The following is a 57,671-nucleotide window of genomic DNA, read 5'->3' as shown; positions in this document are numbered from 1 at the left end:
TGTGCGAGCAATTCCATTACTCGTGTCTCCTGTGTTGTACGGGATATTGGGGCAGGGGCCGAAGCGCCGGGACGCCGTGCGACCGTGAGTCGAAGGGGTGATGGGCTGGGCGGGCCTAGTGCTCGGGATGCAGAGCGCCGCCGATGTAGACGGCAGTGAGGATCGTGAAGATGAACGCCTGCAGGAAAGCGACGAGAATCTCGAAGCCGGTCAGGCCGATGAGCACCACGAACGGTGCCCACACGATGGTGGCCAGCAGACTCGTGTCCCACAGCGCAGCGGTGAGCACACCGAACGTGACGAGCAGCAAGTGCCCGGCAAGCATGTTTGCAAAGAGCCGCACAGCCAGCGAGAACGGACGGACGAAGAAGGTCGAAACAAACTCGATGAGCGCCACGAGCGGCAGCAGCGCCTTTGGCACACCGGGCGGCACGACAACGTTCTTCAGATAGCCGAAGAAGCCGTGGTTCTTGATGCCGACGGCGTTGAATACCACCCAGACGAGCACCGCGAGGACAACGGGCATCGCCATGCGGGCGTTGGCCGGGAAGTGGATGAACGGGAACACCTCGGTGATGTTCGAGAACAGGATGAAGAAGAACAGCGTCGCCAGGAACGGCAGGTAGCGCAGGCCGTCGGGCCCGATGGTCTGCATGATGATGTTCTCGCGGATGAACTCCACCGAGGTCTCCGCCACTGTCTGGACCCCGCGGGGGGCGGTGACGACCTCTGCCTGCGCGTAGCGGCGCTTGGCCATGAAGAAAATCGCGACCGGAGCCACGAGCGCAAAGATGTAGATGATGCCGACCTTGTTCAGCGCGAACACGGAGTCATCGAGACCCGGCAGGACGTTTGGCCACTCCAAGAGGTGCCCAATGTCCGGGAAAGTAAGCGCTAGCAGGTTCACTTCTTCTCCTTGCCGGGACGTTGCAGATCGAGGCCTGGGGCTGCGAGCCGCAGGGAAACATACCGCATCTCCCACACGAGCAGACCGAGATGGCTGACTCCGATAGTGATGCCGAGCGGAACCGGCTCGAACAGGCTCAGTCCGCTGACCGCGACGACCGCTCCGAAGAGCACGGCGAGGCGGCCGACGAAGCCCCCGAGGCTCGCCGCCATCAAGGCCACGGGCGAGATGCGTACCGCCCACGTCATGATCGCTGCTGCGGCAAGAAGGTTGACTACGACGAGCACGATCCCGTACGCCGCAGAGGCCGCACCGCCGACGCCCCATACGAGGCCGCACGCGGCCACCCACACGGGGCTGACGTACAAGCTGCGGCGCGCGATGTCGACGGCGATGGCGCGCTCAGGCGCATCCTCACTGGCTGATCGCGCCGCCGTTCCGCCCTCCGCCGGGCCCGATGCCGTCACGCGCCGTGCTCCGACGGCTCATTGTCCAGCACAACGCCAACCGGCAGGCTGACCGCGGCCGGCTCGGCTCGATCAATGCCGCGCCGCTGCGTCGGGCGCTGTTCGGCCAGATCAGACTCAAGTTTGGACATCCGCTCGGAGTACCGGTACCACTCGATCAGCAGCTTGAGCACGAAGGCGACCAAGCCGAAGCTCAACGCCAGCCACGGACCGGTATCGAGCCAGCGGTCGAGGCCGAATCCTGCCGCTGCGAAGATCACTGGCGTCAGAACGATCTCAACGGCCTTCGCGAGGCCGTCTTCGCTGCCGTTGCCGCTTCGGGCTGCTCGCGTCCGTTCGCGCGCCGCGTGCGATCGCATGAGTGCTCATCGCCTCCGAGGTATGCGGGGGTTTCAGCACGCCGGCCCGCACCTGGTCCAAAAGGGAGGCCAAACACTGGGCACTGGCGAAGCCGCCAGAAATCTACGGCCTCAGCCGGCACATCACCACGCCAAGCGGTGCTCAGCTACAACTGCATCATGCCCTTGGCATCCCGAGAGGGTGTCCCAGCGCGGCAAGCGGTGCACCGGACGACTACCGACGTAGATCCTCGCGAGCGGCTGCGAGTCGTGCGTCTCTTTGGGCCGCGTCTGGTACTGCCACCAGCAGCGCTCCCTTGCCCACTGCCGTCGGCAGTCACACGCTGACTGGTCCAGGGCTCGAAGCCGCCGGCTTCGGCCGATGCGATGACATCGACCCTCCACTCCGCATCCTCGAGGCTGCCACTCGACACCTAGGACGGCTTGAGGAACCGATGCTGACGGAGATTGGTCGCGATCAGAATGTCGCCTTCCGTAGTCGTGGTGTAGGTATCGGTGTAGACGGACCACGACACCACCCACCAACGAAGTCGATTCATCGACGGGGCCGACTGGTTCACCCTGGGTTTTGCGCAGGCTCCAGAGATTGGAGCAAGCATGGGAGCCATGAGCACAGAAGCGAGGGCGGCGGCGTCGCGGCGGTATTCGCCTGAGCAGAAGCAGCACGCGGTGAGGATGGTGCTGGCGTTGCGCTAGGAGCTGGGCGCTTCGGCGGGCACGATCACCAGGGTGGCCCGGCAGCTGGGCTATGGCGTGGAGTCGGTGCGCAAGTGGGTGGCCCGGGCCGAGATCGACGCGGGTGCCCGTGTGGGGCTGACCTCGGCTGAGAGCGAGGAGCTGCGGCGGTTGCGTCAGGAGAACCGTGAGCTGCGTCGGGCGAATGAGATCTTGCAGCGGGCGGCGACTTTTTTCGGGTAAGGGGCTCGACCGCCGACAGCGATGACCGTCGAGTTCGTCGACGCGAATCGTGCCGAGTTCGGAGTCGAGCCCGTCTGCGCTGCGTTGCAGGTGGCTCCGTCCACGTATTGGTCCGCGAAGCGCCGCCCGCCGTTTGAGCGGTCGAAGCGCGACGCCGCGATGATGCCGCTGCTGTTGGCGCTGTGGCAGGCGAACTATTCGGTGTACGGGGCGCGCAAGCTGTGGATCGCGGCCCGCCGCGCCGGGCACGACATCGGCCGCGGCCAAGTCGCCCGCCTCATGGGGCGGCTGGGTATCCGGGGCGTCAAGCGGACAAAGAAGGTGCGCACCACCCGGCCGGACCCCGAAGCGGCCCGCCCACCCGACCTCGTCGAGCGGGACTTCACCGCCGATGCCCCGAACCGGCTGTGGGTCGCCGATCTGGCCCACGTCGCCACCTGGTCCGGCGTCGCCTATGTGTGCTTCATCACCGACGCCCACAGCCGCCGCATCGTGGGCTGGCGGGCCGCGTCGAACATGGGCACCCAGATGGTGCTCGACGCTGTGGAGATGGCCCGCTGGACGCGCGGCGTCCGCCTCGAAGGGCTCGTCGCTCACGCGGATGCCGGCGCCCAGTTCACCAGCATCCGATACGGCGAGCGCCTCGACGAGATCGGCGCTGTCCCCTCGATCGGATCGGTCGGGGACTCATATGACAACGCCCTGGCCGAGGCCGTGAACGCGCTCTACAAGACCGAGCTGATCCGCGGCCCCGCACAAGGCCCGTGGCGCACGATCGACGACGTCGAGCTCGCCACCCTGGGCTGGGTGCACTGGTGGAACACCGGCCGCATCCACCGCTACCTCGACGACCTCAGCCCCGACCAATTCGAAGCCGCGTACGCTGCCCGAAACACCGACCACCACAGGACAGAAAACCAAAACAACCAGCCTGCGCAAAACCCAGGGCGAATCAACCCGACACACACGGCCCCGAACGGCCACCGCCACACCCGCAACCACCCCGCACCGCACACAACCGCCCACCGGACCGCCAAATCACGCCCGACACAAACACCATCTGACACGCCCACAAACGGCTTGCTCAGCAGGCTCCTAGGCGGCGCTCGGAAGGCGAAACACCTTCATGACTTCGTCGCCTAGGTGATTGATGACCTTCACAGCGATGTGACCCGACTCGGGTGCTGGGAACGGTCGTGAGATGTCGCTGTGGAGACTGGCCCAGGCGTCCTCGTCGATCTCGGCGCGCAAGGTCCTCTTGAGCGTTTCGTAGGGATCTTTGCTGCCGAGGAAGTAGGCGTGACGCACGAAGAAGCTCTCGTGGTCGTAGTCGGTGTCGACGAACCAGCAGGCGATGGAGTCGGGTTCGTCGCTGCGCACATCGCCGGTCGTCGGATCGAACACGTCGATCCCTTTCAGCTTCACGCAGAACTGCTCAGCGCCGTCATCGGTTGCGGGCGCTTGCAACAGCTCGATGTCGGGTTCGCCGAAGATCACGAACAGGTTGCCGCTGCCGGTGCTCTTGAGCTCGCTCGCCATGTGCAGGTCGGCGTTCATCCTGGCCTTCAGCACGGGCAACGGCCCCGATTTGATGAACGCGGACGCCTGTGCGTCGTAGTTGAACGCGCAGGCGATCAGCACGTCAAAACCAGCCTCGGTGGCTTCCCGGGAGGCTGCCACGAGTTCGGGGCGCGTGACGGTGCCAAACTCCGGACCGACGAAGATCGCGGCCGTTCGCGTTTCGGCCTGTGCAGCAGCCGCATCAGGTGCGGGTTGCCCGTTTTCGGGCGAGCCGGTCGGCGAGGTAGCCGACGCCTCGGTGTAGGCACCCGCCGCACAGACGTAATCGCCGGGCCACGGTTGGAGTGAAGTGAAGTCGATGCGGTCTGCCTTGTGTGCCTGCTGCACACCCGCCGTCCGCAAATTGTCGAGGATGAGCGAGACAAAGTCCTGCGGCGCCTCGCCGTTGCTCCGTGCCTCGGCGACTGGATCGATCAGTTCGTCATCGGCGCCGAGACCCAGGTAGCGATGCGGCGAGATGCTCTCGACGGTGAATGGTCCGGCGACCCGCACCTTCGAGCTGTCCTCGTACGGCTTGTCGTAGAGGTCTTCGAAGTCGGCCTTCGCGGCGATGGACTCGTCCATTGCCTGCTGCCGGTCAAGGCGAGCCTGCCAGAACCGTTCGTGCGGCTCGGCGGCATCGGCCGGCCAGTCGCCGGGCCGCTCGCGTGGAACCTCCCATTCGAGCAGGCCGCTCGCAGGTGCCTCCTCACCCGACGGCAGCGAGACCGTGGCGTCTGCTGGCGAGGCGAAGCAAATCCGCTGGCCCTTCCGGCCGCCGAGCTCCACCTCAAACGGCACCGGTGGACTGGCACGCAGCAACGAATTGAGGTCCGCGAGAGCAGCCTCTACCGCGGGTTGACGTTGTTCGTAGATGACGTCGAGCTCGGCGTTGTTGGCAATCGACCGCAGCGTGATGTGCGGGACGCGTTCGTAGACGAACCCCTGCCTCACATCTCCGTACGTCAACGCATCAGACGACTGGGCATGGCCGAGATCGGCTTCCTTCTGTCGCCCTTCTGGACTGTCAGACAGCAGGTAGTGCGGATAGCGAGCCCCCATGAGCCGCGCCCGTGCCAAGGCCAATGCAACCCGCGAAGTGTCAATGGTGATCCATCGTCTGCCCCACTGCTCTGCCACGTACGCCGCAGTACCTGCCCCGCACGTCGGATCGAGTACCAGATCGCCGGGGTCCGTGGTCATCAACAGACAGCGCTCGATTACCGACGTGGCCGTTTGAACAACGTACGTCTTGTCGTACGCGGCAAACGTGTCCTGCCAAACATCAGTAATTGCTTCGCCTGGCGCATCATCAAGGTAGTAGCGCCACCTCAGGCTCCGATTCAGCGGGTGGAGGCGATCAGCGTATAAGAGGCGACGCATCCCAGACTCATTCGTCTTCCAACTTTTTCCCCGAGGGTGGCTGAAAGTTCTTCCCTCAATGGAGAAGTCGAACATACAGGAATCTGTATAGCCAGATGAGCCCAGATTTTGAGCAGTCAAGTAACGAACAGAGTCCGTGAGTTCCGCCGGATTTAGCTTCGCGCGTGAGGCTACGCGGCCATCTGACAATTGCACCAACGAGAACTCAGAATGCTCGTCAAGTTGCTTCAATGCACGGAGTTCTCGAAACTTGACGGAGTCGGAATTCCTCGCGTACCACAGAATAAAGTTCGAAGTTCGGGCCAGCTCAGAGTTACCCAGGGGACTCTTTACGCGGAAAGTCACTTGGGCGATGAAAGCGCTGGCCCCGAACACTTCGTCCATCAAGGTCCGCACGCGATGAACGTTCTCATCACCAATTTGGACAAAGATGGAACCACTTTCGGTCAGAAGATCGCGGGCAACTGTTAAGCGATCTCGGAGATAAGTCAGATAACTGTGAATGCCGTCGCGCCAAGTGTCTCTGAAGGCTCGTACCTGTTCCGGTTCGCGAGTGATGTGGTCGGCCTTGCCATCTCGTACGTCGCGACTTGTGGTCGACCATTGAAAGTTCGAGTTGAATTTGATGCCGTATGGCGGATCGATGTAGATGCACTGCACTTGGCCACGCAGTCCTTCGCTCTCCGCGAGACTGGCCATCACCTGCAGACTGTCGCCGAGGATCATACGGTTCGACCAGTTCATTTGGTGCCGATAGAACTCGGTCCTCACATCGGTACTCGGAAGCCCGTTGAAATCGGAGAACAGCTCGATCTGGAACCCTGCTTCGGATGCCGCTTGCTCAATGCTGCGCCGCTGGCTGAGTCGTCGCAGATCTTCTACGAGTGCCTTGGGCTGGATCTTCTCTTGGATGAACAGCGGCGGTGCCTGAACTACCAGATCAGACCAGTCGGCGATGTCCTTGCCACGCCACACTAGCTGCGGATCGAGGTCTCGATTGAGCCGCTCGTATGCCACTCGGACCGCTGCCACTGCATCGTTTGAAGCCTGCGTTTGATACTCGGCCGTCGGGATGTTCAGCCTGGAGGATTCTTCGTGGGTGAGATTCTCCACCTCTTTTGGCTTCTTTGTGCGTGCCAATGGTCAACGTCCCTCATGCTGCGACAGAATTCGCTTCAGCACCGACACTAGCTGCGGCACGGAGTCGCTCGCCGTGCTCCATACTGTTTCCGGGATCACATCATCGTATTGATGTATCAGGACATTGCGCGCACCGCGAATCTTAGTCCACGGAATATCAGTGACTTCGTCGCGCACATGTGGAGGGAGTCGGTTAGCGGCTTCTCCGATGATTGTGATCTGCCGGATTGCCGCATCGAAGCTCTTCGCGTCTGCAATGAACTCGTCTCTCGTCAAGTCGCCTACGTGTTCGAGAGCAGCCTCACCCGCGTCAAGCATGTGACGCATATGCGGTAGCCATTCCTCGGGTTGCGTGCAGTTAAACATCTATGGCATCCCGCTCTGCATTCGGCCGTACATGGTCACGCAAGTTCTTCTCGACTGCCATGTCAACGCTGCGGCCCAAGGTGTCCTCAAGGTATACCTCGGCCCCGAAATGGTCCCACCCAACAGGCTCGGGGTCATACTCGACAATGAGATCAATGTCGCTGGTGAGCTGCGCTTCGTCTCGAGCATAAGATCCGAACAGCTTGAGACTCGAGACACCAAACTCTCGCTGGAGCTGCGGCTTGAGTTCACGCAGCGCAGCCAAGACAGAGTCACGGTTGTCAAGTACTGGATCACCTGAGCGAAAAGCCTGCGCTTGGCGGCGGGCCTGGGAAATGGCGGTCTCGAGGTCTTTCCTGAACTCCCAGTTGTTTCTGAACTCTACAAACTGCCAGCGGCCGTAGCCGCCGAGGTGATTGACACCCGGTACCCAGTAGGTGCGCATGGTGCTGGCTTTGTCCTTGGCGTCCTCACGGCGGAAGCCCTTGATTTCAACCACGAGATGCAACGGGTCGTCGCGGCCGCGACCGTCGTCCACTAGGAGCACAAAGTCGGGCACGTAAATGCGGTTCTCACCCCCCGTCCGATACGGTACCTCGAAGCCCATGCCGGCGTTCTTGACATATGCCCAGACATGGGGATTGGCCTCGACGACGACGCAGAATTCGCGCTCCCATTCGCTGTCGCACACTGCCCAGTTGACGTGACAGCGATCAGCGCGCGTGCGCCACCTCAACTGCTTGGAGGTGGTGAAGCTGACATCGCGGGTAGTTCCCACGGGCGAGAACGAGTCCAGCACCGCCGTCACGTTGCCGCCAACAGCCCGCTCGGCTTCGACAATGGCTGTGGTGATGCGCTCGCACGCTTGGTCAGCAAGCGTGAGGTAGAGCAGATGGCCAAGCGATGTGCCGCCCTCACACACACAGTGCTCGTCGAGCCAGCGCTCGGTGATGCGCTTGAGCTGCCCGAAGAGATGCAGCCGGGGCTGCCCGTCGTGGTCGCACCACTTGGTGTGAAGCAGGTACCGGGTGAGGTAATAGACAACCGTGGAGCGACGCGTGCCACCGGTGTCGGCGAGGTCGAGGTTGATGCCCTCGCCGATGATCCCTTCGTTGCGCGTGCGCGTCGGACCGACCAGCTCAGGGGTCAGCCGCAACGTCGAGTCGTCGGTGAAGTGCGCGTCCAGCCGATCGTCGGGCAGCTCGACCCGGTAGCCGGCGACCCGCGGGAAGCGGATCTCGCAACCATTTCGCTCTGGGCGCACGGCGTGTACTTGGACCGTCGACTTGGGCGGCTTGGGTTTCACCACGACGGGCTCGGCGGTGAAGTCGAATGGCACACCGAAGACGTCGGCGTATTCGGTTTCGAACAGACCGTGCTCGTTGAGGTCGTACGACTGGCGGCGCAGGGCACGGCCCACCACCTGCTCGCACAGGAGCTGCGTGCCGAAAGCCCTCACGCCCAAGACATGCGTGACGGTGTTGGCATCCCACCCCTCTGTCAGCATCGCCACGGACACCACGCACCTGGTGTCGCCACCAAGACGGCCCGGCTTCCCGACCGTGTTCATCACCTCGCGGAGCAGGTCTTGATCGCTGAGGTTTTGTGCCTCCCCGCTGTTGCCGCCGCGTTCGATGATCTCGCGCCGGAATCGCTCGATCTCGTCCGACGCCGCCTCGCGGAAGTTCGGGTCGAGGGCATCGCCTGATTCGAGCTGCCGGCTGTCGATCAGCAGGGTTCGGGGCCGAGCGAGCGCATTGCCCTGAGCGTCAAAGTTGCGGAACAGCTCCAGCCGACCGTTGTGGAATGAACCCGTGCCGTCTGGCAGCGCGCGGCGGTAACCGGAGATGTAGTCATAGACAACTTTCGACGTGGCCGTGTTGTTGCACACCACGATGAAGCACGGCGGGACCTCGATGTCGTCATGTGCCGCCCACTGCTCGAATACCTGCTCGTAGTGTCCGTACAGCGCTTCCAGGGCAGACTTCAGCTCAACTGGCAACGCCGCCTCAGGATCGAGCTTCCCGACAGCCTTCAAGCCCTTCTTGGGCATCTTCTTGCCGATGTGCTTCCATAGCTCGCGATAGGTGGGCATCACGTTGCCCGGGATGTTGTCGGCCACAGGCACTCTCGGCAGCTTGACGATGCCGCACTCAATGGCGTCCAACAGCGAGAAATCGCTGGCAACCCAGCCGAACAGAGTGCCCTCGGCGTAGCCCGAGCCGCTGAGAAAGAACGGCGTCGCTGATAGGTCGATCACCCGCTTCAGCCCCAGCCTGCGCTGCACAGCCTCGATGCCGGTCATCCAGACGCGGGCGGCCTCAGCATTGTCTTCGGCTTCTTTGCGGGCATCGCCCGTCAAGTCGGCTTCATCTGACTCGTCGGCCGAGCCCGGCTTCTCCCGGTAGCAGTGGTGCGCCTCGTCGTTCAGCACCATCACACCCTTGGTACCCATCAACTCGGGCATCACCCGTTGGAGCATCTGACCTTCGGTCTCGCGTGAGTCGATCTCAGGTCCATGGCCTTGCAGCAGCGCCCGGCTGCCCTTCGCAAGACTCATCGTCTCGCGCCGCATGAAGGCGTGATAGTTCGTAATGACGATCCTCGCCTTGCCCAATTCGCTCGCCATGTCGGCTGGGACCAGATCACGGCTGCGGTAGTAGCTGTCAGGGTCATTGGGCTGCAGTACGCGGAGCCGGTCCCGGATGGGAATGCCGGGGGTGACCACGAGGAAGCCGCGGGTAAATCTCTGGCTTTGGGGGCGCCGCACGGCGTTGATGGTCTGCCAAGCGATGAGCATGGCCATCACCGTCGTCTTGCCCGAGCCGGTCGCCATCTTCAGCGCAAGCCGAGCAACGCCAGGATTGGCCTGCTCGCTCGCAGCCGCGATCCGGTCGCGTAGGCGACGTCCCACAGCCGTGTTCGGAGCGACCTCGGCGAGCCAGATAACCGTCTCGACCGCTTCCACTTGGCAGAAGAACGGCCGGATGCCAGGAAATTCGAAGTGCCGCCAGTGCTTGAGAAGCCGTGCTGTCTCCGCGGTGACATGCCAACGTCGCTCCTCGGGTTCCGTCCGCCACTTGGCGACCTCACCGCGGATTGTGTTGATGAGTTCCGACAGGTCGTACTGCTGGCCGTCGTCAGCTAGGGATTCCGCTTGCTCGTCGAACACCAAAGCCTGCTGTGTCGATTTGTCCGCCTTGGCTCCCTTCGTTCCACGCTTGCGCGGGGCGGGTATCGGGGAAATGAACGAGGCGGGCCGACGGCCTTCCAGCACATCGCCTGTGGGCTGGCGTTCGTCGTCAAGGTGCCAATGGCTCGTGGGCACCTCGTACGGCGAGTTGAGGATCGGCTGCTCGTAGAAGTCCGGCATGTGGCAGTCACGCTACGCGCGCGGTGCTCGAGGCAGTGCTATCGCCAGAACCAGCCGAAATCGTCGAGGAGCCTCGACACCGCCACCAGCGCGGCCGTCTGGCTGATCTGAGTGATCGCGCCTAGGGCATCGCCGGTGATGCCGCCAAACCTGCGGTAGGCAATCAGTCCGACGAGCAGTGCCCCGCCGGTCGCAGCACCTACAGCGAACACGCCCACAGGGCCGAGAGCGAAGGCGACGCCGTAGCTGGCCAGCAACGAGATGGCGCACGGTGCTCCGCGCAGATGCGTGGTGTAGGTGTGGCCCAGACCCGTGCCCGCGGCGGCGGGAACCGAGGCCATCGCCGTGACGGCCAGAGCACGACCGATGCCATGGGCAAGGGCGAGTGCAATCACCGCATCGCGCGATGGCAGCGGCATGACCGCGAAGATCTGCATCAATGTCACCAGCACCAGCGCCAGCGTGCCGAAGGTCCCCAAGCGGGAGTCCTTCATGATCTCGCGCCGCCGCTCCGGCGTCGTCCCGCCGAGCGCATCTGCCGTGTCAGCCAAGCCGTCCTCGTGAAATGCACCAGTGATGAGCGCTGCCGCAGCAATCGCCAGGATTGCTGCAAGCGGGGCACCGAGCGGCTGCCAGACAGCCCAGAACACACCGCCGCTCAAAGCGCCGACGACGGCTCCGACCAGTGGGAACCATGGGACGCTGCGGCCCAGGTCGCGCTCGGTCGGCGGATGCGCGCCACCCGGAAGCCGGGTCAGGAACGCCCACGCATAGCGCAAGCTCACCCTGACTCCAAGACGCTTCGCAAGCTCACCCTGACTCCAAGACGCTTCGCAAGCTCACGCCAGACCCCACTCTGCAAAGGTCGCCACATCTGATTCGCCCTGGGTTTTGCGCAGGCTGGTTGTTTTGGTTTTCTGTCCTGTGGTGGTCGGTGTTTCGGGCAGCGTACGCGGCTTCGAATTGGTCGGGGCTGAGGTCGTCGAGGTAGCGGTGGATGCGGCCGGTGTTCCACCAGTGCATCCAGCCCAGGGTGGCGAGCTCGACGTCGTCGATCGTGCGCCACGGGCCTTGTGCGGGGCCGCGGATCAGCTCGGTCTTGTAGAGCGCGTTCACGGCCTCGGCCAGGGCGTTGTCATATGAGTCCCCGACCGATCCGATCGAGGGGACAGCGCCGATCTCGTCGAGGCGCTCGCCGTATCGGATGCTGGTGAACTGGGCGCCGGCATCGGCGTGAGCGACGAGCCCTTCGAGGCGGACGCCGCGGCTCCAGCGGGCCATCTCCAATGCGTCGAGCACCATCTGGGTGCCCATGTTCGGCGCGGCCCGCCAGCCCACGATGCGGCGGCTGTGGGCGTCGGTGATGAAGCACACATAGGCGACGCCGGACCAGGTGGCGACGTGGGCCAGATCGGCGACCCACAGCCGGTTCGGGGCATCGGCGGTGAAGTCCCGCTCGACGAGGTCGGGTGGGCGGGCCGCTTCGGGGTCCGGCCGGGTGGTGCGCACCTTCTTTGTCCGCTTGACGCCCCGGATACCCAGCCGCCCCATGAGGCGGGCGACTTGGCCGCGGCCGATGTCGTGCCCGGCGCGGCGGGCCGCGATCCACAGCTTGCGCGCCCCGTACACCGAATAGTTCGCCTGCCACAGCGCCAACAGCAGCGGCATCATCGCGGCGTCGCGCTTCGACCGCTCAAACGGCGGGCGGCGCTTCGCGGACCAATACGTGGACGGAGCCACCTGCAACGCGGCGCAGACGGGCTCGACTCCGAACTCGGCACGATTCGCGTCGACGAACTCGACGGTCATCGCTGTCGGCGGTCGAGCCCCTTACCCGAAAAAAGTCGCCGCCCGCTGCAAGATCTCATTCGCCCGACGCAGCTCACGGTTCTCCTGACGCAACCGCCGCAGATCCTCGCTCTCAGCCGAGGTCAGCCCCACACGGGCACCCGCGTCGATCTCGGCCCGGGCCACCCACTTGCGCACCGACTCCACGCCATAGCCCAGCTGCCGGGCCACCCTGGTGATCGTGCCCGCCGAAGCGCCCAGCTCCTAGCGCAACGCCAGCACCATCCTCACCGCGTGCTGCTTCTGCTCAGGCGAATACCGCCGCGACGCCGCCGCCCTCGCTTCTGTGCTCATGGCTCCCATGCTTGCTCCAATCTCTGGAGCCTGCGCAAAACCCAGGGCGAATCACCGCTCATCTGTCGCGTCCCTGCTGCGCACCATCGAACTCGACAACAAAGCCCACGCCAACGCCCGAGCACACCGGCAGGCCCAACAAGACCGCAGCAGCGACACCGAAGCATCCCAGCAGCACCCCACAGGAGAACCACCTCAGAAAGCGGCTTGACCGAGCACTTCGGGCTGTGTACGATACGAACGTTTCAGGTACAGCCAAAACTGCCCCTGACCAGCAGTTTTGGGTGCCGAAGGTGGCCAAGAAATAGCGATATATGCCCAGTAGGCCTTCTCGGTCGGCCTTGAATAGCCCGAGCTTCAGAAGACGTCAGTGCTCAGCGGTCGTACGGGGGGAAGGCGGCGCAGAGTTCGGCGACTTCAGCGCGCACCTGGGCGATGACGTCCTCGTCGTCTGGGGCTCGCAGAACCCGTGCTGTGAACTCGGCGATCTTGGCCATCTCGGCCGGTCCCATGCCTTGGGTGGTGACCGATGGGGTGCCCATCCGCAGGCCGCTGGTCACGAACGGCGAACGGGGATCGTCGGGTATCGAGTTGCGGTTCAGCGTGATGCCCGCTGCGTCGAGAGCTTCTTGCGCCACCTTGCCGGTCAGGTCGGCGTCGAAGGTGCGCAGGTCGATGAGCAGCAAGTGGTTGTCGGTACCACCGGAGACCAGCCGGAAGCCGTGGCTGCCGAGCGCGTCAGCGAGCGCTGCTGCGTTGGAGACGATTCGGGCCTGATAGTGGGCGAACTCCGGGCGCGCGGCCTCGGCAAAGCCGACTGCCTTGGCCGCGACCGCGTGGTCGAGCGGACCGCCTTGGCTGCCCGGGAACACTGCCGAGTCGATGCGCTTGGCGTATTCCTGAGTGCACAGAATCGTTCCGCCACGTGGGCCGCGCATGGTCTTGTGCGTGGTGAAGGTGACGATGTCCGCATACGGCACCGGGTTGATGTGCACGCCGCCCACGATCAGCCCGGCGATGTGCGCGGCGTCGAACATGAACACTGCGCCGATCTCGTCGCAGACCTCGCGAAACGGCACCGGGTCGATACGACGGGGATAGGCCGTGGCGCCCGCCACGATCAGCTTGGGACGATGCTCACGGGCCAGGTCGGCCATCGCTTCGTAGTCGATCCGCTCGTCGCTGTGGGTGAGGCCGTAGCTGACGAAGTTGTACAGGCGACCGCTGGCGTTCACGGGCGAGCCGTGCGTCAGGTGACCGCCCTGGTCAAGGCTCATGCCCATCACCGTGTCGCCGGTGTCGAGCAGCGCCAGGTACACCGCAGCGTTGGCCTGTGATCCTGAGTGCGGCTGCACGTTTGCGTGCTCGGCACCGAAGAGCGCCTTCACGCGGTCGATGGCGAGCTGCTCGGAGGTGTCCGCGTTCACGTTGCCGCCGTAGTAACGGCGGCGGGGGTAGCCCTCGCTGTACTTGTTGGTGAGCACGCTGCCGGTCGCGGCCATGACCGCCGGCGAGGCGAAATTCTCTGACGCGATGAGCTGCACCGTCGTCATCTGGCGCTCAAGCTCGGCGCTCAGGACGGCGTCGATGTCAGGATCGTTCTTGGGAGCCCAAGTCGTCGAGCGCGGATGGGTCGGGCCAATACGGCGAGCCGTACCGTCGCCCCGCTCGGCGATCGCTCCGATCTTGTGAACTCGTGGCACATGGCGCCCGCCTTCGAAGGACGCCCCGAGAAACGCATCCACCGCGGCGCTGGCGCGTTCGGGCTCGATGAGGCGCGCCCCGAGGCAGATGACGTTGGCGTCGTTGTGCTTGCGCGCCAGCCTCGCTGAGGTCTCGTCGTACACAGTGGCGGCGCGGATGCCCGCGACCTTGCCGGCCGCCATTGCGATCCCGAGGCCGCTGCCGCACACAGCGACACCGAGCGCAGCGGTCCCCGCGGCGACAGCAGAACCGACCGCTTCCCCGAAGTCGGGATAGTCGACCGATTCTGGACCGTTGGTGCCCAGATCGATCACTTCGTAACCGTTCGCGCGCAGATGCTCTGCGAGGCGATCCTTCAATTCCCAACCGGCATGGTCAGCAGCGACAGCGATGGTCGCGGGCGCGTCAATTTTCACGGCGTCAGTCTCTCATCGACTCCACCTTTACAGACGGCGGGTTGGGGGGTCTGCGCCGACTTCTTGAGTCCCAAGACGGCGATGTCGACCTGTCGTTCGACAGCCCAGTCGTTCGACAACTCAGTGTTCTGCTTCGACGGCAAGCGTCAGCAGCTCGGCGGGAACTGCTCCCTCACGCAAGACGACGGGCTCAGCTCCCGTCACGTCGACCACCGTCGAGGCGGTTCCTCCCGCGGCGTGACCCGCGATAACTGCCGCCGGCGCCACAGCGAGGCTCTCCGCCGCTTGCTGGGCATCGGCGGGTGTGGCCGCGCCGTGCCGGTTGGCGCTGGTTCCGGTGAGCGGCCCGGTCTCGTCGATGAGCCAGCGCAGCCAGCCAAGTGCCGGCGCTCGCACGCCCAGTGTGGAGAGGCCGTGGAGCGGATCGGGCCCTCCGCGGCGCTGTGCCACCAAGGTAAGGCCGCCGGGCCAGTGCCGGCTGGCCAGGCGGCGCGCGCCACGAGACAACTCGACAAGGTCGCCAGCCTGCGTGAGGCCCGACACCAGGATCGGCATCGGCTCGGTCGGCGGTCGCTCCTTGGCGGAACACACAGCGGCCACGGCCTCGCTGTTGGCGTAGCGGGCCAGGACGCCGCAGAGGGTGTCCGTGGGTGCCACGACAAAACCGCCGTTTCGCAATGACGACATCGCCGTGTCGATCACTGCCGACCCCGGTTCGTCGAGGGGTCGCTGCGCGACGAGCGCTCGGTCACGGCCTGCGAGATCCCGCTCGATGCGCACGGCCTCGTAGCCGCGGGCATCGGCCGCCGCTGCAAGGTCAGCTGCCTGGTGCGGAGCGCACTCAAGCACCAGCAGCCCGCCGGGCGCGAGCCATCCTCTCGCCTCATGAAGGATCCTGCGCAAATCCGCCAGCCCATCGACGCCCGCGTACAGAGCGTCGTGCGGCTCCCAGTCGGCGACTTCGTCGGGCAATTCCTCGTCGTCGGCGACATATGGCGGATTGGCGACGATGACATCGAGCCGTTCGCGTAGTTCCTGGCTGCCCGACGGGCTCGGAGGTTCGGTGCCGTCGGAATGGCCCGCAAGCGCTCCGCTGAGAGCGGGGGATACCGAAGTGGGCGCCGGAACGTCGACCAGCGCGTCGAACCAGTCGCCGTGGTGCAGCGAGACCCGTGCAGCAGCCCAGCCCACGCCAGCCATGTTCTCCCCCGTCAGCGCGAGCGCATCGGGCGAGCTGTCGGTCGCGAAGACGCGGGCGCCGGGAACTTCGTACGCGACCGACAGAGCGATGGCGCCACAACCGGTTCCCAGGTCAGCGACGATGGGCGTTCGCAATCGCCCGCTGCGCACCTGCGCTGCCAGCCATTCGACGGCGATGCCAGCGACGGTTTCGGTCTCGGGACGAGGGATCAGTGCCCGACGATCGGTCGCCAGATCGAGCTTGCGGAAACCCCATCTGCCCAGTACGTACTGCAACGGCTCGCCAGCTTTCCGCCGGGCCGCCATCGCATCGGCGTGCGCGACCATGCGCACCGTCATCGGAGTCCTCGGCGCCGCAACGACGTCCGCAGCTCCGCAACCCGCAGCGGTCGCAGCAATGTGGCGGGCGCTCGAGTCCGGTTCGGGCACACCGGCGTCCACCAGCCTCGAGCGCACGCTCGCGTACAGCTGCCCCAGCGTCAGCGCCTCTTCGTCGTCCGGCATCGAGGGGTGCTCCGATTTGCGGCCGCGGCGTCAGGCCCCGGCGCCCCCCGTACTCGCAGCGAGGAGTTCCTCGCGTTCGGAGAGCTGGAGAGCTTCAATGAACTCGTCCAACTCGCCGGCCAGCACACGATCGAGCTTGTACATCGTCAGGCCGATGCGATGATCAGTGACCCGGCTCTCCTTGTAGTTGTAGGTGCGGATCTTCTCCGAACGCCCTCCGCCTTTGACCTGGTCGCGCTTATGCGCCGCCTGGTCCGCCGCCTGTGCCTCTTGCTGGAGCTGCAATAAGCGAGACCGCAGTACCCGCATCGCCTTGGCCCGGTTCTGGATCTGGCTCTTCTCGTCCTGCATCGAGACGACGAGGCCGGTGGGCGTGTGGGTGATGCGCACAGCCGAGTCCGTGGTGTTGACTGACTGACCCCCGGGACCTGACGAGCGAAACGTGTCGATCACCAGATCCGACTGGTCGATTTCCACGTCCACATCCTCGGCCTCGGGCAGCACGCTGACGGTGGCAGACGACGTATGGACCCGGCCCTGCGACTCGGTGACCGGCACCCGCTGGACCCGGTGCGGACCGCCCTCGAACTTGAGAGCTCTCCACACGCCGGGGCCGCGCACCGCGAATGTCACATTGGTGAACCCGCCCATGTCGCTGTCCTGGCTGCCGAGAAGCTCGAAGGCCCACCCGGAGTGTGCGGACACGTACGCCCTGTACATCTCGAAAAGGTCACGTGCCCAGATGTTCGCCTCTTCGCCGCCTTCCGCGCCCTGGATCTCGACGATGACGTCGCGCGCATCGTTGGGATCGGTCGGCAGCAGAAGCAGCTTCAATTGCTCTTCCAGCTCAGCCGCCCGCTGCGATGCAGTCGCCAGCATCGTTGCAACTTCCTCGGCTTCGTCGCCGGCACTGGCATCGAGGAGCTCGCGTGCCGCTTCGGCATCGTCGTACGCACTCTGAACGGCGTGGGCGACGTCGATGATCTCGCCGAGGCGCGCAAGGCGACGCCCGAGATCGGCGAACAGCGCGCGATCTCCGCCCGCGATGCCTTCGCCGAGGCGTCGCTCAAGTTCTGCCCGCTCGGCTTCCAGTGATTCGAGCCCCAGGAAGTCGAGGGAGGCCGCCACGCGCTCAGGCTAACTGCGCTCGGCGGCACGGCTGCCGGCTGCGCCGGTGCGCCATCCATTGTCGATCGGGGCGATCTCAGCCGGCCGCTCGAGCAGCGCGGCCATTGCAGAGATGACGTCGTGCGCATCACGTTCGGGAAGTGCCAGGACGAGGTCGGCATCAGGGTCGAGGAATGCCCGGGCGTCGGCACCGAACGGCACAAGGTTCACGTCGATGCCGACTGACGCGACCACGACCACGCGGCTGCCGTCGGCTCGCACGCCGTAGGCAACTGCCGGGGACGGATCTTTGGGACCGCCGCGCGGCACCGGCGGCGACGCCGGACCCAGGTGCCGTGCACCGACGAGTTCAGGCTGGCGAAGCAGGAGCGCGCGAAGCCAGCGAGCCGACGCGAGCCGGTTCAACGGATGCGGCGATGCGCCCGGCGCGCGATGAGCACGAACGACTCCGGCGACGCGTGCGACGGCCTCAGGCGTGGGCTCGTGAGCGTGCAGCATCGAGAAGGCCTCTCGGTCATGCGCGCCCACCCCCACTTCGATCTTCCACGCCGATCCCTGCTCTCGGGATACAGCCGGCGGCTCATCGGATTCGGCACCTGCATCGGACGACTCCTGCAATTCGGCGACGAGCGCAGCGTCGGCAACGGCGTCAGCAACGATGCGCGCCACTTCGAGGCCTTCCACCTCTCCGGTGATCACGCCGTGCTCGACCGCGACATCGACACCAGCGGCACTCAGCACGGCCACGAGTTCGGGCACACGCGGCGGCGCGGGCTCGACGGGCCGCAGCGCCGGCGCAGCAACTGTGGCCGACGCCCCATCGATCTGCCAGATGATCGGCGGCGCCAAGAAGCACATCGCTCGTCGTGCCAGCACGTCGCTGCACTCATCGGCGAAGACATGCACGGCTGCACGGCGCGACCGCAGTGCCAAAGCGAGGGCCCCGCCGAGTGCGCGCTCGGGACGCTCCTGAGCGAGGCACACCACACTCGAATTCGGCCCCTCGGCGACAGCAAGTGCCCCGTCGTCGGTGCCAGCGACATCAGCAAGCTCGACATCGAGCACCGCACGCGAGAGCGCCCGCAGTTTCGCCGCGTGCAGTGCGTGAATGCGGTCTGAATCAAGTGCCACGACTGGTGCCCTGCACTGGGTGAGCCGATCGGCGCGAATGCCGAATCGGTGACGTTGCTGCGGGTCAGCCAGCGCGGACTAGCTGCGCTTGCCGCGACGGCCGTAGCGGCGCTCGAAGCGCTCGACGCGACCGGCGGTGTCGACGATTTTCATCTGTCCGGTGAAGAACGGATGACTCGCGCTGGACAGCTCGACGTTGGCCAGCGGGTAGGTATTCCCGTCGGTCCACTCGATCGTGTCATTCGTGTCGATCGTGGACTGGGTGAGGAAGGCAAAGTCGGCGCCTGCGTCACGGAACACCACGGGCCGGTAGGTGGGGTGTATGTCGCTCTTCATGGTGTTCTCCGCGGCATCAGGCCGGTCGCTGGGGTGCCTCGCCGCTGTGCTGGAGCTGTGAGGAGCGACCAGTGTGGCGGCAGCGGCATGATGATTCCAACCACGCCGCAATGACCGTGACCCCGGCGGCGGTCATCACACACGGGTCGGGACTCGAATCAGCGATGATCGCCCAGGCTGTAGCTCTGCTCGCCGTCGAGTTCGATGCCTCCAGAACGGACCGCTTCTGCTGCCGGGAAGCCGTCCGCGAGCGCGATCTCGGCATTGGCAGCTTCGCGAAGGCGTGCTGCCACCAAGTCGTCCGTTGGGTTTCCGGTCGAAGTGCGTGCCGTGGCGATCATCGTGATCGAACCGGCCTCCTCCAGGTTCCGTGCCCCGCCGAAGAACCGCAGCGTCGAGGCAATGGCCGCACCCAGTGCGTCCCCAGGTTGATTCCGCCCGTTGCCGCTCGCGGCGTACGCACGAGCCAGCCGCGTCAGACCGTCGAAGAGGATCACCACGTCTGCGCCGGCCTCGGCCATGCGCTTGGTGCGCTCGAGAGTGAGTTCTGCGGTGGCGAGGTGCTCTTCAGGTGGCCGGTCAAAGGTGGAGGCCAAGACCTCTCCGGAGGTCTCGAGGCGTCGCGTCAGTTCGGTGGCGTCTTCGGGTCGTTCCTCGATCAGCAGGACGATCAGGTGCACGTCAGGATGGCGATCCCCGATGGCACCCGCAAGTGCGCTGAGCAGAGATGAAGCCGACCGTGTTCCCGTCGCGGCCAGCAAGCCGCGGCTGCCGAGTCCGATGGGCGCGTGCTCGTCGACAATCGCGAGGGGGTTGTCAGAGCGCGATTCGGCCAGCAGCAACGCATCGGTCGGCAACACGGGTGTCAGGCCCTCAAAGAGCGGGCGATCCGGCTCGTCGGACGGCGGTTCGCCGTTGAGCGTGTCAAGCCGCAGCAGTGCAGGATTGCGCTCGCTGCGGGCAGCCGGCCGGCTCACGCCGGTGATGCGGTCGCCTCGACGCAGGTCGTATTGGCGCACCTGCCGGGCGGCGACATAGACGTCGTCGGCGGACGGCAGCGGCCCGTTGGTGCGCAAGAAGCCGTAGCCCTCATCGCGCAGATCCAACAGACCATCGCAGTGAACGGTCTCGCCGGCAAGCGATCCGTCGTCACGTGGGCGCCCGCGGCGACGGCTGCGACGGTTGCCTTCCTCCGCCACCGGTGCGTCCGGTCCGGGTCCCTCATCGCCCGGCTGCGCGTCGCTGTCGTCTGCCTCGGGCGGGCCCGGCACTTCTTCGGCGGATGGCTCTGCCGCTGCGGAGTCAACTCGGGTTGACGGGCGAGCGTCGGTCGGCCGTGCCGGTGTGCGGGTTCGTGTGGTGACCACAGGAGTCTCGGCTTCGGCCACCGATTCGGCTGCGGCCGGCTCCTCCACCGCATCTGCGCCGGTACTGCTTGCACCGTCCGGCGCAAGGATGGCGCTGATGATCGTGTTCTTGCGGGCACGCGGCACCACCTCGATCCCGAGCGCAGCGGCGATCTGGAGCAGCTCATCGCGCTCCTTGGACTCCAGCAAGGCACGATCCGGCATTTCCGACATTGCTACCTCAGAGGTTCTGGCCCGCTCTCGCGACGCCGCCCGGCCCGCGATGTGACACTGCGTTGCCTGTGCCGGACTCCAATGCCCGACCCAGCGATCCGGTCCGGTGACGCCCGAGCGAGCCCTGCACTGGGGAACCGTCGATCAACGCTGACGCTACCGCCACCCGCCCGGGACTGCTACCGAGTGTTGCGGACGATCTGTCGGACAACCGCTTGTTGAAGTTACTCAGAAGGACTGTTGCCAACACACTGCCGATTGGTCAATCCAGAGGGCGCAGTTTTCGATTTCCAGCGACTCAACGGCAGTGAACTCGCCGCGTGGGACCGGGAGACGCCGTTCGAAGTTGGATCCTTCGGGGTCCTCGACGGGAGCCTCCTCCGTGGTCTCTTCACTGACATCACCGTTTGCGGGTCCGACGCTGATGGCCAGCACCAGCATGGCCCCAGCCGCCACCAGCACCCCGAAGGCCGTGGCTGCGACAACCCTGCTCGGCGTCCGCGCCCCGTCCGAGTCCTGCGTAGACATCACAACCCAGTCAACTCTTCGTAGAAGGCAGCGCTTGCGTCGGTGCCGACCCCGGGAGCGAGGTCACGGCACGACGTCGAGAGCTCGGCGCCGTCTGGGACCGAACCGGTAGATGCGGAAATCGCGATCCAGCGAAACCGCTTCGCCGATTCCGAGGCGCTCCATCACCGCCCAGCTGATGCGATCCGATAGCGAGAAGTCTTGGTCGCCGAACGCAACACCGATCGCGGCTGCTACCTCGAGGTCAGCCAGCAATGAGACCTCGACCCGGGCGATGCCGCCTCGGATGGCATTGACCGACGTCTCGGCAGCCCCGGCATCGTGTCGGTATCGCATGACAGTCCACGTTTCCTGCAGCACGTGATCGGTCGTCAGCAGGCGGCCCTGACGCTCCCGCAGCACATCAGCCACGCGCCCGTGCGACGCTGCCGCGCTATCCGCCAGAGCGACCCAGGCCGAGGTGTCGACGAAGCTGAACTCCATACCTCAACCAGAGCGTTCGGCCAGTTCTGCCGCGACCGCTGTCCCGATGATGCTGTGGCCGTCACGCACCATGTCGAAGGGCGTGCCTTGCACCATGCCGCAGATCGACTCGAGATCTCCTTGAGGTTCCGGAGCGTCCAACTCCTTCTCAAGGAGGCGCCGCGTGAACTCGGCAAAACTGATGCCAAGTTCGGCCGCACGCTGCTTCGCCCGAGCATGAACCTGGTCCGGCAGAGTGATAACAGTTCGCATCTGATGACATCATGGCATCAACATCTTGATGCTGATCACCGAGGTGCTGCCGGTGTCACCGTCCGAAACCGGGAACGGCCGCTGGGTCGGCTTCGTCTTAGCGGGTGCAGCGGGCAGTGACGAAGTCGCGGAGGGCGGCGAGGTCGTTAGGAAGCGCTGTGAGGTACTCGTCTCGATCGGCAAGGGCGGCGAGTGCCGGCGGCAGCTCGGGTTGGCGGCCTGTGGCTTCGACTACGGCCTCGCCGAATTTGGCGGGATGGGCCGTGGACATGACGGCGATGGGAGTGGTCCATCCGCCGGGCGGAGCGTCGCGGCGTGCCACCGTCAGTGCGACCGCCGTGTGAGGGTCGATGAGCCGGCCGTCAGCCTCGTCGACGGCAGCAATCGTGGCCGCCACCTCTGTCTCGCTCGCGGAGCCGGCATCGAAGCCCGCCCGCAAGCCAGCCAGCACTTCGGGCGCCAGCACCAAGGAATCTTCTGCTCGGAAGCGGGCCATGTCGGCTGCGAGTGCGGCGCCGCGGCGACCGCCCAACTCGAACAGCAGCCGCTCGAAGTTGCTCGACACTCCGATGTCCATGGCCGGGCTCGTGGAGGGCTGCACCTCGCTGATGGACATGTCACCGGTGCGGTGGGTGCGCGCCAGGATGTCGTTGTGGTTCGTGGCGACCACGAGCCGGTCGATCGGCACGCCCATGCGGCGAGCCACATCCCCAGCAAGAACGTTGCCGAAATTGCCAGTCGGAACGCAGAACGACACGGCCCGCTCGGGTGCGCCCAGCTTCACCGCGGCGGTCACGTAATAGACGGTCTGCGCTGCCACGCGGGCCCAGTTGATGCTGTTCACCGCGCCGAGCCGCATCCGCTCGCGCAACGGTCGGTCTGCAAACAGGGCCTTCACCAAGTCCTGGCAATCGTCGAAGGTGCCGTCGATGGCCACGTTGTGGATGTTTGGGCTGTCCACCGTGGTCATCTGGCGCCGCTGGATCTCGGTGACCCGGCCGGCCGGATGCAGCATCACTAACTCGATGCCCTCACGATCGCGACACGCCTCGATAGCCGCCGAGCCGGTGTCTCCTGAGGTGGCGCCCACGATCGTCATGGTCGTGCTGCGCCGGGTGAGCTCGTGCTCGAACAGACGGCCCAGCAGCTGCAGCGCCACATCCTTGAATGACAACGTCGGTCCCCAGTACAGCTCCACGAGGTGTTCTCCCGCGGCCAACCTGCTGGTCGGCACCACGTCGGGATGGGTGAAGGTGGAGTACGCGTCGAGGGTCAGGGCGGCCAGGTCATCGACACTGAGTGACGGTGCCACAAATGGGGCCAGCACCCGTGCTGCCACCTCGTGATACTCGAGTTCAGCAAAATCAGCCAGATCGTTCGCGCTGATCGCCGGCAGTCCGTCGGGCACATACAACCCGCCGTCGGAGGCGAGGCCCTCGAGCAGCACATCGCCGAATTCCAGGATCGGGGCGTCGCCCCGGGTGCTGAGGTAACGCACGCTCAGGCCAGTCAAATCCGTCGGCTACTGGCCGATCACGCGGATCGCATTGCCGATGTGACGCACGGCGTCGAGGTTGCGCACCTCGCGCAGCGTGGAAGCCACGTCGGCTTCGCGAGCGCGGTGGGTAATGAACTCCAAGTGCGCGATGCCGTCGGTGGCACCATCCCGAGTGGTCTGCTCGACCGAGCGGATTGACACCCCGTGCTGGCCGAAGACACCGGCCACCGCGGCGAGCACGCCGGGCTTGTCGGTGACGTCGAACTGCAGGTGATACGCGGTGTGGGTCTCGTCGATTGGCCGCAGTCGCGCCGCGGCCAGCGGGCCGAAGCCATCGCAGACGCCCCGGCGCAGATTCTGCGACACCGTGATGAGGTCGCCCAGCATGGCGCTGGCGGTCGGGAAGCCACCAGCGCCCCTTCCATAGAGCATGAGATCTTCGACAGCCTCGCCTTCGAGGAACACGGCGTTGAAGGCGTCACGCACCGAGGCCAGCGGATGGTCGATGGGCACCATCGCCGGATGCACTCGCACAGCGATCTCGCCGTTCTGGCGCTCAGCCACCGCGAGCAGCTTGATGACATGGCCCATCCGGGCTGCCGCTGCTATGTCACCCTTGCCGATGCCGCTGATGCCCTCGGCGTAGACGTCGCCGGCCACGACTTTGGCGCCGAATGCGGTCATCGCCAGGATCGCCGCCTTGGCTCCGGCATCGAATCCCTCGACATCTGCGGTCGGATCGGCCTCGGCGTAGCCCAGACGCTGCGCCTCGCCGAGAACGTCCGCGTAGTCGGCCCCGTCCTCGGTCATCCGGGTGAGGATGTAGTTGGTCGTCCCGTTCACGATGCCCATCACCCGGGTGATGCGCTCGCCGACGAGCGAGTTGCGAAGCACGCCGATAAGCGGGACCCCGCCCGCTACGGCCGCCTCGAACGTCAAGTCCACGCCGCTGGCCGCAGCTGCGGCAAAAAGCTCCTCACCGACATTCGCGATGAGCTCCTTGTTGGCCGTCACGACGGGCTTGCCTGCGTCGAGAGCCGCGGCCACGAGGTGGCGCGCCGGCTCGATGCCGCCCATCGCTTCCACGACCACGTCCACGTCGTCGGCGGTCACCAGCTCTTCGCTGTCGCGAGTGAGCACGCCGCTGGGCAGCTCGACGATGCGTTCCGCACTGAGGTTTCGCACCGCGACCCGGGTGACCTCGAACCGCAGCGACGTGCGCTCCACCAGATGGTCAGCGTCGCGCTGCAGCAATGCGGCAAGCGATCCCCCAACGTTGCCGCAGCCCAGAATGCCGACGCGGACACGGTGCGTCACGTCAGCGCCCGCGGCTGACTGGGCGCCTGAAGTCGAAATGGGCTGTGACACGGCCGAAACGGTACCGGCACTGCGGCAACGCCCCAGCAGTGTTATTTCAATTCGAAGGCCGCTACCAGCAAATCTGGCTTGTCAGCCGATGTCGAGCGCGAGCATGTCGTCGACGGTTTCGCGGCGAATCACCAGCTGCGCTGTGCCGTCGGCGACAAAGACAACCGCCGGGCGGCCGATGCGGTTGTACGGGGCGCCCATCGAATAGCCGTACGCCCCCGTCACGGGCGTCGCCACCAGGTCGCCCGCAGCGAGTCCCGCGGGCACCGGCGCCGAGCGCACGATGACGTCGCCCGACTCGCAGTGCTTGCCCACGAGCCGCACCCGGTCGGGCCGTGGGTCTTTGACTCGTGCGGGCGCGAACGCGGTGTAGTCGCTGCCGTAAAGCATCGGCCGCGGGTTGTCCCCGTAGCCGCCATCGACGGCCGCATAGGTGCGCACGCCCGGCACTTCCTTTCGAGCGCCCACCGTGTAGAGCGTCACCGCTGCGCCCGCAGCGATGGCCCGGCCCGGCTCGGCCGTCAATCGGGCCGTCAAGCCGTACTGGCCACAGAGCTTCTGCCACTGTTCAGTGAGCGCATTCCCCCACTCGCTGATGCTGGGCGCGGTCTCGGATTCGACGTACGCCACGCCGAGACCGCCGCCGATCGACAGCTCGCGCAGTTGCTGCGAGTGTCCCTCGAACGCCTCCGCGGCAAATCGAGCGACGACACCGAGAGCCTGAGCGAGGCTTTCGACCCGAAAGACCTGGCTGCCGATGTGGCAGTGGATGCCGATCAGTTCGACCGACGACGCCTCGGAGGCTCGCTCAACCGCCGCCTCGGCGTCACCTGCCGCGATGCCGAAGCCGAACTTCGAGTCGGCCTGGCCGGTCGAGATGTAGTCGTGGGTTTCCGCTCGGACATCCGGTGTCACTCGCAAGAGCACTCTGGGCGCCCGTCCGTCGGCTCGATGCAATTCGTCGAGGAGGTCGAGCTCATCGAATGAATCCACCACGATGCGTCCGACCCTGGTTTGGCGCGCACGGTCGGTCTCGGCAGCGGACTTGTTGTTGCCGTGCATGACGACGCGCGACGCAACGCTGTCGCCGCCGAAGGCCCGCAACACGGTCTCAAGCTCACCGATGCTGGCCACATCTATGTGCATGCCTTCGGCGACCACCAGGCGGGCCATGGCCGCGCACAGGAATGCCTTGCCGGCGTAGGCCACTCCCCCATCGAACGCCGCCACTGCTTGCGCGCAGCGGGCGCGCAGGTGCGCCTCGTCGTACACGAACAGCGGCGTGCCGAACTCCGCCGCCAGCTCGACGGTGTCGCACCCGCCGATGGTGAGGTGCCCTTCGGGCGATACGTCGGCGGTGTCGGGCAGGAGCCGGAACGGGATCGGACCGCTCGGATCATCGGCGGGCACCCCGCTGCCGGTCTCGGGCGTCCCTGGCGTTGCAGAGCTCACAGCAACCACCTCACGGTCTGCTCACATCTGCTCGGGCGCGTTGACGCCGAGCAGGTCCAAACCGATGGCCAAGCCGATGCGCGTGCCCTCGGTCAGGCACAGCCGAGCGTCGCGCTGCTGCGGCGACACGTCGCTTCGCAGGATCGGGCAGTCGTGGTAGAAGCCGTGAAACGCGGCCGCGAGGTCGCGGACCCAGGTGGAGACCTTGTGGGGCGCCCGCTCCCGCTGCGCCAGCTCAACTACGGACGGCAGTACCTCCAGCGCCCGCATCAGGGCGATCTCGCGCTCGCTCACCAGAAGCGCGAGATCGATATTGTCGGCCGGCGCGCTCTCGACGCCCTCGGCGCTCGCCTTGCGCTGCACCGATGCGATCCTGGCGTGCGCGTACTGCACGTAGAACACGGGGTTTTCGGTGGCCTGGGCGCAGAGAAGGTCGATGTCGATGGTCTGGCGCGTGTCGATGGACTGAAGCAAGAACGCAAAGCGCGCCACGTCAGGGCCCACAGCGTCGATCAGCTCTCGCACTTCGACCATGGTTCCGGTGCGCTTGGACAGTTCGATGACCTGGCCGTCGCGCATCAGCGTCACGTTCTGGCCCACGATGGTTTCGTAGAACGCAGGCTTATCGGATTCAGGTTGGTGCCCCAACATACGCATGGCAGCGGCCATACGCGCCACGTAGCCATGGTGGTCGGCACCGAGCACGTCGATGACCCGGTCGATGTCCCGGCCATCGCGGCTGAACTTGGCGTGGTGATAGGCGATGTCGGGCAGGAAGTAGGTCGGCTCGCCATTGCTCCGGATCAGCACTCGGTCCTTGTCGTCGCCGAACTCACTGGTGCGCAGCCAGACAGCCCCGTCCTGCTCGTATGTCGCTCCACGATCTCTCAGCAGCTCAAGGACACCTGCCATGGGGATCGCTAAGTCGCCGGGATCGGGCTCGACGACCTTGGTTTCGTACTGCCAATGGTCGAAGCTGACGTTCATCGCCTCAAGCGATTCACGAACATCGCGCAGCGCACGCCTCATGCCCCACTGAGCAGCGAGCCGGACCCCTGGCGGCAGTAGCCCGGGCATGGGCCAACTCCCTTGGGAACGGGCGATGGCCTCCAAGGCTTCAGCAGGCTCAATGTCACCTGCCTTTCGCAGCACTACCGCCAACTCATCAGCCCACTCTTCGAGGTACCTGCCCTGATGGAAGTCGTCGCCGAAATCAGCGACATATTGGCCGTGATAGCCATCGTTCGGGACGGGTTCGCCGGTCATGCGTGCCACCAGCGACTGGCCAAACAACTGCACTTGCACGCCAAGGTCGTTCACGTAGTACTCGGTGACGGTCTCGTAGCCGCAGCGACGGAAGAGGCGAGCGAGGCTGTCGCCGAAAGCTCCCCAGCGACCGCCGCCGGCATGCAACGGTCCCGTCGGATTGGCCGACACAAACTCGAGGTTCACGGTCTGCCCGTTGCCGATGTCGGGGCACGCGTATCGCTGCGCCCCTTCACGCAGCACGGTTGCCAGCACCTCGTGCAGCCACAACGGCGACAGGTGCACGTTGACGAATCCAGGGCCGGCGACCTCGGCGCGTTCGAGGTGCGGCACGCTCGCGCTCCCGAGCTCTGCGGTGATTCGTTCAGCCAGCTCGCGCGGCGCCATCTTGGCCGCCTTGGCGTACACCATGGCTGCGTTCGACGACCAGTCGCCGTGACCGGCTCGCGATGGGCGTTCCAAACGGAGACGCGTCACGTCGGCATCGATGCCAAGACCCGCAAGGGCACCTGCGATCGCGCCGGTCAGCGCCTGCTCCATCACCGTTGCGAAGCTACCCCTGCCCGACGCTGATCCCGGGGTCAATTGCGGCCAAACAGCCGCATTGCGGCGCTGTGTTCTCGCCGGCACCGACGATGTTCGAGCCTGCATCGCACCGGCTCTCGGCGCGGCGCAATTCGCCGCACGGGGTGTCCCCGCACATTCGGCCGTGTGACTATCTCGCGCTCCGGCGGCGTGACAACCTCGCGCTGTGGATCTCGACCTGACGTGGATCAACGTCGCCGCGAGTCTGACGCTGGTGGTCGCCGTCGTCGCCTTGTCCATGTGGCTTCGCCTCGGGCTGACGCGCGGCGTGGTGATTGCCGCGGCACGGGCAGCAGTGCAGTTGCTGGCAGTCGGAAGCGTGCTCATCGTGGTGCTCCGGCCCACAGCCCCGCTCGTGTGGTCGTGGCTGTGGGTTGGGGCCATGGTCGTGCTCGCAACCGGGGTCGTGCGGCGGCGCGCACGGAGGCTGGCTCCGTTCCAACCCCCGATCCCGCTCGTGGCCGCAGCGATCTTGGTGCCGCTTGCGGTGTGCCTCGCCGTCACGTTCGGCATGGGCGTGTTCGACCTCACGCCCACGGCACTGGTGCCGGTGTCTGGCATCCTGCTCGGCAATTCTCTGCCTGCCACGGTCGCTGCGGCCTCCCGCTTCGAGGAGTTGCTGTCCGACGAGCGCGGTCAGATCGAGGCCATGTTGGCCTTGGGCTTCGAAGGCCCGGCCGCTCTCCGTCCTCAGGTGCGCACTGCAATTCGCACCGCACTCATTCCCCAGATCGAACGTACGAGCGTGGTCGGTCTCGTGGCGCTGCCGGGCGCCATGACGGGAATGATCCTCGCCGGCGCCGATCCGCTCGATGCGGTGGCTGCACAGATGATCGTGATGTTCCTTCTGCTGGGCGCTGTCGCCATCACTGTGGCCTTCGTCGTAGTAGGCACAGCCAGCCGCTCGATCACTTCAGACCAACGACTCGCCCGGCCGCTGCACAGCGTGGTCGAGGGGGGACGTGCGGTAACAGACGGCTGAATCTCAGCGCCGCCAAGTCGTCGCCGTCAAAGCCGTAGATCTCTGGGGAGGCGTGCGGTTGCAGGCGGCTGCATTCCAGCGTCGCCTTGGTACCGGGTCGAAATACAAACATTTGTTTGCATACGCTGATATACTGTCGATAAATTCAAAGGGAGGTGAATCAGTTATGAGTGTTCTCTATCTGAATGATGTATTCCAAGATGATTTGAGTGGCTCGGAAGCCGCCGCGGCGGGGTCAACCCGACCCGGGCGTTCGTCCACCGCTTCCCGCCGCGCTGGGCCCGATGGGGTGTCCCCGTTCGCCACCGTGGGCGATCTCGGCGCGCTGTCGCGACTTCGAGCCGCTGTTGACGCATGCGAGGCGCGCCTCGCGGCTGAGATCGACCATCTGGATGATTTCGGCAACGACGCCGCCGGGGTTCTGCGCCAGCAGTCCGGCTGTTCGCTCGCCAACGCCAAGCGGGCCGCTGAACGCGCTCGTTCTCTCACCGAGATGCCCAATGTCGCCGATGCGCTCCGCAAGGGTCGCATTACTGCTGAGCACGCTGATGCGCTCATCGGCGGCGCAGCCATTGTGGGCGCCGCTGCGGTGGACTCGTCGGCACCCCTGCTGGACACAGCGTCGATGTCTCTGGTCGAGCGGACCCGGCGCGCTGTCGGCGACTGGGTGCGCAAGCAGCGTGCGGGCATGAACGGCGAAGAGCTGTACCGCCGCCAGCGGGCCTTGCGGAGCTTGACGATAAGTCAGACCGCCGAGGGCATGCTCAAGGCCACCGCGTTGGCGACCCTGCCACCGGAGCGGCGTTCCGCGCGTTGATCGATGATCTCGCTCAGCGGTTCAACGACGCCGACCGCAGCGACTTGCGGCCCGATTCGCCCGAGCCGCGCGACTACTCCCAATGCCGTGTCGATGCGCTGGTTGCGCTGATCAACCTTGATGCCCACGGCGCGAGCCGACGCGCCATCGACGAGGACGCCGATCGGACCTGGCCCGAAGTTGCTGCGTTCTACGCAGACGAGCCGAGGATGTATCGCCCGGCGCTGGCCCGCGAGCACCTCTCCCACAATCCGGCCGACAGCGTGGTCCCGGTGGCCCAGGATTCGCACGACGCCGGCATGAAGCGCCTCAAGCGACGGAACCAGATCATCGTCGTCGCCGACGCCGCAGCGATCTGTGGCGATGAGTGGGCACGGTGCGAGATTCCGGGCGTTGGGCCGATTCCCCGGCGCGAACTCGAACGGCTCGCCTGCGGCGCGGACATCTTCGGGGTCGTCTTCGATGGCGACGGCCAGCCACTCTGGCACGGACGCCGCGTACGCACCGTCACCGACGCCCAATGGCGCGCCCTCGTCGCTCGCGATCGCCACTGCGTCCTGTGCGCCATGGCACCCAGCTGGTGCGAAGCCCACCACATCATCCCGTGGCAGGCGCCACACCGCGGACGGACCGACATCGACAACCTCGCACTGCTGTGCGGGCGCTGCCACCACGAACTCCACGACAGCGGGGCCGCGTTGTGCCGCGGACCCCGCAACACCTACGAACTCACTTACGACCTCAGCCGCGAGTGAGCCCGCAGGGGGCCGACGCGGGAATCACCCGCAAAGCACGCCGCACACTCGCAGCGGTCGGTAGCTTTGCCGGACATTGAGTCCGGACATTCGAGCTCAGCCCGGACCTTCAGCCCTCGTAGCTCAGGGGATAGAGCATTGGCCTCCGGAGCCATGTGCGCAGGTTCGAATCCTGCCGAGGGCGCTTTGTGATGTCGCGAGACATCCAATGCCGGTCGGGGCGCTTCGCCCAGGGATTGCGCTGAAGGATGTCGCCGCAGAATCGCCGGCCGGGAGCGTCAGTCAGACTGTGTCAGGTGACTGCTGACCAGCCCGTGAGCTCGGTTCGCTGGATGACGATGGCGGCACCGTTCGGAGGCTGAGCGGCGTACTGCGGGTACCGCGCGCACAGCAGCTCGATCGCGTGACGGTGCTGCGCTCCCTCGGTGTGCACAACCGCCCGGCCACGAATGCGGACCCACCACAGACGCTCCCAGTCGGCGTCGTCGTAGTGCTCGACCAGCAGCGTGACCTCGGGGAACCGTCGAACGTTGTCGAGCCGCTTGAGGTCCATCGTGGTCTTGGGCTTGTGGTCAACCGCAGTAACGACGACGTCGTCTTCGAATGCATAGGTGCACGGCACCAAGTCCACGCGGCCGTCCGAGCGAATCGTCGCCAGCGATGCCACCCGTCCCTGCGCCAGAAGCGCCAGCAGTTCGCCCTCATTCATGGGGCCGAACCCTAGGGCTGCCGTTCGGCAGGACCACAGCGACCGCCACCGTTCGGTCTCACGGCGAGTTCGCGAAGCGGGGACCGCGCGATCCCGCCGCTTCGGGGTGGCGCGCTGATCGCTGTCATAGTCTGTGCCCATGGCAACGACCGAGGCACCGCCGGCTGACGGCGCGGCACCCGCGCGTTGGACGTTCCAGTGGAAGGAGCTGTTCGACGAAGTCATCACCACCGGTCTGTGCACCGGCTGTGCGGGCTGCGTGATCTCGTGCCCTCACGAAGTCATCGGCTACGAGCACATCCAGGGCGGTTTCACGCCCTATCACCTTGAAGAGGAGCTCGGCCTCGACGACTGCGGTCACGGCCAGAAGGGCTGCACCAGCTGTACCCGGGCCTGCCCCCGATTTCGCACCTGGGAGCACGAGGCCGACGACTTCATGTTCGGCCGGCATCGCTCGGCCGACGAGCCATCGGGCGTCTTCAAGGACATAATCCTCACCCGGGCTTCGGACGACTACGTCCACGAGATCGGCCAGGACGGCGGCTTGGTCTCGGCCATTCTCATCTGGGCTCTCGATCACGGTTACATCGACGCCGCGTTGACGTCCTACGTGGGCGAGGGCGACGGCAACCAGTGGACCGCCTCGCCGGGCGTGGCCTTCAACCGAGACGACGTGCTGCGAGGCGCCGGAAGCCGCTACACGTACTCGGCCAACACGCTCGCCTACGGCGAGGCAATCGAACACGGCGCTCAGAAAATTGCCCTGGTCGGCATGAGCTGCCAGAGTTCGATCGTGCCGGTCGCCAAGTCCCGCAAGGTCGGCAAGGTCGGCAACCGGTTCGCTCTGAACATCGGGCTGCTGTGCTCGAAGTCATTCGACGAGGCCATCTTCGAAGAGCTGTTCGAGCAGAAGTACGGACTCGACCGGCACCTCATCCGCAAGACCAACATCAAAGGCGTCTTCCAGATCTGGACGCACGACGGCGGCTACTACGAGATCAACCTGAAGGAATGCCACGCCTGGACCCGCGAGGGCTGCAATCTCTGCCCTGATTTCGCCGCCGAGCACGCTGACATCTCCACTGGCGGCATCGGCAAGTACAGCGACTGGACCCTCACCATCGTCCGCACCGATATCGGCCGCGAGATCGTCATGAAGATGCTCGCCGACGGCTCGCTGATCGGGCGGCCCGGCGACGACGACCCGGGCGCGATTGCGCTTATGCACAAGCTCAGCGAGAAGTCGCGGGCACGCTGGCCGGACTTCGCCTGGAATCCTCCGGCGCTGCTGCCCGAGCCCACCAAGAAGTAGCCCCGACCGGTCGGGACGGACCCGCTGTGGGTCTCGGCTCGATCTGACCCGCGTCCGGTCGCCTGCACGCTGCGCCGTTCGCCGACGGGCAGCGCCGGTTGTCGGCGGGCCGAGCCGATCACCGACAGGCAGCGCCGGTCGCCGGCAATCCGCGATTGCCTACAAGCAAAGGTTGATGAAATCGACCACGTCGGGCACTACCTCGTTGCTCTCCAAGAAGTCGCCGAGCCGGTGAGCCGGCACGACGTCCTGCGCCCGAGCCAGTGAGCAAGCGCACAGATCTCGGAGACGATCAGAGCCCGTCGTGCATTCGGCCAGGTACGCCTCTCGAAGCTGCTGGGCCCATTCCGGCGGTGGGTCCGCCTCACGGCAGTCGACCAGCGACGCTGCAATCTCCGCAGAGAATTCGAGCGCTCCCGACATTCGGTCCTCGAAGATCTCCAGGTCAACGATGTCGAAACCCTGCTCAATGCGCCCCGCTGCGCAATGACACGGGCCGATCAAGCCGGCGTCGGCAACACAAGCGTCCATGAAGGCAATGAGCGGTTCGATCGCAAGCACTTCGGGCTCGTCGACGCCAGAGGGGGTGGGCGGCACTAGCGTGCCCGGGTTGCCAAGCGGCACGTCGGAGTCCACGGTGGCGTCGCCAGTGAGCTCAGGCTGCACTTCGGCGACGTTCAGCGAGCACGCCAAGCTTCCCGTGGCCAGCAGCAGCACCGCGGCCCAACGAGCGCCTGCGTTCGAGACACGGGCGCCGATGCGCCGGAAGCCCTCAGGCGGGCGGCAGATTCGCCAGCCGGCGAGCATGAAGCAGCACCGTATCGGCCATCTCGGGTGTGAGCCGACCGGTGAACGTGTTCTGCTGGCTGGGATGGAACGAACACACGATGTGGGAGATGGAGCCAAGTGACGGCGCCTTGACGGTTGTGCCGTGGCCGAAACGGGGACGCGGTCGTATGCCAGCGAACCCGCACAACACCCCATAGGCGAAGGCGCCCAATGCCACCGCAACGCGGGCGTTGCTCAGCAATGCAAGCTCGCGCTCGAGGAAGGGCCGGCAGGTATCTCGTTCGGCGGGCGTCGGCTTGTTGGCCGGCGGCGCGCATCGAACTGCAGCGGTGATGTAGGCGTCGCGCAACGCCAGGCCGTCGCCAGCACGAACTGACGTTGGCTGATTGGCGAAACCGCAACGGTGGAGCGCTGAGTACAAGAAATCGCCGGATCGGTCTCCGGTGAACATCCGTCCGGTCCGGTTCGCGCCGTGTGCGGCCGGAGCAAGGCCAACCAGCACAACCGCGCCCGCCGGATCGCCGAAGCCGGGCACACCGCGTCCCCAATAGTCCTCATCCGCGAATGCCGCTCGTTTGACAGTCGCCGTTTCTTCGCGCCAAGCCACGAGCCGGGGACAGAGCCGACACTGCGCGACCTCGTCGCTCAGCACGCGAAGGGCCTCGCGGCGAACCCCACCGTCTCGGTCGTTGCCTCCGACACGCTGGGCTGCATTCATCGGTGCGATTGTGCCACCAGCGGACGCGTGCGGTCATCGGTGACCGACGCTGGTTCAGCGGGTCGGGTGGCGCTGACGGCTACCGTCCACCCGATGGCTGCCCGAACCCGACCGACACTGCTGCTTCTGGTGCGGCACGGGCTGACACCGACGACCGGCGTCGAGCTCTACGGCCGCCGATCCGGAGTGCACCTCTCGGAGGCCGGAGCGAAGCAAGCGCAACGAGTGGCCGAACGCATCGCCGCGACCGGTCGGCGCCCCGCAGCTGTGTATGCAAGCCCGCTCGAACGCGCGCAGGAGACCGCCGCACCCATCGCCAAGGCAGTGGGCCGCACGCCGGCGACCCACGATGGCCTGAACGAACTCGACATGGGCCGCTGGACCGGACGCAAGCTCGCTCAGCTCCGCAAGCTCGCTGCTTGGTCGACCGTGCAGCGTTACCCCAGCGGCTTTCGCTTCCCCGACGGCGAGTCGTTCCGCCAGATGCAGACGCGTATCTGCAACGCTGCGGCCGACTTGGCTGCGCGACATCGCGGCCACACCGTCGTGGCGGTCAGCCATGCCGATCCGATCCGCGCTTTGGTGGCCGACGCGATGGGAACTCATCTGGACTTGTTCCAGCGGATCGTGGTGTCTCCCTGCTCGGTGACTGCGATCCTGTACACAAACGACGGACCGGTGGTGCTAGCCACCAACAGCACCGACGACCTCTCCGCACTTGCGCCCGCATGAATGGGTCCCGCATGGATGGGCCCAGTGTCGCACAGCACAGTCGTCCCAGAATCAGTGCCCGCAGCGCCCTCGGGAGGAACCACAGACATGGCTGATGACTTCGACCTGCGCAATCCCGACACGTTTGTGGCCGGGACTGTCGGGCCGCCGGGGCAGCGAATCTTCTTCCTGCAGGCCAACGGCTCGGGCCATGTGGTGTCGCTCAAGCTCGAGAAGGGCCAGGTCTGGGCGCTGGCGAATTTACTGTCGGAGTTGCTCGAGCGCGAGGGCTTCGACGGCCCTGCAGAGGACGTCGGCAGCCTGCACGAACCGGTGACGGCCGCCTGGACGGTCGGGCGCCTCGCGACCGGATTGGACTCCGACGCCAAGGTGATCGTCGTCATCGCTCGCGAGATTGACGACAGCGACGACGATGACGACGCAGAATCGGCGACCGAACCCGACGACCCTGAGCGCTCAGGGGGCCGAGCCCGGTTTCATCTCGACTACGGCATGGCTCTGGGGTTTACGACTCAGGCGATGCTGCTCGTAGAAGACGGCCGCGACTTCGGCATGCGCAACGGACATCGACCGCCCGCTTCCTGAGCGACTCGGCCCAGCACGACATGGCTCCGCATCATCTGCTTCCCACCGACGAGCACGGCTCGAAGCTCGAGCTGCCAGTCATCTGGGACGCGCCGGACGCAGACGCGCAAAGCGTGCTGCGCAGCGGCGAGATCGAAGTCCTCGGTCGCATGCCCTACAGCAGCAACGCGACGTTTCTCATCCGCATCGATCATCGAGAGACACCCACCGCGGCCATCTACAAACCAGAACGCGGCGAGCGCCCGCTGTGGGATTTCCCATCTGGGCTCTACCGCCGCGAGATTGCGGCCTTCGAGCTGTCGCGCGCACTCGGCTGGAACATCATTCCGGCAACCGTCGAACGCGAGGGACCTTTCGGCGTGGGCTCAGTTCAGCTCTTCATCGACGCGCACTTCGAGCAGCACTACTTCACCTTGGTCAAAGAGGACGAACACCACGCTGACCTGCAGAGAATCTGCGCCTTCGACTTTCTTGCAAACAACACCGACCGCAAGTCAGGACACTGCCTCGCCTCAAGATGGGGGCCGATCTACGGCATCGACCAAGGCCTCTGCTTCGCCGAGGACTTCAAGCTGCGCACTGTCATCTGGGACTTCGGAGGCCAACCGTTCGGCGAAGAACTCGCAGCAGCGGTCACCGCCGCCGCATCGCCGTCGGCGGAGCTGGCCGAATGGCTGCGCCCCCAGGAGATGGACGCGCTCGCCCAACGGGCCGAATGGCTCAGCGAGTTCGGGCATTTCCCGTCCGACGACGGCAGCCGCCGGTGGCCCTGGCCCCTCGTCTAGATGAGCTGTCCCGATACTTGGGAGCGCGGCCTGATCAGCGGGACTTGAGCGTTTCGATCAAGGCGGGCATGACCTTGTGCACGTCGCCGACGATGCCCAGATCGGCCACGCCGAAGATCGGTGCCTCAGGGTCTTTGTTGATGGCCACGATGTTCTTGGAGCCCTTCATGCCCACGAGATGCTGCGTGGCACCTGAGATGCCGCAGGCGATGTAGACGTTCGGCTTCACGACCTTGCCGGTCTGGCCGACCTGCTTGGCGTAGGGCACCCAGCCGGCATCCACGATGGCGCGAGAGGCACCAGAAGCGGCACCCAGCAAGCTGGCCAGCTCGTCGACCATCGAGTAGGCCTCCGGCTGCCCCAACCCGCGGCCGCCTGACACCACCACAGCGGCGTCGTCGAGTTGCGGGCCCGAACGCTGCTCTGCGTGGCGACCAGTGATCACGGCTCGCCCGGCGTCTCCCGGATCGACGGCAGCCACCATCTCGACAGCGGCGGCATCGCCGCCGCACGCCTGCGCCTCGAAGCTCTTGGGGCGGAACAGCGCCAACGCGGGAGCAGGTGCGCGGTACGCAGTGAACATGTCCTGCGTGCCGCCGAAGATCGGTTCCTCCACGACGAGGACGTCGTCGGAAACCTCAGCGCCCACATTGTTGGTGACCACGGGACGGTCGAGCAGCACCGCGAGTCGGCCAGCGGTATCGCGGCCGTCGGCCGTCTGTCCGAAGAACACGGCGTCCGGGGCGGTGGCTTCGACGTGGGCAGCCAGCGCGGCCCCAGCGTGGACGCCGACCAGGCGTTCGCCGAGCCCCGCGAGCGCGTACACCGTGGAAACGCCATGCGTGCCCAGCTCGGCGGCCATCGCCTCGCCGTGCGCCGGCACAAAGGCATCCACGGTGTCGGCCAAGGTCCGAGCCTTTCTGGCCAGTTCCAGCGTGAGGCCAGAGGGACCGTCAACGTCACCTTCGGCAAAGAGCAGAATCGTTGCAAGCGTCATTGTGTGTCGTTCCTGTAGTGATAGTGGCGAGCGTGCTCGCGGGGCTCGGGCGTTTGTCTCGGTTCGCCGCGCTCAGATGACCTTGAGCTCGGTGAGGAACTCGACGATGTTGTTGTGCGCATCGCCTTCGTCAGTGACGATCTCGCCGGCTTCACGCTCGGGTGCATCGGTCACGCTGACCGTTTCCTGGCGGGAACCGTCTGCACCGACGGCGGATGCTTCGAGGCCCAGCCCCGCGAGATCCTTGTGGTCGACCGGCTTCTTCTTGGCCGCCATGATTCCCTTGAACGACGGGTAGCGGGGCTCGACGACACCGGCGGTGACCGAGACCACCACCGGCAGCGCACACTCGACCTGGTCGTACCCGGCCTCGGTCTGTCGCTGCACCTTGGCGATGCCGTCGGCGATCTCGATGTGCTTCGCGAACGTCACCGACGGCAGACCGAGCACGCCGGCAACCATCTCGGGCACCGTGCCGGTGTAGCCATCGCTCGACTCGGTGCCGGCCAGAACCAAGTCGGCATCCAGACCGCCGATAGCGGCGCCGAGCGCCTTGGCCGTGCCGAGCGCATCGCTGCCTGCAAGCGCATCGTCACTGATGAGCACGGCGGCGTCGGCGCCCATCGCAAGTGCGGTTCGCAGCCCGCTCGTCTCCGCACGCGGTGCCATCGACACGAGCGAGACCTCGCCACCGCCTGCTGCCTCGACGAGCTGCAGCGCCATCTCGACGCCGTACGAGTCGGACTCGTCCAGAATCAGCTTGTCGTCGCGCCGAAGCGTCCCGGTTTCGGGATCTAGTTGGCCTGGAACCGCCGGATCAGGGATCTGCTTGACGCACACAACGACCTTCATGACTCGGAAGTCTGCCGACTCACGTTCTCGTTGCCACACCAGTTGTCTGATGGCGCTCGCAAGCTCGCATCGGCCGGAAGTCCGCCGACTCACATTCTCGTTGCCACACCGCAAGTGACCATTGACCGGTGAGACTGGCGACGTGCGTGTCTTGCTGCTGGTCAACGACTCCGCGTCGTCGACGACAGCACGCACGCGGGTACAAATCCACACAGCGCTGTCGCAGCGGCATGACACCGAGGTCGCGTTCACGAATCGTCGAGGCCATGCAGCGCGCTTGGCGCGGGGCGCCGCGATGACCGGCACCGAAGTCGTCGTCGTACTCGGCGGCGACGGAACGCTGAACGAGGCGGCGAACGGGATCGCCGGCACCGACTGCTCATTGGCCGCGCTGCCTGGCGGCTCGACGAACGTGTTCGCGCGCACGATCGGCACTCCCGACAACCCGCTCGACGCGACTCAGTCCGTCCTCGAAGCCCTCGATGTCGGCAACGTCGACCACGTCGGACTTGGCCGCACGAATGGCCGTTACTTCTTGTTCCACTGCGGGATGGGTCTCGACGCCGCCATCGTCGAGCAAGTCGAGCGCCATCCGACCCTGAAGCGCTACCTGGGACACCCGCTGTTCCTGCTCGCCGGTGCACACACCTGGCTGCGGCGCTACGACCGGGCCAACGCAACGATGACGCTGCTCGGGGGAACGCCGAGCGCAGCACCCACAGACGGCTGTTTCTTCGTGGTGGTATTGAACACCGACCCGTACACCTATCTCGGCAGCAGACCCATACGGATCGCTCCAGCAGCCACCTTGGCGACGGGGCTGTCGGTGATCGCGCTGCGGTCGCTTCGTGGCCCGGATGCGTTGGAAGTGCTCAGTGCCGTGTTTCGATCGAGTGGCAGCCTCGACAGCATTGACCCCTCAGTGGTTCATCGCGCCGACGATGTGCGCACCGTGACGGTGTCGGGCAGCCGGCCGTTCGAACACCAACTCGACGGCGACCACCTCGGTGCCGTCGACGAGCTTCGAATCGAGTGGGAGCCGGACGCGTTGCGACTTGTCACCCCGGTTGGCCCACCTCGGGGCCATCACTAGTCTTCCCCGGCGCCCCGGTGGTATGGCAACGTCGCATCCGCTCGGCACAAAGGAGGCTCGGTGATCGCACAAGGAGAACTGTTGCGAGACACTGGCCGATGGCGACAGGAGGCCGAGTGCCGCAACCTGGATCCCCAGCTGTTCTTCCCCGTCGGCGCCAGCAGCGCTGCGGTTGACCGTGTCGAGGCGGCGAAGGCCGTCTGTGGCCAGTGCGAGGTGACTGAACCCTGTTTGGACTTCGCGCTCACGACGAATCAAGCTTCAGGAGTGTGGGGCGGTCGCTCCGAAGAGGAACGACGTCAGCTTCGCCGTGAGCGCGCTCGTTCGCGCGGTCCCCGAGCCGCTGCCTCCTAGCGCGCAGCGATCCGGCTCACGTCATCGTGCGCAGCGGAATCTGGACCAGCGCTAGAGAGCCCGGCCCGGGGTCGCGCCGTCTCACGTCATAGATGCCACCGAGATCAGTGCCACACAATGCCCGCACGATCGAGGTTCCGAGCCCGCCGGATCGCTCAGGGTCGTAGTCGGCCTTGATTCCCACGCCGTCGTCTCGCACCGCCATTGAGACCACGTCCGGCGTCGGCCGAGTGATATCGACCTCGACCCTGCCGATGGGATTGTCTTCCAGACTCGGCACAGCGGCGAACTCTCGGTCGTCGAGTTCCCACAGCTGCGGGAAGGCATGGTCCACCGCGTTCTGAAGCAATTCATTGAGGATTACGGCCAGCGTCGTCGCCGTTTGGGACGGCAGCATGCCTGCCTCACAGGTCACGCTGAACTCGATAGGGCGCTCGGGAAACGTGATGCTCTGGCGCATCGTCTCGGTCAGCGTCTTGGCGACATCGCAAAAGTCGACGTCGTCGGTGGTCTCGCTCGAGAGCGTCTGGTGCACCAAGGCAATTGCACGTATGCGCCTGACCGCCTCTTCCAGAGCCCGATTCGCCTCCCGTGACTCGAGCCGTCGGGCTTGGATGCGCAACAACGACGAGACCGTCTGAAGATTGTTCGTCACCCGGTGATGGATCTCCCGGATGGTTGCGTCCTTGGAGATCAGCAGCCGGTCGCGTCGGCGCAGTTCGGTGACGTCGCGCAGCAGCACGAGAGCGTTGCGAACGGGCGCGTCGGTCAACGGCAGCGCCTGCATCTGCACCGTCACTGCCTGATGCTCGAATTCAGTGACGACAGGAATACCCCCGCTGATCGCGCGTCCCACGATGTCGGGTCCGAGGTCCAGGTCGCGCACGCGCCGCCCCTGAACATTGCCCCCGACACCGACCCGATGCAGTGCGCTGACTGCGTTCGGCGACGCGAATCCGATGCGGGTCGTCTCGTCGGTGAGGAACAAGCCATCGCCGACGCGCGGCGCCTCCTCGTTCTCGATGTCAGCCCCGCGATTAGGGAAATCACCCGCGGCGACCATCTTGGCGAGGCGGCCGAAGGTCGCGATATAGGTCCTCTCCAGCTCGCCCGGGTCACGAATGTCGATAAAGCGCGGCGTCACCTCGCTGCTCATGACCGCGATGGAGACGCCGTCGAACCTCACCGGCACCGCAGTGATGCGGGCACGCCGGTCACCCGGCACCCGCAGACCCTCGCCCGTCACGATGACCCCGCGGCTGAAGGCCTCCGCGACAAGGGGCCGCTCGCTGGCGGCCACACAAAGGCCGACGTGGTCGTCGCGGTACAAGGTGCGGCCCGTCGTGGGGCGAATCTGACCGATGACCGACAGTTCCGCGTCGGAACTCCGACGCCCCGCTGCCGCGTCCGCGGCTGCGCGCTGCGGGAATTCCACAAGACCCTCGGCGAGATCCCCGAGCGACGCGACCCGACCAGGCACGAACAGCAGCAGATCAGAAAACGACAGATCGGCAAGCAGCGACCACCACGACATCAGCCGTCGTAAGTGCTCCCGCGGTGTGTCGTCGGGGATCACGGGTGGAGCCCCGGTCGTGGATCAGTCTGCGGCAAAGCCAATGCGCCGGTCGCCGGCGGGACCGAGCTCGACGAAGGCGAGCTTGTCAATCGGCACACCGACGCGGCGTCCGTTGCGGTCGGTCAGCCAGAGCACCGAAGCGCCGCCGCTGACAGCGCCTTCGAGGGCTTCGACTGTGCTCTCGGCAGCATCGTCATCGACTTCAACACTGAGTTCGCGGCCGCCGTGAGTGATGCCGATACGGATGTCCATGGCGGCAGGTTACCGGCCGGTTTCAGTCAGTTCGCCAGACCACAGCGAATGCTTGCGGCAATGTCGCGCCGACGTACTCGCTGACGGCTGTCCCTACACAATCGTCGAGTTCACCGCCCAACGAGCGAACATTCGTTGTTGAAACACTCGTTTGTAGCCGCTACACTGTGCTCGATGTATGAACGAATGTACGTATCTGAATCGAAACGAGTCATCTCCTATGCCCGCGTGTCCACGGGCGCCCAGGCAGCCTCCGGGCTGGGCACCGAAGCACAGCACCGCGCCGTTCGGGCCGCCGCGGCCGAGCGGGGCTGGCACATCGTTGATACCTACACCGACGATGCGGTCTCGGCCACCATCGAGCCCCAGAAGCGCCGACAACTCGCGACAGCGCTTACACGGCTGAATGCCGGTGAGGCAGATGTGATCGCAGCGGCCCGCCTCGACCGTTTCGTTCGATCAGTACGTGACCTGCAAACATTGCTGGACCTCGCTGCCGACGGAGACTGGGAATTCGTCGGACTCGATGTCCCAATCAACTCCGATCTGGCTGTCAGCTCATTCCTGCGCACGGTGCTCGGTGCGTTCAACGAGCTCGAGCGTGAACTCATCAGCGAACGCACTACCGCAGCCCTCGCCGTCGCACGCAGCCGAGGCAAACGACTCGGACGCCCAAGCCTGCAACCTCAAGAGGCCAAAGAACTCGCCGTGGCGATGCGTTCCGGCGGTGAGAGCCTGCGAACGATCGCTACAGCTCTCACCGAATCCGGAATCCGCACCGCCACCGGCAAGATCACCTGGCACGCCGCGAGCGTCAAGGCGCTGCTACGCACCGCCGAACTCGACCGCCAAGCCGAGGCCAACGCCCAGCGGCACACCGCCGAGCAACGCGATAGCTGAGCTCGGCAGCTGCCTCAGCCGCACTGCCGACGGGTTTCAGCCTCCGCGAGAATCATGTCGACGCGTGCGCCCGTCAGGAATTCAGCCGACTCATCGTGGGCCGCGACAACCTTCGCAGAAGTCGATTCGGCAAGCGTCTCGTCAGCGTACGCATGCTCCTCAAGCAGCTGTCCCCAGCGTTGCTCGGCAGCCGCTTGGTCCAACGCCGCCCGCTCGCATACCCTCGAATCCGGGCCAGCCGACGAGCAGGCGACGACCAGAACACCCAGCAGCACAGCAGCACCGCTAGGTAGCGCCCAGCGACTCACGCGTCGGATGACTTCAGTGGAACCGCAACGCGGCCCCAACGCTTCCACGCAAGCCAGCTGAGGGAACCCGAGACGCACCCGACCGCCGTAAGGGCGACGAGCCAAACCAGCGAGTATTCGAACACGTCGTAGGTGACGGCAATCCCTACGCCAGAGAAACTGGAGACCATCGCCATAGTCCATCGCTCTCGATTGCTCCGGAAATCGGGATGAAAGTTCATCACACCTCCTAGTTGGTGGAAGCGATCGACGCGTACATGGCTGAACCGCACGCTATCGCGACCGGCACGGCTGCTGTCCCTCCGCTACCGAGTCCGGCCGCCGCTGACAGGCTGCCGCAGAGCACCCCTCCAGTAGCGGCGAGAACTGCATTGCGCCAGAAATGCGAGTGCGAGACACTGTGGCAGCGTCGTCGAGTTTCTTGATAAGCGCCTGGTCCGTTGCGGCCGTTCGGGTACACCGTCTCGGTGTAGTAGGTGCATGTCTCCTGCGTATGCGCTGAGGCGGCGGTTACGTCAAGTGCGCCGAGCACGCTCGGTAGCTCAGCACGCACAGGCACCGCCACTGCTAGCCCTGATTATTCACGAGTCGGGCGGACTGGGTTGTCTGGGTCCGCGGAAAGGCCCCTCTGACCTGCGACGATGTGTGTCTGTGATGAACGCATCCGCGAGTTCAGGGGGGGCATCTCCGAGGTGAAACTTAGCAGTGTCACAAACGCGCGTCTGGCAGGCGGCGGGGATCGTGTGGTGTGGGGTTGTTCGCTTTGGGCGGGTTCGCGGACCGGGTCGGGCTGACCGAGGCGCTGTCGGCCGCGGTGCCCCCACGCGGCGAGCGGGCCCCGGTTCATGACCGGGGCGCGGTGCTGGTCCATGCGTTGTTGATGCTGGCCGGCGGCGGGGAGGCGTGCACCGACATCGAGCATCTGCGTGCTCAGCGGGAGCTGTTCGGCGACGTGGCGTCGGACTCGACGCTGTACCGCACCCTCACGGGCCTGGGCGAGGGCGGCGCCGCGGCGCTTTTGGGCGCGGCCGCAGCGGTGCGCGAGCTGTTGTGGGCCGACCGTGACCGCAGCGCGCCGCTGGTGGTCGATGTCGACTCGACGCTGGTGGAGGTCCACTCGGAGAACAAGGCGGGAGCTGCGCCGCATTACAAGGGCGGGTTCGGGTTCCATCCGATGGTGTGCTCCACTGCGGACGGGGAGCCTCTGTGGATCAAGCAGCGGCCCGGCAACGCCGCCGCGAACGACATCGCCGATCACCTCGAGGTGATCGACGCCGCTGTGGCGACGCTGCCCGAGCCCGACGCCGTGGGCCGCCGCGAAGGCGACGACGACAGCGTCGTGGAACGCCCGCTGGTGGTGCGCATCGACGCCGCGGGCTGCTCGCCCAGACTCGCCGCGGCACTGCGGGACCGCAACATCGGCTATGCGGTGTCAGCTCGGTCGGCTCCGGGCGTCCAAGCAGCGATCCGCGGCGGCCGCGGCGACCCGGACCGCTGGCACAACGCCCCAAAGCGGCCCGCCCAGCGCAAGCGGCGCGGTGCTCAGGTCACCGACCTCACCGACCTCGCGGACCTGTCGGGCTGGCCCGGCCGCACCCGGCTGATCGTGCGCCGCGAGCCGCGCCACCCCGGAGCGCAGCGCAGCCTGTTCCCCAGCGAGAACTTCCGATACTGGGGATTCCTGACCGACCAGCCCCGCAGCGCCGTGCAACCGGATCGGCTGATGCGCAGCCACGCCGACGTCGAGAACGCCGTGTGCCGGCTCAACCACAGCGGCCTGACGCGCATGCCGTTCACCGACTGGCACGCGAACAGCGCCTGGGCCGCCATGTGCATCATCGGCCTCGCGCCCCTCGGCTGGTTCCAGAACGCCTGCCTCACCGGGGCGCTGCGCCGCGCGGCCCCCAAACGGCTCCGCTGGGAGCTGTGGCACCTCCCCGCGCTCGTGTGCCGCACCGCCAGACGCGTCCTTTTGCGCCTGCCCGAACAGCACCCCGGCGCCAAAGCGCTCCTCGCCATCGCCCACCCCCGCTGACCCCCCAGCCAACCGGTCCCGCGCGACGCCTGCCCCCGGCGGGACAGCCCCGCCACGCCCCCAGCGCCGCCCAGCGCCGCCTGAGCGCCACAACCGGGGCCATCGGCTCCCCTGCGACGCTCCCGCCGACGCCCCAACAGCCCCACACCACCAAACCGGGCGCAAAGCACACCGAAAATACGACCAACAGAATTCTCATGAATAATCAGGGCTAGTGCTGTGTCCGCAAACGTTCGTCGGGTTGGTGTCCGCGTGGCGGGGTGTGGTTTGTGGTTTGGACGGGGGTATGAGTGAGCGTGTTCGGGTCCGTCGGTTGACCCATGAAGAAGGCCAGGCGTTGCAGCGGATCGTGCGTCGCGGCGCCGGCAAGTCGCCGGGGTCTCATGTGCGATGGCGGCGTGGGGTGGTGGTCCATGCGTCGGCGGGCGGGAACTCGGTGGCGGTGATCGCGCAGTTGGCGGCGACGTCGCCTGATCGGGTGCGCGAGATGATCCACAGGTTCAACGAGTCGGGGATGGCGTCGTCGGGTCCCTCAGTGGGCGGGTGGCCGTGGTCGCCGGATCACGACTGACGATGATGCGTTCATCGTCGAGACGGCCCGCACCCGCCCAAAGAAGCTGGGCCAGCCGTTCACGCGGTGGAGCGTCCGCAAGCTCGCGGCGTATCTGGCCGACAACCCGACCCGGGTGGTGCGCGTCGGCCGGCAGCGGCTGCACGAGATCCTCACCGAGTCAGGCATCACGTTCGGGCGCACCAAGACCTGGAAGGAGTCCAACGACCCCGACCGCGACGCGAAGCTGGACCGCATCGAGCATGTGACCGACGAGCACCCGGACCGGGTGTTCGCGTTCGACGAGTTCGGGCCGCTGGCCATTCGCCCGACCGGCGGGGCGTGCTGGGCGCCGCGGTCGCGTCCCCAGCGGCTGCGCGCGAACTACAACAAGCTCCACGGCGTGCGCCAGTTCCACGGCTGCTACAGCGTCGGCGACGACGAGCTGTGGGGCGTCGTGCGGCACCGCAAGTCCGCAGCCAACACCCTCGCAGCGCTCAAGACCATCCGCGCCCGGCGCCCTGACGGCGAGCGGGTCTATGTGATCTTGGACAACCTGTCCGCCCACAACCGCACCGACATTCGCAAATGAGCCAAGCGCAACAAAGTCGAGCTGTGCTTCACCCCCACCTACAGCTCATGGGCGAACCCCATCGAAGCGCACTTCGGGCCGCTGCGCGAGTTCGTGCTCAACAACTCCGACCACCCCAACCACACCGTGCTCACCCGCGCGCTGCACGCCTACCTGCGCTGGCGCAACGCCAACAAACGCTCACCCGAACTGCTCGCAGCCCAACGACGCGAACGAGCCAGAACCCGAGCCGAAAAACAACACCGCTGGGGCAGACCCACCAAAGCAGCCGCATGACCAAAGCGCGCAAACGTTTGCGGACACAGCACTAGCGCGTAGCGGCAAGATCGCTGGCTGCAGCCTCGGCCGTCTCGCACGGGCCGCCATCGGAGCGGCCACCGCAGATCACGGCAGCGGCGCGAAGCCCGCACCAGTGGCAGTGGCCCGCGACAGGTGCCTCCAAAGGCTTCACGGGCGCTAGGGGCACCGTAGCGGTCTGCGGCACGTGCCTCGCCGGGGTACGGCGCCTCTGCCACCCGACGAACGCCGCGACAAAGGCTGCCATGACAGCGAGGACCGCCGCCAACGTCCAGCCGGGAGACAGCAACCGCAGGGACGGCAAGCCCACGGCCAGCACCGGCACGGGGGCGAGCAGGCCCGTCAAGCGCTCGCGGCCGTCGCGGCTGACATAAACGGCGACCGTGGCCAAGAACACCGCACTAAAGATCAGTCCTGGCAGCGTCGCGGCAAGTACCGTTCGGTCTTGCCAGAGGGCCACGACGCCGAACGCCGCTGTGACAAACACAACCGACCGGAGCCGCTCGGAGCGGCCACGCTTGATTGCCCGCTCCGGGTTCTGCTTGGCCGCGGTCATGGGTTCACGATAGTTCGCTGCGCTCCATGCAGGGGCCTCCGGTCGATTGGTGACTTCGGTTCTTTCATTGGCCGAGGGCTTGCTGGCATGTGGCCTCCACCCACGACCGCGAGCCTTGGTAGGAGACTGTGCTGCCGTCCTCCCGGTGGAGAACGACCTCCCCGATCGGCTCACCGCCGGACGTGTAGCGGCCGAAGCTCTCGAATGCTGAGCAGTACGCCGGCGGCACTTCAGTTGTCATCGTCGTGGGTGCTGGCGGGCGTTCTGTCGTGGGCGGCCTCGGCAGCGCTTGAGTCGTGGCCGGCTCGGGCTCGCTGTTGGCGTCGCCGGTGTCGCTGTCGTCGAGGTCGTTGTGATCCTCCTTCTTGTTGGCCTCGTGCTGTCGCGCCTCCTCTATAACGAGTCTGTCCCACAGCGCGCCGCAGCCGATGTTTGCGCCGATCTCGATGGTGCCCTGAGCGCTTTGGCTGGCGAGGATCTTCTTCAGCCAGGAAGCGCCCTTGGCGACGATCTTCGCCGCCTTGACGACAGCACCCCCGGCCGGAAAGCAGACGGCTTCGCCCGTGCCCCAAAAGAGCAACTCATCGGTGCGAGTCAGTTCGCCGCTGTTGTGCTGGGTGTCCTCGTTGTGGCACCCGCGTATTTCGGGAAACATCCGACCACGGTGGTTGTGGTTGCCCTCACCGCATTCCTCGTGAATCCACGGGTGGTCTCCGAAGTCGTGGCATGACCTGTGGAGATCCCCGTCGACCTGGTTCCCGTTGCGTCCGGTGAGCTCGTGGATGTGCTGGCCGTCCTCGCAGTGCACTTCGTCCTTGTGGTGGCATTGGCCCGAGTTGTGCTCGTGCTCGTGCTGGCCGTTGGTGCAGTGGTGCCATTGGTCCGAGAGCGACGAACTCAGCCGCCGGTAAGTCTGGTGGCAGTTCTGCGAGCCGTGGACATGCTCGTGCCAGTCCTCGTTGCAGTGCGACTGGGCGACGGGGTGGCAGGCCGACATGGTGGCCCCGTTGCGGTTGCGCTGCGTGCCCATGGCGTGACGGTGGGCCTCGGCGTCGCGGACGGTCGGGCCGCTCCCGCCCGGCCTGTACGACGTCGGCGCGCACTCGCCGCCATCGCCGTCCTCGCCGCCGTTGGGCGGCGTGGTGGGGCACGGCGGGCTCGTGACGGGGCTGTGGCCGGAATGGGGCGCCCAGGTGCCGACTCCGCACGGAGGCGTGAGATTGTGCGCGTGGCAGGTGCTGCCGTGGCTGTGGTTCGGCCAATGGCACTGGGGCGGCTGCGTGGTGGGCGGCACTGTCGTGGTGGGCGGAGTTGTCGGCCGGGGTGACGTGTCGGGCGGCGGGGAGTAGTGGTTCGGCGGCGGGGTCGTGGGCCGCGGTGAGGTGTCGGGCGGCGGGGAATAGTGATTCGGCGGCGGGGTTGTCGGTCGCGGTGAGGTGTCGGGCGGCGGAGAATAGTGATTCGGCAGAGGCGCGGCTGTGGTCGGGGGCGGTGCCGCTGTTGTGGGCGGAGGCGCCGCGGTGGTCGGGGGCGGTGCCGCTGTTGTGGACGGCGATGTGTCGGGCGGCGGGGAGTAGTGGTTCGGCGGGTGAACGTGGCTGACGGGCACGTTCCGACAGTTGTAGCTCTGGCCCGATATCGGGTCATAGTCGCAGCGCTGCGTGGTCTGTTCGTGCGCTGCGCTGGGCGACGGGTCTACGAACACGAGCAATGGCAGCAGCACGACCATCGCTGCGAGCGCTGCTGCGGTTCTCTTGGAGATGCCGAGCATCTCGAACATGGCGTTTCCTTCCGGGCGGGTTGGCGTGTGTGCGATTCACAGCCGCGCCAGCCGAAAGGGGGGACCGATGCAACTGATGCCGCCCCAGCGGCCGGCACGGTCGTGAATCGTTCGTTTTGCGCACACCCGGATCGGACAGGAACAGACACGACACAGGTCCTCGGCTGGTCGCGCGCGTGCACGACGCCGGGACGCGAGTTCTCCAGCGGCTATGCGGGCTTGCGGCTATCGCGCGCTGTTCGGTATTCCGGCTGAATTCGCGTAGCAGATTGACTTGACAGGCGCTCGCGGCCGCGCTAGAAAAACGAACGTTTCACGTACGTCCAGAAACTAGCTCTGACCAGCGGATTTAGACCACCAAGGGGCCTAGCGATCAGGGTGCTAGGAGCTGCAGGAGAGCTGGCTGCAACCGACCCGGGTGCGCGCCCAGTCGGGCCGAAGTGCCGCGTAGGACTCCCGGTCGGGCTGTTCGTCGTAGGGGCGGCGCATCACGTCGAGCAGCTCGCCAATCGCTTCGGGGCGGCCCTCGGTGGCGCTGTCGATCGCCAGCTGGGCTAGGTAGTTGCGGAGCACGTACTTGGGATTGACCCGGTTCATGGCTTCGGCCCTGGCCCGGTCGGCGATGCCCAGCGCCCGCAGCCGGGCCACGTAGCTCTCGATGAACTCGCTCGTGGCTGAGCGATGTTCGTCGGTCACCTCGGTGGGCCGGTAGTAGGCGTCGGCCAACGGGGTGATGCGTTCAGCCGGGTCGATGCCCTCGGCGGTTGCCACCGTGGCGAGGCGTCGCCAGAACACCGTCATGTCGGTTTCGACGAGCCGCAGCACCTCGAGCACCCCGGTGGCCAGCTCGCGGTCGGCGTCGGTGTCAAGCCCGGGCAGTCCGAGCTTGGCGGCCATCATGGCCGTCCACTGTTTCTGGAAGTACGGCACGTAGGCGTCGAGCGCCGCCTGCAACCCATCCGCCTCGCCCGCCAACGGGTACAGCGCATTGGCGAGCTGCATGAGATTCCACTGCGCTACCTGCGGCTGAGTGCCGAACCGGTAGCGGCGGTGGGCCGCGTCGGTGGTGTTGGGGGTCCAATCGGGGTCGTAGTCGTCAACCCATCCGTAGGGGCCGTAATCGATGGTGAGGCCCAGAATCGACATGTTGTCGGTGTTCATCACGCCGTGGACGAAGCCGACGCGCAGCCACTCGCACACCATGTCGGCCGTGCTTCGCACGACCTCGTCGAACATCCGCACATATCGATCGGGTGTGGGCTCGGCTGAAAAGTGGGCAAAGTCGGCGTCAATGACGAAGTCCGTCAGTGTGCGCAGCGTCTCGACATCGCCCCGGGAGGCGAAGATTTGGAAGTTGCCGAAGCGCACGAACGAGGGCGCCACGCGGCACACGACCGCTCCCGGCTCAAGCGCCGGGTTGCCGTCATAGAGCATGTCCCTCATGACCGAGTCACCAGTTCCCACGAGGCTGAGCGCCCGGGTGGTGGGCACGCCGAGGTGCGCCATGGCTTCGCTGCACAGGAACTCGCGTACCGAGCTGCGCAACACCGCCAGACCGTCAGCCGTGCGGGAATACGGGGTCGGCCCGGCGCCCTTCAGTTGCAGGGTTTGGTGCTGGCCGGCGCGGTCGACCACTTCGCCGAGCGCAATCGCCCTGCCGTCACCGAGCTGACCGGCCCACGAGCCGAATTGATGACCGCCATAGCAATGGGCGTGCGGGTCCATGCCTTCGAGCAGCGTGCTGCCGGCGAAGACAGCGGCGAACTGTGGATCGTTCACCAGGGCGGGATCGAACCCCAGCAGGTCGAACATCTCGGCGCTGTGCGCAAGCAGCTGCGGCCTGGGCGCCGGGGTGGGAGCAACCCGCGAGTAGCAGGCTTCCATCACCTGCCGGCGGTGGTTGACGGTGTCGGGATCGGCCGGAAGCGCGGCCGTGAAGCGGTTGTCGAAGCGGACCTCGTCCAACGAGGAAATCGGCGGCGCTGTGCCGACGGCGCTCACAGCAGCTTCAGTCCCTCGTTGTAGCGCCGGGTGGGGAGGTGCTCCTCGCACAGCAGACGGGCCATTTCGCGGAAGATGCCGGCGGCTTCGCTGTCGGGGTATTCGGCGGTGATGGGCTTGCCCACATCACCACCCGAGCGCAGCTGCTGCACCAGCGGGACCTGTCCCAGCAACGGCACGTCGAGCTCGTCGGCCAGGGCCTGTCCGCCGCCGGCGCCGAACAGCTCGTATCGCTTTCCGTCGTCGCCGCAGAACCAGCTCATGTTCTCTATGACCGCGCGCACCTGCAGGTTGACGCGTGACGCCATGTGTGCCGCTCGCTGGGCAACTTTCTGCGCAGCGGGCTGGGGCGTGGTCACCACCAGCAGCTCCGAGCGGGGCAAGAACTGCGCCAGCGAGAGCGAGATGTCACCGGTCCCCGGCGGCAGGTCGATGAGCAGGCAGTCGGGATCGTCCCAGAAGACATCTGTGAGGAACTGCTCGAGCGCTTTGTGCAGCATTGGGCCGCGCCAGATGACGGGCTGGTCTTCACGGGCGAAAAAGCCCATGGACATGCAGCGCACGCCGTACGCCTCGGTGGGTACCACCATCTGGTCGATCACCGTGGGCGGACGGGCCACGCCGAGCATCCGCGGGATCGAGAAGCCCCACACGTCAGCGTCGATCACCGCTGTTCGGATGCCGCGCTGCGCTAGGGCAACGGCAATATTCACCGTAACGCTGGACTTGCCGACGCCACCCTTGCCGCTTGCGACGAGCAGCACCCGGGTCTTGTTCCCGGCCTGCGCGAACGGAACGGCACGTCCCTCGGCATGGCCGTGTCCTTCGTGGGTGCCCGCAGTCGCGGCCGGATCTCCGATCAGCTGAGCACGCAGCGCGGTCTGCTCGGCCTCGTTCATCACCGTGAATTCCACGACAGCGGTCTCGATGCCCGCGATGCCACACGCTGCGGTGGCGACAGCGTCTTCGAGGTGGCCGGCGGCAGGCCAGTCTCTTGACGGCAAGGCGACCAGCACCTGCGCTGCGCGCCCGGCCACCGCAGCTCCTCGCAGCATGCCCATCTGTCCCAACGGGCGGCGCAGCTCTGGGTCGGTGACCTCGGCCACGACTGCGGCGAGCTGCTTATCGGCCTTGTTCACAGAGTTCCCTCAATGGCGGTGACTGGGTGGCGCGGCGATGGTTCATCTGTTCGCGGGGCCCGTGTCGCACGCTACTGGCGTCATCGTCGCTGGCGAGATCGGCCAATTCGCTACGGCCCGTTCGCTACCCGTCTGCGTCTGTGGGGCGCAGCCCGGTCTCGGGTTCGGCTTCCATCTCAGAAATTGCGCTCTCGAGCTGGGCGACCATCGCAGGCGGCGGATTGCGGTCAAGCGCGACCCGGTAATGCCTGATTGCGGCCGCGAGATCGTTCTCGATGTACCGGGCGGCATAACCACGAAAGACCCATGGATCGAACTCGGCGGGGTCGAGCGCCACGGCCGCGTCGAGCGTGGCGATGCCGATGGCGATGAGCTCCGGGTCGGGCACTCGAACCAATAGCCAGCCGCGAAGTGCCAACGCTTCGGTATCCAGTGGATCCGCAGCGAGGATCCGGTCGAGATCGGTCAGCGCCGCCAACACGTCGCCCTCGGCCGAGTGAAGACGAGACGAAAGCAGCAGCGCACCGCGCAGATCCCGGTCGATGCGGAAGATCTCGTTGAGCGTGGCGCGCGCTTGGGCGACCTGATTCGCCGCGAATTGACGTTGCGCATCAACGAGCAGGGAGCGAGCCGAGCGATCGATCTCACCGGAGATCGTCTCGCCGGGCAACCGAAGGCCCGTTGAGCGGGCGACGAGAAGACCCGCCGCAGCGCCAATCACGATGAGCGCACTGACTGTGATGACCGAGGCTCGTCGAAGCCGACCCGTCAGCCGACCGGTTCCGGCATCAACGCTCTTCGAAGCATCGCCAGCATCGTTCTCGATCTCAGCTTCACTGGAAGTGACGTCATCGACGGCCGACGCTCGGCGTCTCCAGAGGCGCGTCGCCGCCCACAGACCAGCTGCGGCAGCGGCGAACACCACGACCGGCAACGCCCAGACCACTGTTCCGGCTCCGTCGCCGGGCGGGAGAGCATTCACGTCCTTGCCGTACACATCGGCGAGCTCTGCTCGAATCTCGATGTCGCTTCGCCCCTCATCAACCCAGACGTCGATCTGGGTGCGCATTGCCGCTGCGACGGGTGCGTTCGACTCGAGCACGCTCTGGCCGTCGCACACCGGGCACAACGTGGCTTCTTTCAGCTCGTAGGCCCGTTGCGCAGAAGTCGCCGGGGGTTGCGTTGTCGTCGTCGCGAGCACTGCTGCGACGACAGCGACGACCACCACAATGAGCCACCCGATGCGGCGTACTGTGGGTGACTGGCGCGTGGGCGCTGCCGTCGATGCGGGCGCAGCCTGGCCAGATTCAGTCACCGCGTCGACCCTGTCGGGTCTGCGTCGGCGTTCCATTGAGCCACGAGCGCCGCTATGACAGAGTCAGGATCGTCGGCAGTGATCTGTCCCTGCCACCGAGCGGCGACAATCCCGTCGGGCGTCACGAGAAACGACTCCGGCGGTCGCAGCACGCCGAACGCGACCGCCCATCGGGCATCAGGGTCGTCGACGACGGGCCAGTCACCACCGAGACGTTCATAGAAGGTGAGTGCGTCCGCGGTGCGGTCACCGAAGGGAACTGCAACGAGCGCCCCATCGTGTTGATGTCGCTCGATCCACTCCGCAAGCGCAGGATGCTCTCGCACACACGGCACGCACCACGAAGCGAAAAAGTTGACGAGGACCCAGCGCCGCGGTGTGGCATCGATGTCGAAGCGTGCGACACCGTCTGCGCCGATCTGCACACCGGGCAGCGGGCGGTCGCCCTCGGCCGCGGCAGGCGGCCAGATCAACTCGCCGCGCAGATGCGGCACCAGTTCTCCGATGAGCGGGCTGGCGGCACGGATGCTGCCGTCGTCAGAGTCGCGGGTTGCAAGCACGGCGATGAGTGACGCTGCGGCCAAGCCCACCAGCACCGCGGCGACGCGTGCCGCATTCGGACGCCGGCGGGCGCCGCCGCTCACTGCGTCGCTGCCCAACGCGGACTCGTGCGTCGAGCTGTCGTCGGCTCTTGGGCTCACGGCACCGAGTCCTGCGCCGCCGAGCGGGTCGGGTCCCCGCCGTCGGGTGCAATCGCGTCCGCAGTGGCATCGGCGTGCGCGCTGGGGAAATCGGCTCGGTGCCCGCCACTGCGTCGAACGCGATCTCTGGCCCCGAATCGGTTCGGCAGCAGGGCTGCTGCGATGCCGAGTGCCAGCACCGCGCCTCCCAGCCACATCCATGCCACGAGCGGCTTGATGAGCACGCGCAGTGCCACCTCGTCGCTGCCGACGTCGGGGATCGCCGTCAGCGACAGGTAGACGTCGTCGATGAGGCTCGTCGCCACCGACGGCGTCGAGATCGGCTGGCCGAATTCGGCGAAGCGGGTCACCGCCGGCTCGAAGGTGCCGCGACCTTCCACCTCGACACGCACACGGACAACGCGGTTGCCGCTCTCGAGCCCATCGGTCATGCCGACGTAGGTGACTGCGTGCCCGGCCACCACGCCCGACTCGCCCGGCGACAGGGTGAACTCGCCTTCGGAGTCGAATGCGCCCGAGGCAATGAAGCCGAAGGCGATGATGCCCACGCCGATGTGCGCGATCATCCCGCCGCCGGTGCGCCCGAGGAGCCCGCGCCAGCCGTTGCGCCGCGCGCCGAGCCACAGCAGCCGGCCCGCACTGCCGATGGCAAATCCGCCGAGGCCCAGCGCCAGCACCTGCCAGAAACCATGCGCGCCAGCCCACACCGAGATGGCCATCGTTGCTGCGCCCGCACCCGCAGGTACGAGCAGGCGCCGTGACCGCAGTTCGGCTGGGGTGCTGCGCCAATTGAGCGCCGGAGACAGTCCCATCAGCGCGAGCAGCGCCAAGCCGACCGGCGCGAGCATCCGGTCGAAGTACGGCCTGCCTACCGCGAGCCGGTCGTTCCACACGGCTTCGGCGAGCAGCGGGAACACGGTGCCAAGCAGGACGACGAATGCGGCGACCGCGAACACCAGGTTGTTGCCCAGGAACGACCCTTCCCGCGACCAGACCGAGCCCAGGCTGGCCGGCTTGCGCAGCGTCTCGCCTCTCCACGCAATGAGCACCACGCCGGTGCCGACAATCACTGCGAAGAAGCCCAGCAGCAGCGGACCGAGCGTCGACTCGCTGAACTCGTGGACCGATTCGAGCACGCCCGAGCGGGTCAGGAATGTGCCGAAGATGGTCAGGGCAAACGTCGCGATCAGCAGCGAGAGGTTCCACACCCGCAGCATCGAACGGCGCTGCTGGGTGATGAGCGAGTGAACGAACGCGGTGGCGACGAGCCACGGCAACAGCGACGCGTTCTCCACCGGGTCCCACGCCCAATAGCCGCCCCAGCCCAGGACCTCATAGGACCACCACGCACCCAGCAGGATCCCGATGCCGAGACACCCCCACGCCACAAGCACCCAGCGACGCATGTCAGCGAGCCATCGACTGTCGAGGCGTCCGGTTATCAGCGCTGCCACTGCGAATCCGAAGGGCACCGTGAAACCGACGTATCCCAGGTAGAGCATGACGGGATGGATCGCCATCAGCGGGTGGTTGCGCAGCAGCGGGTTGAGGCCACCGCCGTCTGCGGGGGGCTCAGCGAGGGTGGCGAACGGATTCGCCGGTCCGGCCAGCAATGCGAAGAAGAACACGCACACGGCGAGCATGACCAGCAGCGCCCAGGCCACGGTCGGCTCGGCAGTCCGGTGGCGGAAGCGCCACGCAGCGGCACCGACGTAGCCGCACAGCACGAGCGCCCACAGCAGGATGGACCCTTCCAGCGCCCCCCACAGCGTCGCGAACTTGTAGATAAGCGGCGTGGCGATCGTGGAGTTGCGGGCGACGTACGCCACGGAGAAGTCGTCGGCCACGATGGCGGTTTCCATTGCGACGACAGCCAGCAGGCAACCGGCGCTCATCGCTGCGATCCACGCCAGCGCCATTCGAGCGCGTTCAGGCTGGCGCCGCGCCGCGGCGATAGCCAATGTTGTGACTCCGCCGAGCGCGCTGACTCCGCCGATGACGACGCCGAACGTGCCCGCCAGGGCGGTCACAGGCGGGGCACCTCGAATGCGCAGTCGTCGAGAAACCCTTCGGGCGGCTCATTGAGATCCGGGATGCGCTCCGCGTTGGCGTCCGCGTACTCGTTGGTGTGCTTGATCAGCATGTTGTCGCTGGCGAAGTAGTGCGTGTCGCGGCCTGCGACCGTCACCGTCTCTGCTGCGACCCAGCGGCCCTCGAGCACGACGGGGATCCACGGCGACTCGAACAGCGCCGGCGGGTCGGCCGTATGGCGCACCGACACCGCTGCGCAGTTGTGCACGACATCGAAGACCGTGACGCCGGCGTCCGAAGCCACCGACGATGGCACCACCCGGCCTTGCAACCGGAATCGGCGCTCCGCGAGATCCGTTCGCTGGGCGATCGCCTCATCGGCGTTGCGGAAGAACAGCGTGGCGTTGCGCAGACCCGCTATCGCGACCAGTCCACCGACGACGAGCAGGGCTGCCACGGCGATCGCGACGACCCGTTTGCGTCGGCGTCCGAGGGATTGACGTGCCCCAGCACGGTCGTCGTCGTCGAGCGGGTGGCGCGGCTCCAAGTCGGTCATGGTTGCGCGGGATCGGGGTTCGACTCAGTAGGCGAGTCCGGGGCGGGTCCTCGATCGTTTGTCTCAGCCCCGAGGCCAATATTGAGGCTGTGACCGAGAGACCGTCCGCGGCGGAGTACCCATGCGGCGTACCCCGCGATCGTGACGAGTGTCAGGCCGTAGGCGCTCGCGATGGTGCCGACGTCAGTCATCGCGCGCCTGCCTGATCGTCGTCGGGGGTCCGACTGCCTGCTCGACGCGTCGTTCTTCGAGCAGGTGGGCGATGGCTTCCTCTTCAGCCAGTTCTTCTAGGCGGAGCACCCGGAAGCGGTGCACACCGAGCCACAGAGCAATCACGGTGACGGCCGCCCACGAGTACATGAGCGTCCAAAGCATCTCTCCGGTGATTTCGGGGCGACGGCCGACGCTCAGGCTGGGTTCTTGGTGCAGGGTGCGCCACCAGTCCACCGAGAAGTGCACGATCGGCAGGTTCACGGTGGCGATCAGCGCCATCACAGCGGCCCGGCGCGCTCGCATGCGGGGTTCGGAAGGCAACCGACGCAAGGCGAGGTAGCCGAGATAGGTCACGAAGAGCAAGACCGTGGTTGTCAGACGTGCATCCCACTGCCAATAGGTGCCCCACGTCACGTTTCCCCACAGCGAGCCCGTCAACAGCGTCAGCGCGGTGAACAGCACGCCGAGTTCTGCGGCGGCACCAGCGATGCGGTCTAAGCGGCGCATCGCTGTCGCCGAGCCACTCGACGGCGAAGCTGCTCGACTTCGCCACAGCAAGCGTGCGCTCGCCGCGGCGGTCACCACGAACGAGGCGTATGCGACCCAGATCGAGGGCACGTGCACATACATCAGCCTGACGGCATCGCCTTGCACGACATCGGGCGGCGAGATCCACAACGCCAGCAGGGCCATGACGGCTGCGGCGGCAACGGCGATGACACCGAGCACTCTGGTGGCAACACTTCCCGTCATTGCGGCACCCGCAGCCGGCAACGGGCTGGGATTCGACGGGCGAAGGTCGGGCTCAGCAGCCGTGGCAGGCATAGCTCAGGCGTCCTCCAGCAGCGGACCCGCGGCGGCCCAGCCAACTGCGATATAGGTGACGAGCACCACTGCGAGCAGTGCAGTCCAGCTCCAGCCTTGGTCGGCGCTGTTTCCGAGCGCTACGTCGAACGCTCGGGTCCCGGCCAAGAGCACCGGTGCCGCTACCGGGATCAGCAGCAGCGGGAGCAGGGTATCGGCGGACCGCAGTCCTACCGTCATGGCGCCGTAGACAGTCGCGCACACCGCGAACGCCCCCGTTCCCGTCACTGCCGCTACCACCAGCAGCAACCAGTCGTCAACGGTCACCGAATAGAGAATCAGCAGCCCTGCGACGGTCGCCGCCCCGATGACGGCGAGTTGTGCAGCGAGCGCCGCAGCCTTCCCCCACAGGACCGCACCAGGTTCGAGGCCACCCATGCGCAAGGCGTCCAGATTCCCGCCTTCCGCCTCGATGTCGAAGCTGCGCTTGGCACCGAGCACGCCGCCGAAGAGCAACGCCACCCAGTACAGACCCCCCG

Annotated in this window: 48 protein-coding genes, 1 tRNA gene, 3 pseudogenes and 2 other annotated features (2 of these 54 running past the window's edge); of the genes and pseudogenes, 14 read left to right on the top strand and 38 right to left on the bottom strand. The window is 66.2% G+C overall.

Annotation, left to right across the window (positions count from 1 at the left end; all coding sequences use genetic code 11):
• From atpE to ACQY5K_RS16440, 4 genes are all read right to left on the bottom strand, one after another.
• Positions 1 to 17, bottom strand: partial view of an ATP synthase F0 subunit C gene (atpE, locus tag ACQY5K_RS16455; RefSeq protein WP_428117489.1) — the beginning only. It extends 238 nt beyond the left edge of the window; 17 of the gene's 255 nt are visible here — the first part of the coding sequence; the start codon lies at positions 15 to 17; the stop codon falls past the left edge of the window.
• A gap of 98 nt (positions 18 to 115) precedes the next feature.
• Entirely contained in the window at positions 116 to 907 is a 792-nt protein-coding gene (gene atpB / locus ACQY5K_RS16450) for a F0F1 ATP synthase subunit A (protein WP_428117486.1), read from the bottom strand.
• The gene (locus ACQY5K_RS16445; protein WP_428117484.1) at positions 904 to 1,374 is read right to left on the bottom strand and encodes an ATP synthase subunit I; all 471 of its coding nucleotides are present in this window, start codon (positions 1,372 to 1,374) and stop codon (positions 904 to 906) included. The genes atpB and ACQY5K_RS16445 overlap by 4 nt, the downstream gene beginning before the upstream one ends.
• Complete coding sequence (locus ACQY5K_RS16440; protein ID WP_428117482.1) at positions 1,371 to 1,733, bottom strand: hypothetical protein; 363 nt, start codon at positions 1,731 to 1,733, stop codon at positions 1,371 to 1,373. Before ACQY5K_RS16440 ends, ACQY5K_RS16445 begins: the two co-directional genes overlap by 4 nt.
• A 606-nt stretch (positions 1,734 to 2,339) precedes the next feature.
• On the opposite strand from ACQY5K_RS16440, the pseudogene ACQY5K_RS16435 reads away from it, so the two are divergent.
• Positions 2,340 to 3,554, top strand: a pseudogene (locus tag ACQY5K_RS16435) (IS3 family transposase); the annotation flags it as partial.
• Positions 2,636 to 2,750, top strand: a sequence feature (AL1L pseudoknot). Its footprint overlaps the pseudogene before it by 115 nt.
• A 192-nt stretch (positions 3,555 to 3,746) precedes the next feature.
• On the opposite strand, the gene ACQY5K_RS16430 reads toward ACQY5K_RS16435, so the two are convergent.
• The 17 genes and pseudogenes from ACQY5K_RS16430 to ACQY5K_RS16350 form a co-directional block, all read right to left on the bottom strand.
• Positions 3,747 to 6,707, bottom strand: a complete 2,961-nt coding sequence (locus ACQY5K_RS16430; protein ID WP_428117479.1) for a site-specific DNA-methyltransferase — start codon at positions 6,705 to 6,707, stop codon at positions 3,747 to 3,749.
• A gap of 30 nt (positions 6,708 to 6,737) precedes the next feature.
• Positions 6,738 to 7,100 (bottom strand): HepT-like ribonuclease domain-containing protein, encoded by a 363-nt coding sequence (locus ACQY5K_RS16425; RefSeq protein WP_428117477.1) that lies wholly within the window; start codon positions 7,098 to 7,100, stop codon positions 6,738 to 6,740.
• On the bottom strand, positions 7,093 to 10,473 hold the full coding sequence (locus ACQY5K_RS16420; RefSeq protein ID WP_428117475.1) for a BPTD_3080 family restriction endonuclease: 3,381 nt from the start codon (positions 10,471 to 10,473) through the stop codon (positions 7,093 to 7,095). Before ACQY5K_RS16420 ends, ACQY5K_RS16425 begins: the two co-directional genes overlap by 8 nt.
• 38 nt (positions 10,474 to 10,511) lie before the next feature.
• The gene (gene cobS, locus ACQY5K_RS16415) at positions 10,512 to 11,258 is read right to left on the bottom strand and encodes an adenosylcobinamide-GDP ribazoletransferase (RefSeq protein ID WP_428117472.1); all 747 of its coding nucleotides are present in this window, start codon (positions 11,256 to 11,258) and stop codon (positions 10,512 to 10,514) included.
• 142 nt (positions 11,259 to 11,400) lie between these two features.
• Positions 11,401 to 12,615, bottom strand: a pseudogene (locus ACQY5K_RS16410) (IS3 family transposase); the annotation flags it as partial.
• Positions 12,205 to 12,319: a sequence feature (AL1L pseudoknot), on the bottom strand. (Overlaps the previous pseudogene by 115 nt.)
• 374 nt (positions 12,616 to 12,989) lie before the next feature.
• Positions 12,990 to 14,735 carry a ribose 5-phosphate isomerase B gene (gene rpiB, locus ACQY5K_RS16405; protein WP_428117469.1) on the bottom strand — a complete coding sequence of 582 codons (1,746 nt, stop codon included), beginning with the start codon at positions 14,733 to 14,735 and terminating at the stop codon, positions 12,990 to 12,992.
• Positions 14,736 to 14,855: 120 nt separating this feature from the next.
• Positions 14,856 to 16,439: a peptide chain release factor N(5)-glutamine methyltransferase gene (gene prmC, locus ACQY5K_RS16400; protein ID WP_428117467.1), complete on the bottom strand. Its 1,584-nt coding sequence runs from the start codon at positions 16,437 to 16,439 to the stop codon at positions 14,856 to 14,858.
• A gap of 30 nt (positions 16,440 to 16,469) precedes the next feature.
• On the bottom strand, positions 16,470 to 17,567 hold the full coding sequence (gene prfA, locus ACQY5K_RS16395) for a peptide chain release factor 1 (protein ID WP_428117464.1): 1,098 nt from the start codon (positions 17,565 to 17,567) through the stop codon (positions 16,470 to 16,472).
• Positions 17,568 to 17,576: 9 nt separating this feature from the next.
• On the bottom strand, positions 17,577 to 18,698 hold the full coding sequence (locus ACQY5K_RS16390) for a hypothetical protein (protein WP_428117461.1): 1,122 nt from the start codon (positions 18,696 to 18,698) through the stop codon (positions 17,577 to 17,579).
• A 78-nt stretch (positions 18,699 to 18,776) separates the two neighbouring features.
• Positions 18,777 to 19,034 carry a type B 50S ribosomal protein L31 gene (locus ACQY5K_RS16385; RefSeq protein WP_428117458.1) on the bottom strand — a complete coding sequence of 86 codons (258 nt, stop codon included), beginning with the start codon at positions 19,032 to 19,034 and terminating at the stop codon, positions 18,777 to 18,779.
• Between the two features lie 158 nt (positions 19,035 to 19,192).
• On the bottom strand, positions 19,193 to 20,605 hold the full coding sequence (locus ACQY5K_RS16380; protein ID WP_428117456.1) for a hypothetical protein: 1,413 nt from the start codon (positions 20,603 to 20,605) through the stop codon (positions 19,193 to 19,195).
• A 600-nt stretch (positions 20,606 to 21,205) separates the two neighbouring features.
• Complete coding sequence (locus ACQY5K_RS16375; RefSeq protein WP_428117453.1) at positions 21,206 to 21,625, bottom strand: type II toxin-antitoxin system VapC family toxin; 420 nt, start codon at positions 21,623 to 21,625, stop codon at positions 21,206 to 21,208.
• A gap of 3 nt (positions 21,626 to 21,628) precedes the next feature.
• On the bottom strand, positions 21,629 to 21,877 hold the full coding sequence (locus ACQY5K_RS16370) for a hypothetical protein (RefSeq protein ID WP_428117451.1): 249 nt from the start codon (positions 21,875 to 21,877) through the stop codon (positions 21,629 to 21,631).
• Between the two features lie 97 nt (positions 21,878 to 21,974).
• On the bottom strand, positions 21,975 to 23,375 hold the full coding sequence (gene thrC, locus ACQY5K_RS16365; protein WP_428122739.1) for a threonine synthase: 1,401 nt from the start codon (positions 23,373 to 23,375) through the stop codon (positions 21,975 to 21,977).
• 24 nt (positions 23,376 to 23,399) lie between these two features.
• The gene (locus tag ACQY5K_RS16360) at positions 23,400 to 24,743 is read right to left on the bottom strand and encodes a homoserine dehydrogenase (protein ID WP_428117448.1); all 1,344 of its coding nucleotides are present in this window, start codon (positions 24,741 to 24,743) and stop codon (positions 23,400 to 23,402) included.
• An 81-nt stretch (positions 24,744 to 24,824) separates the two neighbouring features.
• Complete coding sequence (gene lysA / locus ACQY5K_RS16355) at positions 24,825 to 26,195, bottom strand: diaminopimelate decarboxylase (protein ID WP_428117445.1); 1,371 nt, start codon at positions 26,193 to 26,195, stop codon at positions 24,825 to 24,827.
• 21 nt (positions 26,196 to 26,216) lie between these two features.
• Entirely contained in the window at positions 26,217 to 28,001 is a 1,785-nt protein-coding gene (locus ACQY5K_RS16350; protein WP_428117442.1) for an arginine--tRNA ligase, read from the bottom strand.
• Positions 28,002 to 28,212: 211 nt separating this feature from the next.
• Here ACQY5K_RS16350 and ACQY5K_RS16345 point away from each other — a divergent pair, with 211 nt between their 5' ends.
• From ACQY5K_RS16345 to ACQY5K_RS16330, 4 genes are all read left to right on the top strand, one after another.
• The gene (locus ACQY5K_RS16345) at positions 28,213 to 29,028 is read left to right on the top strand and encodes an ABC transporter permease (protein ID WP_428117439.1); all 816 of its coding nucleotides are present in this window, start codon (positions 28,213 to 28,215) and stop codon (positions 29,026 to 29,028) included.
• A gap of 289 nt (positions 29,029 to 29,317) precedes the next feature.
• Positions 29,318 to 29,845 (top strand): hypothetical protein, encoded by a 528-nt coding sequence (locus tag ACQY5K_RS16340; protein ID WP_428117437.1) that lies wholly within the window; start codon positions 29,318 to 29,320, stop codon positions 29,843 to 29,845.
• Positions 29,842 to 30,600 carry an HNH endonuclease signature motif containing protein gene (locus ACQY5K_RS16335; protein ID WP_428117434.1) on the top strand — a complete coding sequence of 253 codons (759 nt, stop codon included), beginning with the start codon at positions 29,842 to 29,844 and terminating at the stop codon, positions 30,598 to 30,600. The genes ACQY5K_RS16340 and ACQY5K_RS16335 overlap by 4 nt, the downstream gene beginning before the upstream one ends.
• Before the next feature lie 112 nt (positions 30,601 to 30,712).
• Positions 30,713 to 30,784 (top strand) — tRNA-Arg (locus tag ACQY5K_RS16330).
• 108 nt (positions 30,785 to 30,892) lie between these two features.
• Here the strand turns inward: ACQY5K_RS16330 and ACQY5K_RS16325 are convergent.
• Complete coding sequence (locus ACQY5K_RS16325) at positions 30,893 to 31,309, bottom strand: TIGR03668 family PPOX class F420-dependent oxidoreductase (protein WP_428117432.1); 417 nt, start codon at positions 31,307 to 31,309, stop codon at positions 30,893 to 30,895.
• A gap of 139 nt (positions 31,310 to 31,448) precedes the next feature.
• On the opposite strand from ACQY5K_RS16325, the gene ACQY5K_RS16320 reads away from it, so the two are divergent.
• Positions 31,449 to 32,621, top strand: coding sequence for a Coenzyme F420 hydrogenase/dehydrogenase, beta subunit C-terminal domain (locus ACQY5K_RS16320; protein ID WP_428117430.1), 1,173 nt, complete (start codon positions 31,449 to 31,451; stop codon positions 32,619 to 32,621).
• Between the two features lie 159 nt (positions 32,622 to 32,780).
• Here the strand turns inward: ACQY5K_RS16320 and ACQY5K_RS16315 are convergent, their stop codons facing one another.
• Together ACQY5K_RS16315 and ACQY5K_RS16310 are read right to left on the bottom strand one after the other, a co-directional pair.
• Positions 32,781 to 33,428, bottom strand: coding sequence for a hypothetical protein (locus ACQY5K_RS16315; protein WP_428117427.1), 648 nt, complete (start codon positions 33,426 to 33,428; stop codon positions 32,781 to 32,783).
• Complete coding sequence (locus tag ACQY5K_RS16310; RefSeq protein ID WP_428117424.1) at positions 33,394 to 34,128, bottom strand: uracil-DNA glycosylase; 735 nt, start codon at positions 34,126 to 34,128, stop codon at positions 33,394 to 33,396. The genes ACQY5K_RS16315 and ACQY5K_RS16310 overlap by 35 nt, the downstream gene beginning before the upstream one ends.
• Positions 34,129 to 34,221: 93 nt before the next feature.
• On the opposite strand from ACQY5K_RS16310, the gene ACQY5K_RS16305 reads away from it, so the two are divergent.
• The 3 genes from ACQY5K_RS16305 to ACQY5K_RS16295 all read left to right on the top strand — a co-directional run bounded on the left by ACQY5K_RS16305 (position 34,222) and on the right by ACQY5K_RS16295 (position 36,230).
• A complete protein-coding gene (locus ACQY5K_RS16305; RefSeq protein ID WP_428117421.1) occupies positions 34,222 to 34,860 on the top strand; it encodes an MSMEG_4193 family putative phosphomutase in 639 nt (212 codons plus the stop codon).
• Between the two features lie 87 nt (positions 34,861 to 34,947).
• Entirely contained in the window at positions 34,948 to 35,445 is a 498-nt protein-coding gene (locus tag ACQY5K_RS16300; protein ID WP_428117418.1) for a DUF3090 family protein, read from the top strand.
• Between the two features lie 20 nt (positions 35,446 to 35,465).
• Positions 35,466 to 36,230, top strand: coding sequence for an SCO1664 family protein (locus ACQY5K_RS16295; protein WP_428117415.1), 765 nt, complete (start codon positions 35,466 to 35,468; stop codon positions 36,228 to 36,230).
• 34 nt (positions 36,231 to 36,264) lie between these two features.
• Here the strand turns inward: ACQY5K_RS16295 and ACQY5K_RS16290 are convergent, their stop codons facing one another.
• Positions 36,265 to 37,227, bottom strand: a complete 963-nt coding sequence (locus tag ACQY5K_RS16290) for an electron transfer flavoprotein subunit alpha/FixB family protein (protein ID WP_428117412.1) — start codon at positions 37,225 to 37,227, stop codon at positions 36,265 to 36,267.
• 72 nt (positions 37,228 to 37,299) lie between these two features.
• Positions 37,300 to 38,079 carry an electron transfer flavoprotein subunit beta/FixA family protein gene (locus ACQY5K_RS16285; protein ID WP_419920198.1) on the bottom strand — a complete coding sequence of 260 codons (780 nt, stop codon included), beginning with the start codon at positions 38,077 to 38,079 and terminating at the stop codon, positions 37,300 to 37,302.
• Positions 38,080 to 38,221: 142 nt separating this feature from the next.
• Here ACQY5K_RS16285 and ACQY5K_RS16280 point away from each other — a divergent pair, with 142 nt between their 5' ends.
• Entirely contained in the window at positions 38,222 to 39,172 is a 951-nt protein-coding gene (locus ACQY5K_RS16280; protein WP_428117409.1) for a diacylglycerol/lipid kinase family protein, read from the top strand.
• Between the two features lie 63 nt (positions 39,173 to 39,235).
• Positions 39,236 to 39,526 carry a WhiB family transcriptional regulator gene (locus ACQY5K_RS16275; RefSeq protein WP_428122737.1) on the top strand — a complete coding sequence of 97 codons (291 nt, stop codon included), beginning with the start codon at positions 39,236 to 39,238 and terminating at the stop codon, positions 39,524 to 39,526.
• Between the two features lie 16 nt (positions 39,527 to 39,542).
• On the opposite strand, the gene ACQY5K_RS16270 is transcribed toward ACQY5K_RS16275, so the two are convergent.
• Together ACQY5K_RS16270 and ACQY5K_RS16265 are read right to left on the bottom strand one after the other, a co-directional pair.
• Positions 39,543 to 41,102, bottom strand: coding sequence for a sensor histidine kinase (locus tag ACQY5K_RS16270; RefSeq protein ID WP_428117406.1), 1,560 nt, complete (start codon positions 41,100 to 41,102; stop codon positions 39,543 to 39,545).
• A 21-nt stretch (positions 41,103 to 41,123) separates the two neighbouring features.
• The gene (locus ACQY5K_RS16265; RefSeq protein ID WP_419920194.1) at positions 41,124 to 41,354 is read right to left on the bottom strand and encodes a DUF3107 domain-containing protein; all 231 of its coding nucleotides are present in this window, start codon (positions 41,352 to 41,354) and stop codon (positions 41,124 to 41,126) included.
• Between the two features lie 174 nt (positions 41,355 to 41,528).
• Between ACQY5K_RS16265 and ACQY5K_RS16260 the strand changes: the two genes are divergently transcribed.
• The 3 genes and pseudogenes from ACQY5K_RS16260 to ACQY5K_RS16250 all read left to right on the top strand — a co-directional run bounded on the left by ACQY5K_RS16260 (position 41,529) and on the right by ACQY5K_RS16250 (position 46,015).
• Positions 41,529 to 42,254, top strand: coding sequence for a recombinase family protein (locus ACQY5K_RS16260; protein ID WP_428117403.1), 726 nt, complete (start codon positions 41,529 to 41,531; stop codon positions 42,252 to 42,254).
• A 1,056-nt stretch (positions 42,255 to 43,310) separates the two neighbouring features.
• Positions 43,311 to 44,597, top strand: a complete 1,287-nt coding sequence (locus ACQY5K_RS16255; RefSeq protein ID WP_428117401.1) for an IS1380 family transposase — start codon at positions 43,311 to 43,313, stop codon at positions 44,595 to 44,597.
• Between the two features lie 286 nt (positions 44,598 to 44,883).
• Positions 44,884 to 46,015 (top strand): annotated as a pseudogene (locus ACQY5K_RS16250) (IS630 family transposase).
• A 31-nt stretch (positions 46,016 to 46,046) separates the two neighbouring features.
• On the opposite strand, the gene ACQY5K_RS16245 reads toward ACQY5K_RS16250, so the two are convergent.
• The 10 genes from ACQY5K_RS16245 to ACQY5K_RS16200 form a co-directional block, all read right to left on the bottom strand.
• Complete coding sequence (locus ACQY5K_RS16245) at positions 46,047 to 46,592, bottom strand: hypothetical protein (RefSeq protein ID WP_428117399.1); 546 nt, start codon at positions 46,590 to 46,592, stop codon at positions 46,047 to 46,049.
• A gap of 64 nt (positions 46,593 to 46,656) precedes the next feature.
• Entirely contained in the window at positions 46,657 to 48,372 is a 1,716-nt protein-coding gene (locus tag ACQY5K_RS16240; RefSeq protein ID WP_428117397.1) for a hypothetical protein, read from the bottom strand.
• A gap of 381 nt (positions 48,373 to 48,753) precedes the next feature.
• Positions 48,754 to 50,373: a protein adenylyltransferase SelO gene (locus ACQY5K_RS16235; RefSeq protein ID WP_428117394.1), complete on the bottom strand. Its 1,620-nt coding sequence runs from the start codon at positions 50,371 to 50,373 to the stop codon at positions 48,754 to 48,756.
• Positions 50,370 to 51,512, bottom strand: coding sequence for an Mrp/NBP35 family ATP-binding protein (locus tag ACQY5K_RS16230; RefSeq protein WP_419920190.1), 1,143 nt, complete (start codon positions 51,510 to 51,512; stop codon positions 50,370 to 50,372). Before ACQY5K_RS16230 ends, ACQY5K_RS16235 begins: the two co-directional genes overlap by 4 nt.
• A 124-nt stretch (positions 51,513 to 51,636) precedes the next feature.
• Complete coding sequence (locus ACQY5K_RS16225; protein ID WP_428117390.1) at positions 51,637 to 52,827, bottom strand: cytochrome c-type biogenesis protein CcmH; 1,191 nt, start codon at positions 52,825 to 52,827, stop codon at positions 51,637 to 51,639.
• Positions 52,824 to 53,528 (bottom strand): TlpA family protein disulfide reductase, encoded by a 705-nt coding sequence (locus ACQY5K_RS16220; protein WP_428117388.1) that lies wholly within the window; start codon positions 53,526 to 53,528, stop codon positions 52,824 to 52,826. The genes ACQY5K_RS16225 and ACQY5K_RS16220 overlap by 4 nt, the downstream gene beginning before the upstream one ends.
• Positions 53,525 to 55,558 (bottom strand): heme lyase CcmF/NrfE family subunit, encoded by a 2,034-nt coding sequence (locus ACQY5K_RS16215; RefSeq protein ID WP_428117385.1) that lies wholly within the window; start codon positions 55,556 to 55,558, stop codon positions 53,525 to 53,527. The genes ACQY5K_RS16220 and ACQY5K_RS16215 overlap by 4 nt, the downstream gene beginning before the upstream one ends.
• The gene (locus ACQY5K_RS16210) at positions 55,555 to 56,115 is read right to left on the bottom strand and encodes a cytochrome c maturation protein CcmE (RefSeq protein WP_428117382.1); all 561 of its coding nucleotides are present in this window, start codon (positions 56,113 to 56,115) and stop codon (positions 55,555 to 55,557) included. The genes ACQY5K_RS16215 and ACQY5K_RS16210 overlap by 4 nt, the downstream gene beginning before the upstream one ends.
• 183 nt (positions 56,116 to 56,298) lie before the next feature.
• Positions 56,299 to 57,081, bottom strand: a complete 783-nt coding sequence (ccsA, locus tag ACQY5K_RS16205) for a cytochrome c biogenesis protein CcsA (RefSeq protein ID WP_428117379.1) — start codon at positions 57,079 to 57,081, stop codon at positions 56,299 to 56,301.
• Between the two features lie 75 nt (positions 57,082 to 57,156).
• Positions 57,157 to 57,671, bottom strand: the 3' portion of a protein-coding gene (locus ACQY5K_RS16200; protein ID WP_428117376.1) for a heme exporter protein CcmB. The gene runs 172 nt beyond the window's last position; only the last 515 of its 687 coding nucleotides appear in the window; its start codon lies off the right edge, out of view; its stop codon occupies positions 57,157 to 57,159.

Origin of the sequence: Candidatus Poriferisodalis sp. (assembly GCF_965262965.1) — a bacterium.
In the GTDB taxonomy this organism is placed as follows: Bacteria; Actinomycetota; Acidimicrobiia; order Acidimicrobiales; family Poriferisodalaceae; genus Poriferisodalis.
Note: the sequence above shows the minus strand (reverse complement) of the source record. Positions and strands in the feature narration are given on the sequence as shown.

Excerpts from the sequence above, each read along its gene's own strand:
- ACQY5K_RS16310 (WP_428117424.1), bottom strand. The coding sequence starts at position 34,128 with ATGAATGCAGCCCAGCGTGTCGGAGGCAACGACCGAGACGGTGGGGTT.
- ACQY5K_RS16440 (WP_428117482.1), bottom strand. The coding sequence starts at position 1,733 with ATGCGATCGCACGCGGCGCGCGAACGGACGCGAGCAGCCCGAAGCGGC.
- prmC (WP_428117467.1), bottom strand. The coding sequence starts at position 16,439 with ATGCCGGACGACGAAGAGGCGCTGACGCTGGGGCAGCTGTACGCGAGC.
- ACQY5K_RS16295 (WP_428117415.1), top strand. The coding sequence starts at position 35,466 with ATGGCTCCGCATCATCTGCTTCCCACCGACGAGCACGGCTCGAAGCTC.
- ACQY5K_RS16300 (WP_428117418.1), top strand. The coding sequence starts at position 34,948 with ATGGCTGATGACTTCGACCTGCGCAATCCCGACACGTTTGTGGCCGGG.
- ACQY5K_RS16380 (WP_428117456.1), bottom strand. The coding sequence starts at position 20,605 with ATGCCGGATCGTGCCTTGCTGGAGTCCAAGGAGCGCGATGAGCTGCTC.
- ACQY5K_RS16385 (WP_428117458.1), bottom strand. The coding sequence starts at position 19,034 with ATGAAGAGCGACATACACCCCACCTACCGGCCCGTGGTGTTCCGTGAC.
- ACQY5K_RS16315 (WP_428117427.1), bottom strand. The coding sequence starts at position 33,428 with ATGCTCGCCGGCTGGCGAATCTGCCGCCCGCCTGAGGGCTTCCGGCGC.
- ACQY5K_RS16305 (WP_428117421.1), top strand. The coding sequence starts at position 34,222 with ATGGCTGCCCGAACCCGACCGACACTGCTGCTTCTGGTGCGGCACGGG.
- ACQY5K_RS16245 (WP_428117399.1), bottom strand. The coding sequence starts at position 46,592 with ATGACCGCGGCCAAGCAGAACCCGGAGCGGGCAATCAAGCGTGGCCGC.
- ACQY5K_RS16320 (WP_428117430.1), top strand. The coding sequence starts at position 31,449 with ATGGCAACGACCGAGGCACCGCCGGCTGACGGCGCGGCACCCGCGCGT.
- ccsA (WP_428117379.1), bottom strand. The coding sequence starts at position 57,081 with ATGACGGGAAGTGTTGCCACCAGAGTGCTCGGTGTCATCGCCGTTGCC.
- ACQY5K_RS16210 (WP_428117382.1), bottom strand. The coding sequence starts at position 56,115 with ATGACCGACTTGGAGCCGCGCCACCCGCTCGACGACGACGACCGTGCT.
- ACQY5K_RS16325 (WP_428117432.1), bottom strand. The coding sequence starts at position 31,309 with ATGAATGAGGGCGAACTGCTGGCGCTTCTGGCGCAGGGACGGGTGGCA.
- ACQY5K_RS16420 (WP_428117475.1), bottom strand. The coding sequence starts at position 10,473 with ATGCCGGACTTCTACGAGCAGCCGATCCTCAACTCGCCGTACGAGGTG.
- ACQY5K_RS16375 (WP_428117453.1), bottom strand. The coding sequence starts at position 21,625 with ATGGAGTTCAGCTTCGTCGACACCTCGGCCTGGGTCGCTCTGGCGGAT.
- ACQY5K_RS16290 (WP_428117412.1), bottom strand. The coding sequence starts at position 37,227 with ATGACGCTTGCAACGATTCTGCTCTTTGCCGAAGGTGACGTTGACGGT.
- ACQY5K_RS16265 (WP_419920194.1), bottom strand. The coding sequence starts at position 41,354 with ATGGACATCCGTATCGGCATCACTCACGGCGGCCGCGAACTCAGTGTT.
- ACQY5K_RS16260 (WP_428117403.1), top strand. The coding sequence starts at position 41,529 with ATGTATGAACGAATGTACGTATCTGAATCGAAACGAGTCATCTCCTAT.
- ACQY5K_RS16425 (WP_428117477.1), bottom strand. The coding sequence starts at position 7,100 with ATGTTTAACTGCACGCAACCCGAGGAATGGCTACCGCATATGCGTCAC.
- ACQY5K_RS16240 (WP_428117397.1), bottom strand. The coding sequence starts at position 48,372 with ATGTTCGAGATGCTCGGCATCTCCAAGAGAACCGCAGCAGCGCTCGCA.
- ACQY5K_RS16285 (WP_419920198.1), bottom strand. The coding sequence starts at position 38,079 with ATGAAGGTCGTTGTGTGCGTCAAGCAGATCCCTGATCCGGCGGTTCCA.
- ACQY5K_RS16370 (WP_428117451.1), bottom strand. The coding sequence starts at position 21,877 with ATGCGAACTGTTATCACTCTGCCGGACCAGGTTCATGCTCGGGCGAAG.
- ACQY5K_RS16350 (WP_428117442.1), bottom strand. The coding sequence starts at position 28,001 with ATGGAGCAGGCGCTGACCGGCGCGATCGCAGGTGCCCTTGCGGGTCTT.